52 protein-coding genes (2 of these 52 running past the window's edge) are annotated in these 55,235 nt (G+C 62.6%); 20 read left to right on the top strand and 32 right to left on the bottom strand.

The genetic code is table 11. The annotated features are described in order from the left end of the window. Window positions 1-192: the 5' end (the start) of a 1,2-phenylacetyl-CoA epoxidase subunit PaaA gene (gene paaA, locus ACYAS9_RS30330; protein WP_459748310.1), read on the bottom strand. Its footprint begins 801 nt before the window's first position; the window shows 192 of its 993 coding nt (coding positions 1-192); its start codon is at window positions 190-192; its stop codon lies beyond the left edge, outside the window. 247 nt (window positions 193-439) lie between these two features. Then, the gene (locus ACYAS9_RS30325; RefSeq protein ID WP_463572187.1) at window positions 440-610 is read right to left on the bottom strand and encodes a hypothetical protein; all 171 of its coding nucleotides are present in this window, start codon (window positions 608-610) and stop codon (window positions 440-442) included. 86 nt (window positions 611-696) lie between these two features. On the opposite strand from ACYAS9_RS30325, the gene ACYAS9_RS30320 reads away from it, so the two are divergent. Further along, window positions 697-945, top strand: coding sequence for a CsbD family protein (locus tag ACYAS9_RS30320; protein WP_463572186.1), 249 nt, complete (start codon window positions 697-699; stop codon window positions 943-945). An 86-nt stretch (window positions 946-1,031) separates the two neighbouring features. Here ACYAS9_RS30320 and paaK read toward each other — a convergent pair whose 3' ends face one another. The 6 genes from paaK to paaF form a co-directional block, all read right to left on the bottom strand. Beyond that, window positions 1,032-2,345 (bottom strand): phenylacetate--CoA ligase PaaK, encoded by a 1,314-nt coding sequence (gene paaK, locus ACYAS9_RS30315; protein WP_463572185.1) that lies wholly within the window; start codon window positions 2,343-2,345, stop codon window positions 1,032-1,034. 93 nt (window positions 2,346-2,438) lie between these two features. After that, a complete protein-coding gene (gene pcaF / locus ACYAS9_RS30310; RefSeq protein ID WP_463572184.1) occupies window positions 2,439-3,656 on the bottom strand; it encodes a 3-oxoadipyl-CoA thiolase in 1,218 nt (405 codons plus the stop codon). Continuing rightward, complete coding sequence (gene paaI, locus ACYAS9_RS30305; RefSeq protein WP_463572183.1) at window positions 3,653-4,096, bottom strand: hydroxyphenylacetyl-CoA thioesterase PaaI; 444 nt, start codon at window positions 4,094-4,096, stop codon at window positions 3,653-3,655. The genes pcaF and paaI overlap by 4 nt, the downstream gene beginning before the upstream one ends. After that, the gene (paaH, locus tag ACYAS9_RS30300) at window positions 4,086-5,606 is read right to left on the bottom strand and encodes a 3-hydroxyacyl-CoA dehydrogenase PaaH (protein ID WP_463572182.1); all 1,521 of its coding nucleotides are present in this window, start codon (window positions 5,604-5,606) and stop codon (window positions 4,086-4,088) included. The genes paaI and paaH overlap by 11 nt, the downstream gene beginning before the upstream one ends. A gap of 3 nt (window positions 5,607-5,609) precedes the next feature. Then, window positions 5,610-6,401 carry a 2-(1,2-epoxy-1,2-dihydrophenyl)acetyl-CoA isomerase PaaG gene (gene paaG / locus ACYAS9_RS30295; RefSeq protein ID WP_463572181.1) on the bottom strand — a complete coding sequence of 264 codons (792 nt, stop codon included), beginning with the start codon at window positions 6,399-6,401 and terminating at the stop codon, window positions 5,610-5,612. A 34-nt stretch (window positions 6,402-6,435) separates the two neighbouring features. Then, window positions 6,436-7,209, bottom strand: coding sequence for a 2,3-dehydroadipyl-CoA hydratase PaaF (gene paaF, locus ACYAS9_RS30290; protein WP_463572180.1), 774 nt, complete (start codon window positions 7,207-7,209; stop codon window positions 6,436-6,438). 255 nt (window positions 7,210-7,464) lie between these two features. On the opposite strand from paaF, the gene paaY reads away from it, so the two are divergent. Both paaY and paaX read left to right on the top strand, forming a co-directional pair. Further along, window positions 7,465-8,070, top strand: a complete 606-nt coding sequence (gene paaY / locus ACYAS9_RS30285) for a phenylacetic acid degradation protein PaaY (RefSeq protein ID WP_463572178.1) — start codon at window positions 7,465-7,467, stop codon at window positions 8,068-8,070. Between the two features lie 68 nt (window positions 8,071-8,138). Further along, window positions 8,139-9,062, top strand: coding sequence for a phenylacetic acid degradation operon negative regulatory protein PaaX (gene paaX / locus ACYAS9_RS30280; protein ID WP_463572177.1), 924 nt, complete (start codon window positions 8,139-8,141; stop codon window positions 9,060-9,062). Between the two features lie 640 nt (window positions 9,063-9,702). Here paaX and ACYAS9_RS30275 read toward each other — a convergent pair. The 3 genes from ACYAS9_RS30275 to ACYAS9_RS30265 all read right to left on the bottom strand — a co-directional run bounded on the left by ACYAS9_RS30275 (window position 9,703) and on the right by ACYAS9_RS30265 (window position 13,801). Next, window positions 9,703-12,144 (bottom strand): TonB-dependent siderophore receptor, encoded by a 2,442-nt coding sequence (locus ACYAS9_RS30275; RefSeq protein ID WP_463572176.1) that lies wholly within the window; start codon window positions 12,142-12,144, stop codon window positions 9,703-9,705. A 170-nt stretch (window positions 12,145-12,314) separates the two neighbouring features. After that, entirely contained in the window at window positions 12,315-13,295 is a 981-nt protein-coding gene (locus ACYAS9_RS30270; RefSeq protein WP_463572175.1) for a DUF4880 domain-containing protein, read from the bottom strand. Continuing rightward, window positions 13,292-13,801, bottom strand: coding sequence for a sigma-70 family RNA polymerase sigma factor (locus tag ACYAS9_RS30265; RefSeq protein ID WP_463572174.1), 510 nt, complete (start codon window positions 13,799-13,801; stop codon window positions 13,292-13,294). The genes ACYAS9_RS30270 and ACYAS9_RS30265 overlap by 4 nt, the downstream gene beginning before the upstream one ends. Before the next feature lie 221 nt (window positions 13,802-14,022). Between ACYAS9_RS30265 and ACYAS9_RS30260 the strand changes: the two genes are divergently transcribed. The 3 genes from ACYAS9_RS30260 to ACYAS9_RS30250 all read left to right on the top strand — a co-directional run bounded on the left by ACYAS9_RS30260 (window position 14,023) and on the right by ACYAS9_RS30250 (window position 16,775). After that, complete coding sequence (locus ACYAS9_RS30260; protein WP_463572173.1) at window positions 14,023-16,113, top strand: ATP-binding protein; 2,091 nt, start codon at window positions 14,023-14,025, stop codon at window positions 16,111-16,113. 93 nt (window positions 16,114-16,206) lie between these two features. Then, window positions 16,207-16,578 (top strand): hypothetical protein, encoded by a 372-nt coding sequence (locus ACYAS9_RS30255; protein WP_463572172.1) that lies wholly within the window; start codon window positions 16,207-16,209, stop codon window positions 16,576-16,578. Continuing rightward, on the top strand, window positions 16,575-16,775 hold the full coding sequence (locus ACYAS9_RS30250; protein WP_463572171.1) for a helix-turn-helix transcriptional regulator: 201 nt from the start codon (window positions 16,575-16,577) through the stop codon (window positions 16,773-16,775). The genes ACYAS9_RS30255 and ACYAS9_RS30250 overlap by 4 nt, the downstream gene beginning before the upstream one ends. Here ACYAS9_RS30250 and ACYAS9_RS30245 read toward each other — a convergent pair. Continuing rightward, a complete protein-coding gene (locus tag ACYAS9_RS30245) occupies window positions 16,763-17,713 on the bottom strand; it encodes an alpha/beta hydrolase (protein ID WP_463572170.1) in 951 nt (316 codons plus the stop codon). The genes ACYAS9_RS30250 and ACYAS9_RS30245 overlap by 13 nt on opposite strands. Window positions 17,714-17,994: 281 nt before the next feature. Between ACYAS9_RS30245 and ACYAS9_RS30240 the strand changes: the two genes are divergently transcribed. The 5 genes from ACYAS9_RS30240 to ACYAS9_RS30220 all read left to right on the top strand — a co-directional run bounded on the left by ACYAS9_RS30240 (window position 17,995) and on the right by ACYAS9_RS30220 (window position 22,544). After that, window positions 17,995-18,474 (top strand): GNAT family N-acetyltransferase, encoded by a 480-nt coding sequence (locus tag ACYAS9_RS30240; protein ID WP_463572169.1) that lies wholly within the window; start codon window positions 17,995-17,997, stop codon window positions 18,472-18,474. Window positions 18,475-18,838: 364 nt separating this feature from the next. Then, complete coding sequence (locus ACYAS9_RS30235; protein ID WP_463572168.1) at window positions 18,839-19,105, top strand: DUF1652 domain-containing protein; 267 nt, start codon at window positions 18,839-18,841, stop codon at window positions 19,103-19,105. A gap of 610 nt (window positions 19,106-19,715) precedes the next feature. Further along, the gene (locus tag ACYAS9_RS30230; RefSeq protein ID WP_463572167.1) at window positions 19,716-21,140 is read left to right on the top strand and encodes a pyridine nucleotide-disulfide oxidoreductase; all 1,425 of its coding nucleotides are present in this window, start codon (window positions 19,716-19,718) and stop codon (window positions 21,138-21,140) included. A gap of 153 nt (window positions 21,141-21,293) precedes the next feature. After that, the gene (locus ACYAS9_RS30225; RefSeq protein WP_463572166.1) at window positions 21,294-22,229 is read left to right on the top strand and encodes a ketopantoate reductase family protein; all 936 of its coding nucleotides are present in this window, start codon (window positions 21,294-21,296) and stop codon (window positions 22,227-22,229) included. 72 nt (window positions 22,230-22,301) lie between these two features. Further along, window positions 22,302-22,544: a hypothetical protein gene (locus ACYAS9_RS30220; protein ID WP_463572165.1), complete on the top strand. Its 243-nt coding sequence runs from the start codon at window positions 22,302-22,304 to the stop codon at window positions 22,542-22,544. A 102-nt stretch (window positions 22,545-22,646) separates the two neighbouring features. Here ACYAS9_RS30220 and csrA read toward each other — a convergent pair whose 3' ends face one another. The 3 genes from csrA to ACYAS9_RS30205 form a co-directional block, all read right to left on the bottom strand. Beyond that, window positions 22,647-22,835: a carbon storage regulator CsrA gene (gene csrA, locus ACYAS9_RS30215; RefSeq protein ID WP_056838891.1), complete on the bottom strand. Its 189-nt coding sequence runs from the start codon at window positions 22,833-22,835 to the stop codon at window positions 22,647-22,649. A 561-nt stretch (window positions 22,836-23,396) separates the two neighbouring features. Beyond that, window positions 23,397-24,749 (bottom strand): GntP family permease, encoded by a 1,353-nt coding sequence (locus tag ACYAS9_RS30210; protein ID WP_463572164.1) that lies wholly within the window; start codon window positions 24,747-24,749, stop codon window positions 23,397-23,399. A gap of 112 nt (window positions 24,750-24,861) precedes the next feature. Then, window positions 24,862-25,353: a gluconokinase gene (locus tag ACYAS9_RS30205; RefSeq protein WP_463572197.1), complete on the bottom strand. Its 492-nt coding sequence runs from the start codon at window positions 25,351-25,353 to the stop codon at window positions 24,862-24,864. A gap of 269 nt (window positions 25,354-25,622) precedes the next feature. Between ACYAS9_RS30205 and gntR the strand changes: the two genes are divergently transcribed. Further along, complete coding sequence (gene gntR / locus ACYAS9_RS30200) at window positions 25,623-26,639, top strand: HTH-type transcriptional regulator GntR (protein ID WP_463572163.1); 1,017 nt, start codon at window positions 25,623-25,625, stop codon at window positions 26,637-26,639. A 4-nt stretch (window positions 26,640-26,643) separates the two neighbouring features. Here the strand turns inward: gntR and ACYAS9_RS30195 are convergent, their stop codons facing one another. From ACYAS9_RS30195 to ACYAS9_RS30185, 3 genes are all read right to left on the bottom strand, one after another. Further along, window positions 26,644-27,828: an MFS transporter gene (locus tag ACYAS9_RS30195; RefSeq protein ID WP_463572162.1), complete on the bottom strand. Its 1,185-nt coding sequence runs from the start codon at window positions 27,826-27,828 to the stop codon at window positions 26,644-26,646. Window positions 27,829-27,941: 113 nt separating this feature from the next. After that, a complete protein-coding gene (locus ACYAS9_RS30190; RefSeq protein ID WP_463572161.1) occupies window positions 27,942-28,841 on the bottom strand; it encodes a LysR family transcriptional regulator in 900 nt (299 codons plus the stop codon). 27 nt (window positions 28,842-28,868) lie between these two features. Continuing rightward, window positions 28,869-29,276, bottom strand: a complete 408-nt coding sequence (locus ACYAS9_RS30185; RefSeq protein WP_463572160.1) for a heme-binding protein — start codon at window positions 29,274-29,276, stop codon at window positions 28,869-28,871. Between the two features lie 222 nt (window positions 29,277-29,498). Between ACYAS9_RS30185 and hppD the strand changes: the two genes are divergently transcribed. The 3 genes from hppD to fahA are packed head-to-tail and all read left to right on the top strand — an operon-like array spanning window position 29,499 to window position 33,200. After that, entirely contained in the window at window positions 29,499-30,575 is a 1,077-nt protein-coding gene (gene hppD, locus ACYAS9_RS30180) for a 4-hydroxyphenylpyruvate dioxygenase (RefSeq protein WP_463572159.1), read from the top strand. Window positions 30,576-30,618: 43 nt separating this feature from the next. Next, window positions 30,619-31,914, top strand: a complete 1,296-nt coding sequence (hmgA, locus tag ACYAS9_RS30175) for a homogentisate 1,2-dioxygenase (protein ID WP_463572158.1) — start codon at window positions 30,619-30,621, stop codon at window positions 31,912-31,914. Further along, window positions 31,914-33,200: a fumarylacetoacetase gene (gene fahA, locus ACYAS9_RS30170; protein WP_463572157.1), complete on the top strand. Its 1,287-nt coding sequence runs from the start codon at window positions 31,914-31,916 to the stop codon at window positions 33,198-33,200. Before hmgA ends, fahA begins: the two co-directional genes overlap by 1 nt. A gap of 1 nt (window position 33,201) precedes the next feature. Here the strand turns inward: fahA and ACYAS9_RS30165 are convergent, their stop codons facing one another. After that, on the bottom strand, window positions 33,202-33,819 hold the full coding sequence (locus tag ACYAS9_RS30165; protein WP_463572156.1) for a TetR/AcrR family transcriptional regulator: 618 nt from the start codon (window positions 33,817-33,819) through the stop codon (window positions 33,202-33,204). Between the two features lie 157 nt (window positions 33,820-33,976). Between ACYAS9_RS30165 and ACYAS9_RS30160 the strand changes: the two genes are divergently transcribed. The 3 genes from ACYAS9_RS30160 (at window position 33,977) to ACYAS9_RS30150 (ending at window position 37,379) form a co-directional block, all read left to right on the top strand. Next, window positions 33,977-35,086 carry an MBL fold metallo-hydrolase gene (locus ACYAS9_RS30160; RefSeq protein WP_463572155.1) on the top strand — a complete coding sequence of 370 codons (1,110 nt, stop codon included), beginning with the start codon at window positions 33,977-33,979 and terminating at the stop codon, window positions 35,084-35,086. Between the two features lie 124 nt (window positions 35,087-35,210). After that, the gene (locus ACYAS9_RS30155; RefSeq protein ID WP_463572196.1) at window positions 35,211-36,395 is read left to right on the top strand and encodes a cyanate transporter; all 1,185 of its coding nucleotides are present in this window, start codon (window positions 35,211-35,213) and stop codon (window positions 36,393-36,395) included. A gap of 48 nt (window positions 36,396-36,443) precedes the next feature. Continuing rightward, a complete protein-coding gene (locus ACYAS9_RS30150; protein ID WP_463572154.1) occupies window positions 36,444-37,379 on the top strand; it encodes a LysR family transcriptional regulator in 936 nt (311 codons plus the stop codon). Window positions 37,380-37,399: 20 nt separating this feature from the next. On the opposite strand, the gene ACYAS9_RS30145 is transcribed toward ACYAS9_RS30150, so the two are convergent. Both ACYAS9_RS30145 and ACYAS9_RS30140 read right to left on the bottom strand, forming a co-directional pair. Beyond that, complete coding sequence (locus ACYAS9_RS30145; RefSeq protein ID WP_463572153.1) at window positions 37,400-37,570, bottom strand: hypothetical protein; 171 nt, start codon at window positions 37,568-37,570, stop codon at window positions 37,400-37,402. A 68-nt stretch (window positions 37,571-37,638) separates the two neighbouring features. Continuing rightward, window positions 37,639-38,523, bottom strand: a complete 885-nt coding sequence (locus tag ACYAS9_RS30140) for a CAP domain-containing protein (RefSeq protein WP_463572152.1) — start codon at window positions 38,521-38,523, stop codon at window positions 37,639-37,641. Between the two features lie 106 nt (window positions 38,524-38,629). Between ACYAS9_RS30140 and ACYAS9_RS30135 the strand changes: the two genes are divergently transcribed. After that, window positions 38,630-39,553 (top strand): LysR family transcriptional regulator, encoded by a 924-nt coding sequence (locus tag ACYAS9_RS30135; RefSeq protein ID WP_463572151.1) that lies wholly within the window; start codon window positions 38,630-38,632, stop codon window positions 39,551-39,553. Between the two features lie 2 nt (window positions 39,554-39,555). On the opposite strand, the gene ACYAS9_RS30130 is transcribed toward ACYAS9_RS30135, so the two are convergent. From ACYAS9_RS30130 to ACYAS9_RS30080, 11 genes are all read right to left on the bottom strand, one after another. Next, entirely contained in the window at window positions 39,556-40,974 is a 1,419-nt protein-coding gene (locus ACYAS9_RS30130) for a lipid II flippase MurJ (protein ID WP_463572150.1), read from the bottom strand. A 12-nt stretch (window positions 40,975-40,986) separates the two neighbouring features. Further along, entirely contained in the window at window positions 40,987-41,808 is an 822-nt protein-coding gene (locus ACYAS9_RS30125; RefSeq protein WP_463572149.1) for an acyltransferase, read from the bottom strand. After that, window positions 41,805-43,235, bottom strand: coding sequence for an O-antigen ligase family protein (locus ACYAS9_RS30120; RefSeq protein WP_463572148.1), 1,431 nt, complete (start codon window positions 43,233-43,235; stop codon window positions 41,805-41,807). The genes ACYAS9_RS30125 and ACYAS9_RS30120 overlap by 4 nt, the downstream gene beginning before the upstream one ends. After that, entirely contained in the window at window positions 43,235-44,335 is a 1,101-nt protein-coding gene (locus tag ACYAS9_RS30115) for a glycosyltransferase family 4 protein (RefSeq protein WP_463572147.1), read from the bottom strand. Before ACYAS9_RS30115 ends, ACYAS9_RS30120 begins: the two co-directional genes overlap by 1 nt. Then, window positions 44,326-45,543 (bottom strand): glycosyltransferase family 4 protein, encoded by a 1,218-nt coding sequence (locus tag ACYAS9_RS30110; protein ID WP_463572146.1) that lies wholly within the window; start codon window positions 45,541-45,543, stop codon window positions 44,326-44,328. Before ACYAS9_RS30110 ends, ACYAS9_RS30115 begins: the two co-directional genes overlap by 10 nt. Window positions 45,544-45,546: 3 nt before the next feature. Next, window positions 45,547-46,860, bottom strand: a complete 1,314-nt coding sequence (locus ACYAS9_RS30105) for a glycoside hydrolase 5 family protein (protein ID WP_463572145.1) — start codon at window positions 46,858-46,860, stop codon at window positions 45,547-45,549. Between the two features lie 6 nt (window positions 46,861-46,866). Beyond that, complete coding sequence (locus ACYAS9_RS30100; RefSeq protein WP_463572144.1) at window positions 46,867-48,045, bottom strand: glycosyltransferase; 1,179 nt, start codon at window positions 48,043-48,045, stop codon at window positions 46,867-46,869. Next, entirely contained in the window at window positions 48,045-50,036 is a 1,992-nt protein-coding gene (locus ACYAS9_RS30095) for a GumC family protein (protein WP_463572143.1), read from the bottom strand. The genes ACYAS9_RS30100 and ACYAS9_RS30095 overlap by 1 nt, the downstream gene beginning before the upstream one ends. 18 nt (window positions 50,037-50,054) lie before the next feature. Next, window positions 50,055-50,849, bottom strand: coding sequence for a polysaccharide biosynthesis/export family protein (locus ACYAS9_RS30090; protein ID WP_463572142.1), 795 nt, complete (start codon window positions 50,847-50,849; stop codon window positions 50,055-50,057). Window positions 50,850-50,947: 98 nt separating this feature from the next. After that, complete coding sequence (locus ACYAS9_RS30085; protein WP_463572141.1) at window positions 50,948-52,405, bottom strand: mannose-1-phosphate guanylyltransferase/mannose-6-phosphate isomerase; 1,458 nt, start codon at window positions 52,403-52,405, stop codon at window positions 50,948-50,950. After that, on the bottom strand, window positions 52,405-53,841 hold the full coding sequence (locus tag ACYAS9_RS30080) for an undecaprenyl-phosphate glucose phosphotransferase (protein ID WP_463572140.1): 1,437 nt from the start codon (window positions 53,839-53,841) through the stop codon (window positions 52,405-52,407). Before ACYAS9_RS30080 ends, ACYAS9_RS30085 begins: the two co-directional genes overlap by 1 nt. A 476-nt stretch (window positions 53,842-54,317) precedes the next feature. Here ACYAS9_RS30080 and yegS point away from each other — a divergent pair, with 476 nt between their 5' ends. Next, window positions 54,318-55,235, top strand: the 5' portion of a protein-coding gene (gene yegS / locus ACYAS9_RS30075) for a lipid kinase YegS (RefSeq protein ID WP_463572139.1). 24 nt of this gene lie beyond the right edge of the window; only the first 918 of its 942 coding nucleotides appear in the window; the start codon lies at window positions 54,318-54,320; its stop codon lies beyond the right edge, outside the window.

The following is a 55,235-nucleotide window of genomic DNA, read 5'->3' as shown; positions in this document are numbered from 1 at the left end:
GCCGACAATCTCGGAGTGCGCGTGCTGGGAAATCTGGCGGATCAGGGTTTGCCGGTAGGCATCGGGCATCCAGTTCTTGGGCTCGATCTTGATCTCGGCGTCGATCTTTTCCTGGAAGGCGCGTTCTTCAGCGGACATCTCATCCAGCGACTTGATGTGCTTGACGCCGGTCTCGACCAGTTGTGCGTACATGCTGTGTCTCCAGCTGGTTTTCGGGGTGGCTTGCGCCATGGGTGTAGTTGTAAGCGATACGGAAATAAATATCAAACGGAAAATTGTGTTTTGTTTTTGATTTTTGTATCGCTTTACGGTGGTTGTTGCGTTTTTAAAGGGTTTTTAAGCTTTTAAAGCGATACCGTATTTATTGAATTGCAGTGATATTTGCATTTTTAAGGCACAAAAAACCCCGCAAGGCGGGGCTTTGGGTCAGCGAAAGGGCTCAGGCACGCATTCCCGTATTCAATGAAATCGGCAGCCATGTGCGGGCCGCCGATGTCGCTTCGCGCTGCCCTCGATCGAGCAGATCAAGCGTTGTACGCAGGCAGGCAGCAGGGCATAACCCGGTGATGTGGGCGGATTGATCAGGCTCATCAAATTTTGAACTAATCATGACGGCCATCCCCCTAACGCTGTGCAGATAGCCTAAAGCTTGGGTCAACCCGAGCTACCCACTTACCCGCGAAGGTTTGGTTAATCATGAAGAGTGAACAAGTAGAAGGCGTTGCAGAGAAACTGGCCGGCAAGGCGCAGGGCGTGGTTGGAAAACTGTTGGGTGATTCGAAGATTGAAGCTGAAGGTGCTGGCCGTCAGGCGGCTGGTCAACTCACCCAAAGCTATGGCGATGCGCTGGACTGCGTATCGACATTCGTTAAAGAGAAGCCGGTCGCCGCACTGGCAATCGGTGCAGTAGGCCTGCTGGTGCTGAATCGTCTTCTGCGCCGCTGAGGTTGCGCAGCCTGCCAGAGGGCCGAAACGCCTCTGGCAGGTCATCACCGTTAGCCCTGTCAGCCCTGTCTTACAAGTCAGTCGCCCTAAGCCCGGGGCCGATTATCAAACACGTGACAGGCTTTGCCTTCCGAGCGTTTGATGGCATGGAAGGGCTGGATCAGCACCCGTGAGCTGATGCCGATATGGGTCTTGATCTGCTTGCCCAGTTCATCCGCCACCCGCTTCTGCTGGTCCGCTTCGAGGTTGAGGTCATGCTTGAGCTCGACATGCACATCGACACTGTCCAGGTTGCCATTGCGGTGCAAGTGCAACTCGTACACCTCGGCCAGTTGCTTGATCTTGAGGATCTGCTCCTCGATCTGCGTAGGAAACACATTGACCCCACGAATGATCAGCATGTCGTCGCTGCGCCCGGTGATCTTGTCGATGCGCCGCATCGGCCTGGCCGTGCCCGGCAGCAGGCGCGTGAGGTCGCGGGTGCGATAACGAATCATCGGCAGCGCCTCCTTGGACAATGAGGTAAACACCAGCTCGCCCATTTCGCCGTCCGGCAATACCGCGCCAGTCACCGGGTCGATGATCTCGGGATAGAAATGGTCTTCCCACACGGTCGGGCCGTCCTTGGTTTCGGCGCATTCCATGGCCACGCCCGGCCCCATGATTTCCGAGAGACCGTAGATGTCCAGCGCGGTGATGCCCAGCCGTTCTTCGATGGCGCGGCGCAGTTCGGCGGTCCATGGCTCGGCGCCAAAGATGCCCAGGCGCAGCTTGAGGTCGTGCGGGTCGATGCCCTGGCGCTCGATCTCATCGGCCAGGTTGAGCATGTACGACGGCGTGACCATGATGATGTCCGGCTGGAAATCACGGATCAGCTGCACCTGTTTCTCGGTCTGGCCGCCGGACATCGGGATCACTGTGCAACCGAGGCGCTCGGCACCGTAGTGTGCGCCCAGCCCGCCGGTGAACAGGCCGTAGCCATACGAGATATGCACCTTGTCGCCACGTCGCCCACCGGCGGCGCGGATCGAGCGCGCAACCACGTTGGCCCACGTGTCGATGTCGTTCTGCGTGTAGCCGACCACGGTCGGTTTGCCGGTGGTACCGCTGGAGGCGTGCAGGCGCACGATGTCGCTTTGCGGCACGGCAAACATGCCGTACGGGTAGTTATCGCGCAGGTCGCTCTTGCCGGTGAAGGGGAACTTGCTCAGGTCGTCGAGGCTTTTCAGGTCGTCGGGGTGAACGCCGGCCTCGTCGAAACGTTTGCGATACAGCGGCACGTTGGCGTAGGCGTGGTTGAGGCTCCAGCGCAGGCGGTCGAGCTGATGCTGGCGCAGCTCATCGATGCTGGCGGTTTCCAGAGGGTCGAGCATGGCGGTGTTGGTGGCGATCATGTTCATGGTTCACTCGATTGTTTTTGTGCGGGCCACGGTGCCCTGAGTGTTAATGGCGAGGATACTCCCCGCACCGGTGTCCGATCTTTGCTGTGCGTGTCAGATTCGTTCAATAACCAGCGCAATCCCCTGGCCCACGCCGATGCACATGGTGCACAGCGCATAGCGGCCCTGGCGTTCTTCGAGTTCATGCAGGGCGGTGGTGATCAGGCGGGCGCCGCTCATGCCCAGCGGGTGGCCCAGGGCAATGGCGCCGCCGTTGGGGTTGACCCGCGCATCGTCATCGCTCAGGCCCAGTTCGCGCAGCACGGCCAGGCCTTGGGCGGCAAAGGCTTCGTTGAGTTCGATGACGTCCATGTCGGCCAGTGACAGATTGGCCAGCGCCAGCACCTTGCGGGTCGCCGGCACCGGGCCGATGCCCATGATCCGCGGCTCGACCCCGGCGCTGGCCATCGCGACGACACGGGCGCGGGGTTTGAGCCCGTGCAGGCGCGCCGCTTCGGGGCTGGCCAACAGCAACGCGCAGGCGCCGTCGTTGACGCCCGAGGCATTGCCGGCGGTGACGCTGCCGCCCTGGCGGAACGGCGTGCCGAGTCTGGCCAGTTGCTCCAGTGTCGTGTCGCCACGCGGGTGTTCATCGTGCTCGACGATTTTCACAGGACCTTTGCGCTGGGCGATTTCCACCGGGACGATTTCCTTGCCCAGCCGGCCGCTGGCCTGAGCGGCCGCCGCCTTGTGCTGGCTGCGCAGGGCGAAGGCGTCCTGATCGCTGCGGGAGATGTTGAACTGCTCGGCGACGTTTTCTGCGGTCTCGGGCATCGAGTCGATGCCGAACTGCTCTTTCATCAGTTTATTGACGAAGCGCCAGCCGATGGTGGTGTCGAAGATTTCGGCGGCCCGGCCGAAGGCCTGTTCGGATTTGCCCATCACGAACGGTGCCCGCGACATCGACTCGACGCCGCCGGCAATCACCAGCCCGGCTTCACCGCTGCGAATGGCGCGGGCGGCGCTGCCCACCGCGTCCATGCCCGAACCGCACAAGCGATTCAGGGTGGTGCCGGGCACGCTGACCGGCAGGCCGGCGAGCAAGCCCGACATGCGCGCGACGTTGCGGTTGTCTTCGCCGGCCTGGTTGGCGCAGCCGTAGAACACCTCGTCGATCTGGCTCAGGTCCAGTTCCGGGTGGCGCTGGATCAGTGCGCGGATCGGCACGGCGCCCAGGTCGTCGGCGCGCACGCCGGACAGGGCGCCGGCGTAACGGCCGATGGGCGTGCGGATGGCGTCGATGATCAGCGCGTCAGTCAAAGAGTGAGTCATTGCGAAAGCTCCGGATCGATCAGGGTGCCGCGCACCTGGTAGGACTTGCCGTGGAACAGGGCGATCAACTGCCCGTGCTGGTTTTCGATGCGCACATCGTAATTACCGGTGCGCCCGCTGCGGCTTTGTTCGAGCGCGGTGGCGGTGAGTTCGTCGCCCAGTTGGCCGGGCGCTACATAGTCGATGCTGCAACCGATGGCCACGGTGACGGCGTTGTAGGTGTTGCAGGCAAAGGCAAACGCCGAGTCGGCCAGGGCGAACAAGTGGCCGCCATGGCAGGTGCCGACGCCTTGCAGCATGTCGGGGCGCACGGTCATGACCACTTGCGCGCGGCCGGGGCCTACCGTCAGCAGGCGCATGCCCATGGCCTGGCTGGCGGCGTCGCGTTCATACAAAGTGCTGGCGCAGACCTCGGCCAGTTGTTGTGCTTCAAGCGTCATGCAACGTGCTCCCTTGTTCAGCGCAGCGGTGCAGCAGCAAAGAGGGGCGATAACGGGTTTCGCCGTACACGGCCTGCAGGTTTTCCAGCACGTCGAGCACGTTTTTCACGCCAATGGCATCGGCCCAGGCCAACGGCCCGTGCGGGTAATTGACGCCGGCGCACATGGCCAGATCGATGTCGGCGGCACTGGCCACGCCGTGCAGCAAGGCATCGCTGGCTTCGTTGGCGAGCATGGCCACGGTGCGCAATACGATAAGGCCCGGCGTGTCGCTGAGCTGGCTGACCTTGAAGCCTGCACGTTGCAGCAGCGCCACGGCGTGCTCAAGTGCCAGCGCCGAAGTGCCAGCGGCGGGGCTGATGGCAATGCGTTCGGCGCGACTGTAATCCAGTGCCAGGTCGATGAGCACCAGGTTGCTCAGGCCGTCTTCCCGGGCGCGCTGGCTGGCCAGTCGGCCGTCGCTGAGCGCCAGGGTTGCATCGCCGACGCGCAATACGCCGTGGCCGTCGCGTTGGGTGATCGCGATGCCGGCCTGTTGCAGGCGCTCGATCAGCGGGCTGGCGATGCCCAGGTCGCCTTCGACTACGCAGGCATCGACGCTGGCTGTGCTGCTGATTGCGCTGGGCTGCGGGCGCTCGGCGCCTTCGGCATAGTCATAGAAACCGTGGCCGCTCTTGCGTCCCAGGCGGCCGGCATCGACCAGCTCTTTCTGGATCAGCGATGGCTGGAAGCGCATGTCGCCGTAGTAGGCGTCGAACACCGAGCAGGTCACCGCATAGTTGACGTCATGGCCGATCAGGTCGGTGAGCTCGAAGGCGCCCATGCGAAAACCGCCGGCATCGCGCAGCAGGGCATCGAGGGTCGCGCAATCGGCAGCGCCTTCCTGCAACAGGCGCAGGCTCTCGGCATAAAACGGCCGGGCCACGCGGTTGACGATAAAGCCGGGAGTCGAGCGGGTGTGCACCGGCTTTTTGCCCCAGGCTTGCGCCGTGGCGTACAGGCGCTGGGCAAGCGCTGCATCAGTGGCCAGCCCGGAGACGATTTCGACCAGCGCCATCAACGGTGCCGGGTTGAAGAAGTGCAGGCCGACGACCCGCTGCGGATGCGTCAGGCCGGCGGCGATGCTGGTGATCGACAGCGACGAGGTGTTACTGGCCAGGATGCACTCGGCGTTGCACAACGCTTCGAGTTGCTTGAACAGGCCGCGCTTGATGTCGAGGTTTTCGACGATGGCTTCGATCACCAGCCCGGCATCGGCCAGCGCTTCCAGGCTGGCGGCCGGTTGCAGGCGGCCGGCGATGGCGTGGCGTGCGTCGCCGTCGAGCTTGCCTTTTTCGACCAGCCGGCCCAGTTGCCGGTCGATGCCGGCAATGGCCTGGGCGGCGGTGCCTTCGCGGGTGTCATACAGCCTGACCGGGTGACCGGCTTGCGCTGCGACCTGGGCGATGCCCGCGCCCATGGCACCGGCACCGATCACGGCGACGACGGTGCGCGTATCCAGTGCAGCCATCGCTCAGCGTCCTTTGAAAGTGGGGGTGCGTTTGTTCATGAAGGCCGACACGCCCTCGCGGTAATCCTCGCTGCGCCCGGCCAGGCGTTGCAGGTCGCGTTCCAGCTCCAGTTGCTCGTCGAAGCTGTTGCTGGCGCTGGCATTGAAGGCGCGCTTGATCAGCGCCAGGCCATAGGTCGGCTGGGTGGCCAGGTGGCGGGCCAGCTTGAGCGCTTCGTCGCGCAGGTCGGCGTCATCGACCACCCGGTAAATCAGGCCCCATTGCTCGGCCTGCTCGGCGCTCAGGCGCTCGCCCAGCAGGGCCAGGGCCTTGGCGCGAGCCGGGCCGATCAGCCGCGGCAGGCTCCAGGTGCCGCCGGAGTCGGGCACCAGGCCGATCTTGCAGAAGGCCTGGATAAAGCTGGCCGAACGTGCGGCCAGCACCAGGTCGCAGGCCAGCGGAATATTGGCGCCGGCACCGGCGGCCACGCCATTCACCGCGCAGATGACCGGCAGCGGCAGGTCGCGCAGGCTGCGGATCAGCGGGTTGTAGAACTGCTCGATCGACAGGCCGAGGTCGGGCATCTCGGCGCCCGGCGCGACATTGCGGTCCGACAGGTCTTGACCTGCGCAAAAGCCACGGCCTTCACCGGTCAGCAACAGCACGCGCGCCTCGTTACTCTGGCGCACCTGCTTGAGGGCTTCGCGCACCTCAAGGTGCATCGCGGCATTGAAGCTGTTGAGCTGCTCCGGGCGATTGAGGCTGAGAAGGGCGACGCCGTCCTCGATGGAAAACAGGATGTGCTGGAAGTCCATGGCTTGCGTTCTCTTTCTTGTAAGTGAGCAATCGTTACTGGCCGGTAAAGTCCGGGCGGCGTTTTTCCTGAAAAGCCTGGATGCCTTCGCGGCGGTCGGCGGTGCCGGCCAGCACGGTAAAGGCATGGCGCTCGAAACGCAGGCCGCTGGCCAGATCGAGGTCTTGCGCCTTGAGCAGCGCTTCCTTGGCCAGGCGCACCGCCAGCGGGGCCTTTTCAGCGATGCTGCGGGCGATGGCCAGGGCGCGGTCGACGGTGAATTCCGGCTGGGTCACTTCGCTGACCAGGCCGGCGCGCTGGGCGTGGCGGGCGTCGATCGGCTGACCGGTGAGGACCATCTGCATGGCCAGCGACTTGCCCACCGCACGCAGCAGGCGTTGCGTGCCGCCGGCGCCGGGCATGATGCCGAGGTTGATTTCCGGCTGGCCGAAGCGGGCGTCTTCGCCGGCGATCAGGATGTCGGCGTGCATGGCCAGCTCGCAGCCGCCGCCCAGGCAAAAGCCGTTGACGGCAGCGATCAGGGGTTTGGGAAAGGCGCTGATGCGTTGCCAGTGAGCGACGCGTGGATCGTTGAGGATGCCGACCAGATCGCGCTCGGCCATCTCGTTGATGTCGGCGCCGGCCGCAAAGGCCTTGCGACTGCCGGTGATGACCACGGCGCGGGTTTCGCTGTCGCTTTCTGCGCTGTCCAGCGCGGCGGCCAGTTCACCCAGCAGTTCGGTGTTCAAGGCGTTGAGCGCCTGCGGGCGCTGCAGGGTGATCAGGCGTACGCCGGCGCAAGGGGCGGTCACGGCAAGGTGTTGAGGCATTGAAACGTCCTCCGGCTGCACGTGCGGCGTGTGCGCCGCTGATTATTAGAGCTGATTATTAGAATCATGCCCGCTCGGGGCGGTGCTGGAGTGAGTATAAGCATTAAGTGATACAAGACAATATGCTTTGATGTGATTTTTTGTGTCCTTATCTGATTTTTATGAAGGGTTGGCTAGAGAAATATGACGATTGTTGTGATACAAGAATATCCATGGATAGAGAAATTAAAGCGTTTCAATACAGGAGTCCTTGCCATGACCTGCTACAGCCTCGATGGCCTCACCCCGGTGGTGCATCCCAGCGCCTATGTGCACCCGACCGCTGTGCTGATCGGCGATGTGATCATCGGTCCTGGCTGCTACGTCGGCCCGCTGGCCAGCCTGCGCGGTGACTTCGGCCGCATCGTCCTGGAGGAGGGCGCCAATATTCAGGACACCTGCGTGATGCACGGCTTCCCCGACAGCGACACGGTGGTGGGCCGCAACGGCCATATCGGTCACGGCGCGGTGCTGCACGGCTGCCGGATCGGCGAGGACGTGCTGGTGGGCATGAATGCGGTGGTGATGGACTACGCCGACATCGGCGCGCGCTCGTTTGTGGCGGCCACCAGTTTCGTCAAGGCGCGCTTCAGCTGTGAACCGCAGTCGCTGGTGATCGGCTCGCCGGCGGCGGTCAAGCGCACGCTCAGCGATGACGAAGTGGCCTGGAAGCAGGCTGGCACCCGCGAGTACCAGCAACTGGCGCAGCGCTGCCTGCAAAGCCTGGTGGCGTGCGAGCCGTTGAGTGAAATCGAAGCGCAACGCCCGCGCATCAGCGACAGCGCGTTTCGCCCCAAGGCCACCGGTCAGGCGGCCGGTTGATGGGCAAGCTCGCCGTAATCGGTGCCGGGCGGGTATATTCAGCGTCTTTATCGTCGCCCGGTAGGCCCATGTCGTCTCTCGCCCCGTTGAACCACCTTATCCAGCGCTTTCAGGAGCGCACGCCGATCCGCGCCAGTTCGCTGATCATCACTCTCTACGGGGATGCCATCGAACCGCACGGCGGCACTGTCTGGCTGGGCAGCCTGATCCAGTTGCTTGAACCGATGGGCATTAATGAGCGGCTGATTCGCACCTCGATCTTTCGCCTGACCAAAGAAGGCTGGCTGACCGCCGAAAAGGTCGGGCGGCGCAGTTACTACAGCCTGACCGGCACCGGACGGCGGCGTTTCGAAAAGGCTTTCAAGCGCGTGTACAACGCCAACGTGCCGGCCTGGGACGGCGCCTGGTGCCTGGTGGCGCTGACGCAACTGTCGGTCGAAAAGCGCAAGCAGGTGCGCGAAGAACTGGAATGGCTGGGCTTTGCCGCCATCGCCCCGACCATGCTGGCCAGCCCGCGCAGCGACAAGGCCGACGTCAATGCGACCCTTCAGGACCTGGATGCGCTGGAAGACAGCATCGTCTTCGAGACCCGCAGCCAGGACGTGCTGGCTTCCAGGGCCTTGCGTGCGCAGGTGCGCGAGAGCTGGAACATTGATGAGCTGGGCAAGCATTACAGCGAGTTCATCCAGCTGTTCCGGCCGTTATGGCAGACGCTGCGCGAGCAGGACAGCTTGCGTGGCGAAGACTGCTTCATGGCCCGCACGTTGCTGGTTCATGAATACCGCCGGTTGCTGCTGCGTGATCCGCAATTACCCGATGAATTATTGCCCGGCGATTGGGAGGGCCGTGCGGCACGTCAGTTGTGTCGCAATATCTACAAGCTGGTGTGTGCACGGTCGGAGGAGTGGCTGAATGCGGCACTGGAGACGGCGGATGGGCCGTTGCCGGATGTGGGGGAGAGCTTTTACCAGCGGTTTGGCGGATTGCGTTAGCGATCGCTCTGACGTTCAAGATCAGGTTGTATCGGCTTTATGTCTCGGTCTTTGAGAAAGGTTCCGACCCTCTTCGGGCCGGGTTACTTTGTCATGGCAAAGTAACCAAACCGTTTGCTCCTGGTTCCGGCCCCTTCGGGGTCCCCTCCCTCCGGCATTGCTCCGGGGGTCGCCACTTAAGGCCATCCATGGCCTAAGCGGCTAACGGGGCATTCATGGCCCTTTTCCCCCCTGCGCAACGCCTCCACTCGGCCTGCACAAGTCGCGATTGGCGTCGTCTGCACTGTCGCGCACGAAAAGCAGATCAAAAGCTCTTGATCTTGATCTTGATCTTGATCTTGATCTTCTACACAAATATCACAGGCACCGCAGAACGCGACTTGGGCGCAAGGCCGAGTGGAGGCGACACGGAGTCGGGGAGCGAGGCATGGATGCCGAGCCAGCGCCGCTGGGCCAGGGACGGCCCATCGGCGCGGCCCGATGGAGTGGCGCCGGAATGAGGGAACCCGAAGGGCCAAGCCAGGAGCAATGGTTTTGGTTACTTTGGCCGAAACCAAAGTAACCCGGCCCGGAAGGGGCCGGAACCTCTCCAGCAGGCCACCCCACCAAGCCGATACAAACCGATCGCTTTCACAACGAATCAAAAATCCCCACGCAATGTCACGACATAGCTACGTGGTTCGCCGAACAGGTTCGAGCGGTCCAGCGCCGCCGAGGTGGTGTAGTACTTGCGGTCGAACAAATTCTCGGCGTTGAGCGAAACCTTCCAGTGCTCGTCCAGTTTCCAGCTGGCCCGCGCATCCCAGATCGCATAACCGGCCACGCCGTAGTCCAGCCCTGCCGTATTGGGCACCGCATACGCCGATTGCGTGGTCACGCCGGCACCCACCGTCAAGCGGTTCCAGTCACCCGGCAGGTTGTAGCTGGCGTTCAGGCGCAGCATGTGTTTCGGCGTTTCGTAGGTCAGTTGTTCTTCTGTAGTGCTGCGCACCATGTTGTAGGTGTAGCCGCCGAATACTTGCAGGCCCGGCAGTACTTCGCCGCTGGCCTCGATATCGAAGCCCTTGCTGCGCTTGACTGTGCCGTTGGAGTAGCAGGTGCCGAACGAGTCGTTGCTCAGGCAGGCGCCGGAGTTGTCGATGTCTTCCACCGCCACATCGTTCTGCTTGATGTAGAACAGCGCCATCGACAGGTTCAGGCGCTTGTCGAACAGTTCGCCCTTCAAGCCGGTTTCATAGTTGGTGCCGATCGCCGGATCCAGGGGCGAGCCGCTGACGTCGCGGTAGTTACCCTGCGGGGTGAAGATGTCGGCGTAGCTGGTGTACCAGGTCCAGTTCTCGTTCAGGTCATACAGCAGGCCCACGAATGGCGTGAGTTCGCGGGCTTCCTTGGCGGTGTAGCTCAGGGCGGCACCGGTCTTGACGTCGTAGTCGTAGGTGTACCAGCTGGCGCGGCCGCCGAGCACCAGGCTCAACGGTTCGGACAGGCGCAGGCGCACGTTGCCGTAGAGGCCGGAGCGTTCTTCGGTGGCGTCGATGTCGGTGCCCCACGCCGGGCGCGCCGGTTTGGCCAGGGCGCTGTGGTTGACGTTGAAGATATTGATTGGCGAGTTGACCGCGACGGTCGCCTGTTTGGTGTTGAATTGCTGCCGCGACCAGGTGGCGCCCAGCGTCACTTCATGCTCCAGGCCAAAGGCGTCGAAGTTGCCGTTGATGTGGCTGTCCAGGCCCGTGCTCTTGACCTCGTCGCGACGGAACAGCACGCCTTGAAAGCGCGAGCCGGCCAGTGTCGTCGGGTTGATGGCGCCGCGGGCATAGGCGATGTTCTGATCGAAGCCGCCTTCTGAGTAGGTCAGCGAGGTCTTGCTGGTCCAGCGGTCGTTGAAGCGGTGCGCGACTTCGGTGAACACCTCGTTCATGTCGCTTTCGAGGCGGTTCCATTTCGGCGCCAAGTTGGTCGAGCGCGAGATGTCCAGGGTGTTGCCGTTGTTGTAGCGCGGCAGGCCGTAGATCGAGTAGCCGTTGATGACGTTGGTTTGCCGGCGCAGGCTGGCGGTCAGCGTGGTGGACTCGTTGAGGTCGGCCTCGACGATGCCGTACAGCAGCGGCGTGCGGCTGTTGCGTGCGTCCTGATAAGAACCTGCGTCTTCATAGGCGGCGACCATGCGCCCGCGCACGCTGCCGGATTCGTTGAGGCTGCCACTGCCGTCCAGGTCCATGCGGTAGTTATCCCAGGAGCCGGCGCGCGTGGTGACCGAAAACTGCGGCGTGGCGGTCGGGCGCTTGCGCACCAGGTTCACCGCGCCGCCGGGTTCGCCGGCACCGACCAGCAGGCCGGTGGCGCCGCGCAGCACTTCGATGCGGTCATAAATGGCGGTGTCGGGTTTCATCCAGCCGGTGACCTGATAGGCCTGGCCCGGCACGCCGTCGTACAGGAAGCTCTCGGCGGCCATCGTGAAGCCGCGCGAGGTGTACACGTGACCGCCGAAGTTGCGGTACTGAAAGCTGATGCCGGGGGTTTTCTCCAGCACCTTGTCCAGGCTGTTGAGGTTCTTGTCGTCGAGCAACTGGCGGGTGACCACGGTGACGGTCTGCGGTGTTTCGCGCAGTGATTGGGTGCTGCGGCCGATGGTGGTGGCGCCGGTGGTATAGGAGCCGGTGTTTTCAGTGGTGGTGCCCAGCAGGTTGGAGTTGACCGTGGTCGCGCCCAGCTCGACCTGGCCGTCACCGACCACCACGCGCGGCACGACCCGGTAGCCGCTGCCGGCGGCCAGTGCTTGCAGGTTGAGCGGTGCCAGCAACTGTTGCAGAGCCTCGGCCAGGCTGTAGCGACCGTTGAGGCCGGCGCTGCTCAGGCCTTGGGTCAAGGAGGAGTCCGCCGCAATCATCACACCGGCCTGCTGGCCGAGCGCGCCGAGTGCCTTGTCGAGGCTGCCGGCCGGAATGGCAAAGGCCTGGCGCTGGGCATCATCTACCGTGCTGTTTGCCGGCGCGGCCAGAACAACAGGGCTGGCGCTGGCGATCGACAGGCCGAGCAGGGTGGCGCGCAAGGCGCAGGCAAGCGGGGTTGGGCGGGTGTGCATAGAGCGATCCATATGATGAATGAAGGCAAGGGCGCGCTGTTTTTCAGCGTCTACACCTGTCTTGATGCTCGAAGCGGGAAAAACTGCCGGACAGGAAAGAAAATTATTCGGATTTGCAAACAAGGCACTTGAGTGCAGCGCGGATTGCAGGAGCGCGACGTGGCCAACCCCTATGCCGGCATCACGCTCGCCCAATACCCCAAGACTTTGCTGATCCGCACCGGCAGGGTGCGGGTCAGCAGGTCGAGGCTGGCGTCGGGACGGTCCAGCGAGAAGGCGCCGGAGACCAACAGGTGGGCCACCGCAGGATCGCAGCGCAGGACGCCGCGTCGGTAGCGGTCGAGTTCGGCGATAACGTCACCCAGCGCGCTGCGTTCGACGATCAACTGGCCCCGCGTCCAGGCAGTCGTCGCCTGCGCCAGTTCTTCGATGCCTGCGATGTGCCCGGCGTCGAAGCGCGACTGTTGTCCGGCGCTCAGGTCTTGGGGCGGGCTTTGATCCGGTTGCAGCATCGCGCTGCCGGCCAGCACCTGAACGCGGGTGTCGCGCAGGGCGCCGACGTCATGCGCGACGATCAAGCGTGTGTGGGCGGCGGGCCGTACCCAGCCGTCGCCGGTGCGGATCGCCAGGCCCTGATCGGCGCCGAGCGCCAGCAACACCCGGCCGCGGGTCAGCATCACCTGGCGTTCGGTCTCGCGGGTATGAATATCCAGCAGGGTTTGCGTGTCCAGTTGCAGGTCCAGGTTGGCCAGGCGCAGGTCGCGCCGTTCGCCGGTGCCGGTGCGGTAGTCGCTGAACAGTTGCGGCAGCAGCACCCGTTCATGTGCGCCCCAGCCAGCGGCGGTGGCCACGCCCAGCCCGGCGAAACCCTTGAGCAGCGTACGCCGCGAGGTGCCGCTGCGGGCCTTGAGCAATTGCCGGGTATGCCGCGCCGGCAGGTTGGCGGCGCCGCTGCGCAGGTCCTGGCCGATGCCGACCAGTCGCTGCCAGGCCAGTTCATGCTCGACCGAGGCCTGGCGCCACGCGGCGCACGCGGCGTGCTGGGCATGGTCGGCGGTGCCCGACTGCAAGGTCACGGCCCAGAGCATGGCCTGTTCGAGCACCTGCGGGTCGATCGGCCTGCGGTTATCGAGCGGCTGGAACAGGCTCATTGTTCATAGACTGCGGCGTAACAATGACGCAGCGCCTTGAGCATGGCTTTTTGCACGCTGTTGACGCTCAGGCCGACCTGCTCGGCGATTTGCGGGTAGGTCAGGCCATCGAGCTGCGACAGCAAAAAGATTTCCCGGACCTTGCCGCCCAGGCCGTCCAGCACCCGGCCCACTTCATCCAGCGCTTCAAGCACCAGCAGGCGGGTTTCCGGGGACGGCCACAGCTCGGGCTCCAGCAGGGCCAGCGAATCCATGTAGGCGCGCTCCAGCGCCTGGCGCCGGTAGTGCTCGATGCACAGGCGGCTGGCGACGATATTCAGGTAGGCGCGCGGTTCACGAATCGGCGGCAGCTTCTCACTGCGCAAGATACGCACGAAGGTGTCCTGGGCAAGGTCCAGCGCCGATTCCCGGTCGCCCAGTTTGCGCCGCAGCAATTGCACCACCCAGCTGTGATGCTGGCTGTACAGTTCGCCCACGACGTGTTGCCGGGAGGTGGTAGCAGTCATGGCGGATGGCCTCGGTACGGAATCGGTGGCAATTTCGGCGCGTATGGTAATGGTTCTTATTAAGTTGTTGAACGTTTAATTACACTTTCGGATGAGCGCGGCCCTGGTCTGTCTCAGTACCGACACAGGATTGTCTTTGCCAGCCGGCGGTTTTTCTCGTAGCGTGATGCTGTCGTCTTGCCAGTTGCCAGTGCGACGTCTTAATTTCAGGATGTAACGCTGTGACCGACCACGAGATTCAAGCCCTGCGCAATCGCGTCAGCGCCCTCGAAGCCGAAAATACTCATCTGCACGACCAGTTATCGACACGTAACCAGCACGCCGAGGCCGCCCTGGCCCGCTCGCAGGAGCGCTATCGTTTTCTGTTCGATTCGATGGATGAAGGCTTCTGCATCATCGAATTCTTCGACGGCCCGCATGGGCCGCTGAGCGATTACATCCATATCGAAGCCAACGCTGCCTATGCCTTTCATGCCGGCATTCCCAATGTGGTCGGCCAGAAAGTGCGCGAGATGGTTGGCGCCGAGGCCGATGGCTGGGTCGAGATGTACGGCGGTGTACTGCGCACCGGCGTGCCGATCCGTTTCGAGCGTGAGCTGGAGGCCACCGGGCGCTACCTGGCGCTGACCGCCTTTCGTATCGAACCGGTGGGCAGTCATCAGGTGGCGGTGCTGTTTCAGGACGTGACCGAGCGCAAGCGCGCCGAGCGTGCCCTGCAGGAGTTGAACGCCACGCTGGAAAGCCGGGTGCGCGAGGCGGTGGCCGAGCGCAATGTGCTGGCCGATGTGGTCAATGGCACCGACGCGCGGATTCATGTGATCGACCTGAATTACCGCTGGCTGGCGATCAATGCCATGGCCGCCTGGGAGTTCCAGCGTTTGTTCGGCGTGCAGCCGCGCGTGGGGCACAGCCTGCTTGAAGCGCTTGCCGACCAGCCCGAGATCCGCGACAGGATACAGGCGCTGTGGACACGGGCGCTGAAGGGTGAAGAGTTCATCGAAATCGCCAGTTTCGGCGATGTCGCGCGGTATTACGAAATTCGTTACAGCCCCTTGCGCAACGCCGAAGGCCAACTGGTCGGGGCATATCTGTTCGCCTATGACATCGGCGACCGCTTGCGTGAGCAGGAGCGCCTCAAGCAGGCCGAAGAGGCGCTGCGCCAGTCGCAGAAAATGGAAGCGGTGGGCCAGTTGACCGGCGGCATCGCGCATGACTTCAACAACCTGCTGACTGGTATCAACGGCTCGCTGGAGTTGCTGCGCACGCGCCTGAGCCAGGGGCGCTACGGCGAAATCGATCGCTATGTGTCCGCAGCCCTGGACGCCTCGCGACGTGCTGCCTCGTTGACCCACCGGTTGCTGGCGTTTTCCAGGCGCCAGACGCTGGACCCCAAGCCGGTGGACATCAATCGGCTGGTGGTGGGCATGGAAGAACTGATTCGCCGTTCGGTAGGGCCGCACATCACCGTCGAGGTGGTCACGGCCGTTGGCCTGTGGTCGACGTTCATCGACGCGCCGCAACTCGAAAACGCCTTGCTTAACCTGTGCCTGAATGCCCGCGATGCGATGCCCGGTGGCGGGCGGATCACCGTCGAAACGGCCAACAAGTGGATTGATGAACGTGCTTCACGGTTTCGCGATCTGTCACCGGGTCAATACCTCTCGCTGTGCGTGACCGACACCGGCACCGGCATGAGCCCGGAAATCATGTCGCGGGCGTTTGACCCGTTCTTCACCACCAAGCCGCTGGGGCAGGGCACCGGGCTTGGGCTGTCGATGGTCTATGGCTTCGTGCGCCAGTCCGGCGGTCAGGTGCGCATTTATTCCGAGCCGGGCCAGGGCACCACTATGTGTCTGTACCTGCCGCGCCACTATGGCGACGAGGTCGAGCAGATGGCAGAAGAGCCAGGCAGTCTGCACCAGGCGCACAAGGTACTGGCCACCAGCACGGTGATGATCGTCGACGACGAACCGACCATTCGCATGCTGGTCGGCGAGGTGCTTGCCGACCAGGGCTACTCGGCCCTTGAAGCCCCGGAAGGTGCCAGTGCCTTGCGCATTCTGGAAAGTGATGCGCGCATCGACCTGCTGGTCACCGACGTTGGCCTGCCCGGCGGCATGAACGGTCGCCAACTGGCCGATGCCGCGCGGCGGCTGCGCCCGCAACTCAAGGTGCTGTTCATCACCGGTTATGCCGAGAACGCAATCATTGGCAACGGCCATCTGGACCCTGGCATGTGGGTGCTGACCAAGCCGTTCACCATGGAGGCGCTTGCCAGCCGCATTCACGAGATGATCGAGCGTGAAGACTAGCGCTGATAACGAGCTGCACTGATGGAAAGCAAACTTTACATCAGGATGTGATTTGCTCATCATGTAAAGCACGCTTTCCATGATGAGGGTTTCATGAATATTTATCTTCGCGAGTTCGGCGGCGCCATGCTGGCCTATATGGTTGTGCTGGTTGCATCGCTGGTGGCCCTGAATGGCAACGACCTGATGCCCGCCGCGCAAGTGGCCATCAGCCTTGCCCCGGTGGTGCCCTGTGTGCTGGTGTGTTGGGCCGTGGTCCGCCAATTGCGGCGGCTTGACGAACTGCAACTGCGCATCCAGTTCGAGGCGCTGGGCTTTGCCTTCGCGGCCAGCGCCTTGTTGACGTTCAGTTATGGGTTTCTGGAAAACGTCGGTTTGCCGAAACTGTCGCTGTTCGTGGTCTGGCCGTTGATGGCGGTGATGTGGATGCTGGGGCTGTTCATCGCTTCGCGGCGCTACCGATGAACAACCACCTCAAGGCGCTGCGCGCCGAACGCGGCTGGTCGCAAGAGGACCTGGCCACCCGCCTGGGCGTGTCGCGCCAGACCATCAATGCCATCGAAAACGGCCGCTACGACCCAAGCTTGCCGCTGGCCTTTCAGATGGCCCGGCTGTTTGCCCGGCCCATCGAGGCGATTTTCGAGGATGATCAGCCCGCCTGACCGGCTCTGGCCGCAGGCTGGCTGGCCTGTGTTCGTGGCGCGGGCGTCTTGAGCAGTGCCTGAATGGCCTGGCTGTAGGCCTGACGCCCCAGGCGCATGCTGTTGTTGTGGGTGCCGCCAGGAATCAGCAACAGGTTTTTCGGTTCTGCAGCGGCCTTGAACAGCGCCTCGCTGAAACGCGACGGTACGTAACGGTCGTCGGTGCCATGGACGATCAGCACCGGCATGTGGATATCGGCGATCTTGTCTTGCGAGTCGAATTTCTGCGACAGCAGCCAGCGCACCGGCAACGAGGTGTAGCTGCTGGCGATAGAGGTCGCGACATCGGCCAGGTTGGTGAAGGTAGACTCGATGATCAGGCCGCGCGCCTGCACCGGGGCATCGCTACCGGCGGCTTCACGGCCCAGTTCGGCTGCCAGGTCCACAGCCACCGCTCCGCCCAGCGAGTGACCGTAGATCAGGCGCCGGTTCGGGTCCGGTTGCAGCAGCTTTAGCCGTTCCCAGGCAATACGTGCATCTTCATAAACACTTTTTTCCGACGGCAATTCACCTGCGCTCTGGCCAAAACCCCGGTAGTCGATAGCCAGCACTGAAAAACCCAGTGCGCGTAATTGTTCGATACGAAATAACTGCCCGGTCAGGTTCCAGCGCGAGCCATGCAGATACAACACGGCTGGGGCATCTTTGCGGGGCGCAGGCCACCACCAGGCATGGATATTCTGTTTATTGCCGAATGCCGGTGTCTTGAGTTCCAGCTCTTCGACGCCGGCTGGCAATCCTGCATACCAACTGGCCGTGCCCGGTTCGATGCGAAATACCAGCTCGCGCTCCTTGCGCTCCAGCACGACACAGCCCACGGGCAGGCCTACGATAATCACGGCCATCAGCGCCAGGGTCAGGCGCCGCCATTTGCGCGGTGCGGTTTTATGCGTCGACATGCAGGAAATCCGGTCATCAAAGTGAAATAGAGGCTGTTTATGCCGTGGCGTTGCAGCGCCAGACAGGAAATATCGGTTACAGGATATTGCTTGCTGCCGTCAATCCGTAGCCTGCATGAACGGCGCGCACCTGCTGTACTGAGGGGTGATCGCAGCGAGATTGGCTAGGTCGACGGCCCGCCTGCCGGGGGGTGGATATTGTTTCGCCTATCTGCGTAACATGCTTTAACACCGTCTTCATGCAGCGCATGTTCTTCAATTTCTTCAAAAGGTATTGCTCAATGCTCCTACACCGTCCCATGGAAGAAAAAGACATCGCCACCGTATGCGCTCTTCCTCAGAACGCCGACGAGCTGTTTTACATGTTCCCGCGCGCAGTCTATCCGTTCACCCCGGAGCAGTTGAAAGCCTCACTGGAGCAGCGTTCGGACCCTACGGTCATCGAGATGCATGGCGAGGTGGTCGGCTACGCCAACTTCGCGCGTTGCGATTTTCGCAATCGCTGCACCCTGGGCAATGTCATTATCGCCAGCCAGGCGCGGGCCAAAGGGGTAGGGCGTTACCTGATCGCCTGCATGGCCGAGATTGCCTTCGACAAGCACGAAGCGCGTGAAGTGACCTCCTCGTGTTTCAACAACAACGTCACCGGCCTGGTGTTCTACTCAAGGCTGGGTTTTCGCCCGTTTTCCATCGAGGAACGGCGCGACAAGCAAGGCCTGCCGGTGGCGTTGATTCATCTGCGATTGCTGCGTCCGGAGTGATTGCCCGGTTTTTCAATGCGCCTGTCGACCGGAGCCGCGCTGTCGGTTCTGGTCGATAACGGCTTTATTCACACGGATTGTTCAAAGTTTAACAAGTTCATTTGCAATGCTTTTTAAATAAAGTGTCTGCTGGATGAAACGATTCTCTATGACCTGTTATCGAATATGTAACAGGTTGCCTTGTTTTACATCGTAACTTTATTGCCGGGCGTGTAAGTGAGGCGTATAAAGGACAACAATCACCGTTGTCTTGCGGTGGTAGCCCTTGAGCAAGCCCGCCGCTTGCTTATATCGTTTTTGAATACCAATAAGCGTAAGCGCTCGACGGACTTTACAGCGGCGCTTGCAAATAAGGAGATAGCAAATGATCGCTTGTGGACTGTCTACGCTTGAATTAAGAAGCATTGTCGAAGGGGCGTTTCTGCCCTTGAGTTGCACGTGCACCATTGCCCCGGATCGTTCCATGACCATTCAGATCACCGAACCCGTTACCGGGCGTGTGGATCTGCTGGTGACCGGTATCGACCTGATGCGCCTCGACAGCAGTCGCGCCATCAATGATCTGGTCGCCGGGCTGCGTGAAGAGCTCGACAGTGTCAGCCGGCCTCAGTTCTATTCGCGCCGCGCGTGAGCCTGTTACTGCTGTTGTAACACTGTGGTCGACACGGCAATTGTGTCGGCCTGCCGCGTCGTCATTACGTTGACGCCGGTTTTTTATCGCCTTGCGTGAACTGCATATAAAAAAACAAACAGTCCGGCTGTTCACGTGGCGCCATTCGGCACGCGCTTTATTCTTCTAATTTCCCCGATTTTCGCAGTTTAATCATGAGGTTGCCTGATCTTGCCTGGGCCTCGACAGGGCTTGTCGGTTATTTGACAGTCTTCATGATCTTTGCAACTATTCGATCAGGCAGGTGTCATTGTGCCGCCTGTCGACCGTTCCTTCTCTTCTCTCAAGTTTCGCTGCGCCGAGTGTGGCGGTAGCGTGGCTACTTCTTATGGGCACTCGCCTTTTTAATGCTGTTCACTGCCTCTTCAAAATAAACTGTTCAGGCTCGCGCAAACGTTTGTTTAGTGCGCAATTATGTTGACGCATGCGCAAGTGCTTTCAAACTAAGTGCGCAACTTCATGATTCGCAACACTGAATAACAGGAATGTAAATGGTTGTTTCCTGATGGAAGACGTCCTTGCGATTACGCCAGACGGGCTTCGTTTATCAACACGCCAAGGAAGACACACCATGTTCAAAGATCATACGCAAGTAACCTGTGCCTGCGTTGTGGGTGGCGCCGGGGTGGCGGGCATGGGCTTTTTGTTCAACGCCCTCAAGACCGGAACCCTGGCAGATCTGGCCCGCCATGGCCTGATCGTGGTCGACGCCAGTGAGACGCCGGGTATTGGCAGTCTTGGCAACTACCGCATCACCGCCAACTCGGTGGGCGATGTCTTTATCGATTGTTTGCGCGACCCGCGTCTGGCGGAAATTTTCGAGCCGCTGGAGTATTCCCCGGCCTACTGGCGGATTCGCCGCCAGGCCAACAGTGCACCACCGCTGGCTGAGGCCGGAGAGTTGATGGCCGAAGCCTCGCAACTGGTGCTGCGCCATATCGTCCAGCGTTACGGTGTCAAGATCTGGCACAGCACGACCATCACCGAAGTGATCTGGCAACCCGGCCAGTTGAGTCTGCGTGTCGAAACCGCAGGTTACGAGCGCCGTATCAATTGCCAGGGGCTGGTGCTCAATCTGGGCGGTCGCCAGAACCCGCAGCACCTGATCGAACACCTGGCCAGCCAAGGGCTGCGCTTGTCACGCGGGACGCAGATTCTGGGGTCCGACAGCGTATTGCGCATGAACGGGGTGCAACTGCGCGAGCAACTGGTGCCGCTGATCGCGCGTGGCCAGCGCATCAGTGTGGTGGGCGGCTCGCACAGTGCTTTTTCGGTGCTGGAGAATCTGGCCGATGCGCTGGAATTTGCCGGCCTGCGCGAGGTGACCCTGATTCACCGCAGCCCGATCCGGCTGTTCTACGAAAGCGCAGAGCTGGCGCAGGAAGATGGCTACGCATTCGAGCCGCAGCGCGATGTGTGTCCGGTGTCCGGGCGGGTCAACCGCTCTGGCGGCTTGCGTTATCGGGCGTTGAACATTGGTCGTGAAGTATTGGGCAAGGCCCGCATCGGCAAGACCGGGGTCGGCGTGCAGCGCATGCAGACTGAAGGCGGGCCGCCGGGCGACCATGAGCGCGCGGCGCGGGCGCTGGCTGACAGTGGCGCGGTGATCCAGTGCACCGGTTATCAGCCTGTAGTACCTGTGCTCAGTCACGCCGATGGCACCCCGATCGAGTTGCGTCAGGCCCGTGGCGGGCTCGACTCCGACGCCAGCGGATGCCCGCTGGACCAGCACGGGCGGCGGCTGGACGGCTTGTACCTGTTCGGCATCGGCTCAGGCCTGGCGGCCGATCCGCAACTGGGCAGCGAAGCGTCGTTCGAAGGCCGGATTTATGGCGTCTGGCAATTTCACCACGATGCCAGTCGCGTGGTGATCGAAGCCTTGCAGGCGCGTCTGCAACGGCTTGCACCGGCCGCAGAACACGGCCGGTATTCGCTGGTGCAGACGCTCGATGAGCATATACACCTGCTGTTGCCGGATTTGATCGGCAAGGTCTGAGCAATGAGTGAAGTCCCCTTTGTCCCGTGCTGCCGTGAGGCTGGGCGGGATTTTTTTATGCAAGTGTGCTGGCGGTTGACCACCTGACACTCATCGATTGAGTGGCTGCGCCCGATCCACTACGCTGCACAGACGCCAAGGAGAGCAACATCTATGCGCATTCTGATTGTCGGTGCGGGTGCCGTGGGGGGATATTTCGGCGGGCGGTTGCTGGAAGCCGGTCGCAATGTCACGTTTCTGGTGCGCACTTCCAGAGCCCAGGCCCTGGAGCGCGATGGCCTGCGGGTACGCAGCCCGCAGGGCAATATCCAGTATCCGTCGCCACCCTGTGTACTGGCCCACCAACTGGTGGCGCGGTACGACCTGGTTCTGCTCAGTTGCAAGGCCTACGATCTGGAAAATGCCATCGAGGCATTCGCCCCGGCCGTCGGTCCCGAGACATTGATTTTGCCGCTGCTCAACGGCATGGCGCATCTGGATCGGCTGATCGAGCGCTTCGGCAGCGAAGCGGTGCTGGGCGGGCAATGCCTGGTGTCGCTCGACCAGGATGCGGGCGGCATCATTGTGCACCTCAATGCCCATCATCAACTGCGCTTCGGCGAACTCAGTGGCGCGTCCAGCCGGCGGATCCTGCGGGTCGCCGAGGTGCTGGCCGATGCCGGTTTCGAGGCCAGTTTCAGCCAGCACATCATTCAGGACATGTGGGACAAATGGTGCTTCATCGCCACCCTGGCGGCGGTCACCGGCATGATGCGCGCGCCCTTGGGCGATGTACTGGCGGGCGGCGGCGAAGAGTTGATCACTGCAACCCTGCAAGAATGCGCGCACATAGCCCTGGCGGCGGGCTACCCCATGAGTGCCGCGGCACAGCAGCGTTGCCTGGCAATGCTGACGGTGCCGGGGTCGGCGCTGAGCGCCTCACTGCTGCGCGACATCGAGCGCGGCGCGGCCACCGAAGGCGAGCATCTGCTGGGCGATCTGCTGGTTCGGCGTCAGACGCTGGGCATTACGCCCGCTGGCTTGTCGATGCTGGAGGTGGCCTGCATTCATCTGCGCGCTTTCGAGGCGCGGCGCAGCCGGGAAGGTTAAGGCGCGATCCGCGCTATAAATCAGCGGGCTGCTACCCTTAGGTTTCCTTTTCTCTCTGATGGAGGCCGATTCATGCCAGTCAAACATGATCTGTTCGCGGACTTGCACTTGAGCAAGGAAGACATTCTGGCGCGTGGCAAGAGCGATGAGCGTCTGCAGCATTTGCTCAATGAGTACCAGCAAGCCGACCTGAACGTAGTAGATGCCGAAAAAGGACTGGCGGGAGGCATTGGCGACGATGACCTGAAAAAACTCAAGGAACACCGTTTGTTGATCAAGGATCGCATCGCTTCGCGTCTTGAAGCGGGCGATTGACCCATCAATGAAAACGGCACCTCAACAAGTGCCGTAATGCCATCCACCCGTGCATGCAACGCTGTGCGGGTGGATCGCTTGAATCGAGGGAGGCGCCAGGAATTATTGGGAGTTCTGGGTGGGTGCCAGCTCTGCCTGGATACGCTTGTAGATTTCTTCACGGTGCACTGAAACGTTTTTAGGTGCATTGATGCCCAGCCGCACTTGCAGCCCTTGGACACCAAGAATGGTCACGGTGATGTCGTCACCGATGTTTATGCTTTCGCCTACTTTGCGAGTGAGTATCAACATAATCTTTTCCTTGATGGCCTCTTGTAGCGCCTCTCTCAAGAGGCTGGCGTTTGCCTTTGCGTGGTGATTGTTGCCGAGTGCATCCAAATGCTTCCATCAATATGACGTTGCAGCGGTGAATTTAATTCCCTCGGTTCATTATCTTGTCACCTTGATTTGCATCAACATAGTGGCAAGTAAACCAATTCTGCCCGTTTTATCCTGTAAATGCCCGTATTTACTGGCAAAATCTGCAAAAAACCTAGATTGGATCCAGATTGACATGATCATCGCGCATTAGTTGCAATGTAGGACACTGCATCAGACTGCGTAGTCCCTGGCCGAGTTTTAGCGTAGGCCTTGGCACGCATAATTGCCTGAGCTTTCTGATATTTCAATTGGAAAGAGGTTTTTATCAGGTAGGCGACAGGAATTGCGTGGGTGATTGAGAGTGTTTTGCACTTTAGCGAGGCGCAGTCTACTGGCTCACGACACACCGCAGTGTGCGTCAGTGTGTCGCGGGTTGTTGTTGAATAAGTGCACGGCTGCCGGAAGAAAAGTCCGACAGCCGTGAAGGAAGGGTCAGAGCACAGTCGAAAGCAGCATGATAAAGATGATGCCGACCACCGACAGAATGGTTTCCATTACCGTCCAGGTCTTGAAGGTTTCACTGACGGTCATGTTGAAGTACTGCTTGACCAGCCAGAAGCCCGCATCATTGACGTGAGAAAGAATCAGCGAGCCTGCGCCGGTGGCCAGCACCAGCAACTCGCGATTGACTCCAGGCACCAGGCCAACCACCGGCGCGACAATCCCGGCACCGGTAATGGTCGCCACAGTCGCAGAACCGGTCGCAATACGAATCACCGCCGCCACCAGCCACGCCAGCATGATCGGGTTGAGTTGCGCCTGTACCGCCATGTGGCCAATCACATCACCCACACCACTGGCCACCAGCATTTGCTTGAAGCCGCCGCCGGCACCGACGATCAGCACAATGGCCGCCACCGGCGTCAGGCTCTGGTCGAGCATCTTCATGATCTGCGAGCGATCAAAACCGCGAGCCGCGCCAAAGGTGTAGAACGCCAGCAGCAGGGCAGCGAGCAGGGCGCTGATCGGGTGGCCGATGAAGTCCATCCAGATGCGGAACACGTTGTTTTCTGCCAGCACCACATCGGCAAAGGTTTTAAGCAGCATCAGGAACACCGGCAGCAGGATGGTCACCAGGGTGATACCGAAGCCGGGCAGGTTCTGGGTGTTCGATTCCTTGGCAATCTGCGCCATCAGTTCTTCTGACGGGCTGCCCGGAATGTACTTGGAGATCCACTTGCCATAGATCGGGCCGGCAATGATGGCCGTAGGCAGGGCGACCAGCAGGCCGTAGAAAATGGTCTTGCCGATGTCAGCGCCGAAGATACCGATGGCCAGCAGCGGCCCCGGATGCGGCGGCACCAGGCCGTGCACCGCAGAAAGACCGGCCAGCAGCGGGATGCCGATCTTGATGATCGACACGCCGGTGCGCCGTGCGACGATGAACACCAGCGGAATCAACAGCACAAAGCCGATTTCGAAGAACAGCGGAATGCCCACCAGAAAGGCGGAAAACATCATCGCCCAGTGCACCTTCTGCTTGCCGAAGGTACGAATCAAAGTCTGGGCGATCTGGTCCGCGCCGCCGGAGTCAGCCATCAGCTTGCCGAGCATGGTGCCCAGGCCAAGGATGATGCCGACAAAGCCCAGTACGCCGCCGAAGCCGTCCTGGAAGGCCTTCATCACTTTTTCCACCGGCATGCCGCTGGTCAGGCCGAGAAAACCTGCGGCAATGGTCAGGGCGATAAAGGGGTGGACCTTGAATTTGGTGATCAAGATCACCAGGCCGACGATCGTAACCAGGGCGTCGGCCAGCAAGTAGGTCTCGTGGGTCATACCGAACATGAGTGTTCTCCAGTTGTCATTATTTTATGGAGCCATTAAGTGAGTGATTGTTCATCGCAGATAGCGCTGTCTTTGTCGTGCAGGTAATTGTCGTGCAAACCGGGGCAGGCGTTCAGGCCTGGCGTGAAGCCTGCCACCAGTCAGCTGCCTGGCGGCCCAGTTCGACGATGCTTTGCGTCGCATCAACCACCAGCGTGCGCGGCTCGTCGAAGGGTGGCTCAAGGGCGGCGAACTGACTGTCCACCAGACTGGCGGGCATGAAGTGATTGGGGCGTTGCGCGCAGCGCTGGCGGGCCATTTCCGGAGACAACTGCAGAAAGACAAAACCCAGTTGCGGCACCATCTCGCGCAGGCGTTCGCGGTAGCGGCGTTTGAGCGCCGAGCAGGTCAGCACCGGGCGTTCGCCATTGGCCACGGCACTGGCCAGTTGCTCACCCAATTGAGTCAACCAGCCGGCGCGGTCGTCATCATTGAGGGCAATGCCGGCGCTCATCTTTTTGATATTGGCAGGCGGGTGAAAGCTGTCGCCTTCGATCAGGCGTCCTTCGGCATAGTCGGCAATGCATTGGCCAACTTCACTTTTGCCGCAACCGGAAACACCCATGATCACCAAGGCAGAAATAGCAGTTTTATCTGTTGTCACGTTTGCCATCCTTACTGAAGACAGCGCTGTCTTTTATTGATTGAGCAAAAGACCAGCTGAACTGTTCCAGCGCTTGTCGTTGTTTTTGTAGGTAAGATCACCATCGCGCAAACTCCAGGCTGTCGCAAGACAGCGGATGGCAGGCGCAATTCATTGCCTCGGGCGATGAGATAGCGCTACCTTAGAGCCGATAACGGCATCTTTGCAACCCCTCTTTCAGTTGGCAACGCATGGCACGTATTGGTTCCCGCTCCACCGGCCGCCCGACCCTCAACGAGGTCGCGCAACTGGCCGGCGTTTCTCCGATTACCGCCTCACGGGCCTTGCGTGGCGTCAGCACCGTCGCCCCTGAACTCACCGAAAAGGTTCAGGCTGCCGCGAAACGCCTGGGCTACGTGGCCAACCCGGCGGCCCGTGCGCTGGCGTCGTCCAGCAGCCCGAGTGTGGTGGTGCTGGTGCCGTCGCTGTCCAACCAGTTATTCATCGAAACCCTGGAAGCCATCCAGAACGTCCTGCGCCCGCGTGGCCTGGAAGTGGTGATCGGCAATTACCACTACAACCCCGCAGAAGAAGAGAAGCTGCTGCGCAATCACCTGATCACCCGGCCGCGCGGCCTTCTGCTGACCGGTCTCGATCACACCCCGGCCGTGCGCCGCCTGCTGGCCGCCAGTGAAGTGCCGTGCGTACACATGATGGAGCTGGACATCACCGAGCAGGCCAACTGCGTCGGCTTTTCCCAGCACCAGGCCGGTGCCGAAGCGGCGCGGCATTTGCTCGGTCGTGGCCGCAAGCGCCTGGCGTATATGGCTGCCCAGCTCGACCCGCGGGTGTTGCAGCGCGGTGCGGGGTTTCGTCAGGTGCTGGTCGAGGCCGGGCTGGACGATCCGCAGTTGCATGTAATGTCGCCCTTGCCGTCGTCCATTGGCCTGGGTTGCGAGCTGTTCGCCCGCCTGATCGAAGAACACCCGGACGTCGATGCGGTGTTTTTCTGCAACGACGACCTGGCCCAGGGCGCGGCCCTTGAAGCCTTGCGCCGGGGTATCGAGATTCCCGGGCAGGTGGCGCTGGTGGGCTTCAACGACTTGCCGGGTTCGGCGCACATGGTCCCGCGCCTGACCTCGATTCGCACCCCGCGTGAAGAAGTGGGTTTGCGTGCGGCGCAGATGCTGCTGGCGTTGCTCGACGAACAAACGCATGAACCCCAGATTGACCTGGGGTTCGAGCTGGTGGTGCGCGAAAGCTCTTGAGTGCTCAGCGTTTGCTGACAAACAACAGCAGGGCGAGGGCGGGCAGCACGGTGCCGGCCAGGGCGATGCCGCTCCAGGCGAACTGCTGATACAGCACACTGGCCAGTGCCGAGCCCAGCGCGCCGCCGAGAAAGATGCTGGTCATGTACAGCGCGTTGAGCCGGCCACGGCTGGCCGGGTCCAGGGCATACACCTCGCGCTGGCCCAGCACCATGTTCATCTGCACCGCAAAGTCCAGCAGGATACCGGTCAGCGCCAGACCCCAGAGGCTTGCGCCGGGCTGGCTCACGCCAATCAGCAGGGCCAGCGGCGCCAGGCTCATGGCGATCAATGAGGCACGGCGCGTGTGGCCGGCATCGGCCAGGCGGCCGGCGATGGGGGCCGCGATGGCGCCAATGGCACCGACCAGGGCAAACAACGCAATCTGGCTTTGCGACAAACCGTGTGCATGCATCAGCTCAAGCGGCACGGCGGTCCAGAACAGGCTGAAGGCGGCGAACATCAGCGCCTGATACAGCGAACGCTGGCGCAAGACCGGATGACGGCGCAGCAGGGTCAGCAACGAGCCCATCAATTGCCCATAGCTGGCGCGATGTTCAGGCAGGCGGCGCGGGATCAACAGCGACAACAGCGCGATGATGCCCAGCATCACCAGGGCTGCACTCATGAACATGACTCGCCAGCCGAAGTGATCGGCCACCAGGCTCGACAGCGGTCGGGCCAGCAGAATGCCCAGCAACAGGCCGCCCATGATCGATCCCACCACTTGGCCACGGCTCTTTTCGGGCGCCATGTGAGCGGCCAGCGGCACCAGCATCTGCACGGCCACCGAACTGAAGCCGATCAATAACGACACGGCAAGAAATACCCCGCCGTGCGTGGTAAGCCCGGCCAGCAACAGGCTGGCAGCGGCAGCCAGTGAGGTGCAGATCATCAGCCGGCGGTTTTCCACCAGGTCCGCCAGTGGCACCAGAAACAGCAAGCCCAGTGCGTAGCCGATCTGCGTCAGCGAAACGATCAGGCTGGCACTGCCCGTGCTCAGCTTGAGGTCGGCGGCGATCAGCCCGACCACCGGCTGGGCGTAATAAATGTTGGCGACGATGGCGCCACAGCAGAAGGCGAAGAGCATCACCAGCAGGCGTGACAGGGTACGTGGGGGCGAGGTGATGACAGCTACAGTGGGGTGCATGGCAATTTCTCCAGCGGGGTGGGAAAACAGATGCCATGAAGGTTAAGTTTTGCGCTTGAAGGAGAGAATCCGCCTGGGACGCAAGAGGGTGTTGCGCCAGGCGCAAAGGTGGCTTATCTCGCCAGCACCTCCTGTAAAAAGCCGATAAACGCTGCTACACGTCGCGAACCTCGATGATTGGGCAGGTACAGCGCGTTAATGCCGGTACTGGCCTGGTTCGGCGCGCCATCCCACTCGCCAAGCATGCGAATCAACCGGCCGGCGCTGACGTCATCGGCTACCAGCCAGTCGGCCAGCAGGGCGACGCCTGCATCATCGATGGCCGCCTGGCGCAACACATCGGCGTTGTCGCTGCGCAAGCGACCCTGAATCGGTACTTCGATCTGTTCATTGTCGCGACTGAAGCGCCACACCTGACGTGTCGTGCCATAGCTGAAGCGCAGGCAGGCATGCGCCAACAGCTGTTCGGGATGGTGCGGCTGGCCATGGGCGGCCAGGTAAGCAGGGCTGGCCACGGTCCAGCGCTGAAAATCGGCCAGGTGCCGGCACACCACCTCGGCATCGGGCGCCGCCTCGCCCAGGCGAATGGCAACGTCGAAGCGGCCATCGAGCAAATCGTCGAAGCGATCGCTGAGGGTGATGTCCAGCGCCAGGCCTGGATAACGCTTGAGCAGTTGCCCCAGATGCGGGGCGATCAGCCGGCGGCCGAATTCCACCGGCACGCATACTCGCAAGCTGCCGACCGGCTCCAGGCCCCGGTCGGCGACTTCGGCATCGGCTTCAGCCATGTCGTCGAGCAGACGCCGGGCCTTGTGGTAATAACGCGCGCCGGCGTCGGTCACTGAAATCTGCCGGGTCGAGCGGTTGAGCAGGGTCGCGCCCAGCTCGTTTTCCAGCGCATCGATGGCGCGGCTGACCGACGACGTTGCCAGCCCCAGCTTTCTGGCGGCGGCAGAAAATCCCTGTGCATCGACCGATTCGACGAACAGCTTGAGTGCCAGCAACTTGTCCATGCCTGCCTCACAGACGCCAGAGCGCGATCAGTCGGCGTTCAGCGCTTTGATCCCGACCTTGGCCACCTGGGCATCATGCTCGGACTTGACCCCGGACACGCCCACCGCACCGATTACCTGACTGTCGACGATGATCGGCACGCCGCCTTCCAGCGAGGTCAGCAGCGGGGCGGTCAGAAAGGCGGTGCGGCCACCGTTGACGATCTCTTCATAGCCTTTGGATTCACGGCGGCCCAAGGCTGCGGTACGGGCCTTTTCGACACTGATGTAGCTGCTGATCGGGTTGGCGCCGTCCAGGCGTTCAAAGGCCAGCAAATGCCCGCCGTCATCGACAATGGCAATCGACACGGCCCACTGGTTAGTCAGGGCTTCCTGGCGGGCAGCGGCGAGGATCAGGCTGATTTCGGTCTGGGTCAGTACGGCTTTGATTTTCATGCAGCGTCCTTTTATTGATTGTTCGATGGGGTGCCAGCATATACGCACGCTATGCAGACCGCACAAGTCAGGCTAGGCTCAGGGCATGAAAGTACTCGCCTTGCAGTTGCTGTTTGGAGATTTTCTCGCCCGTAGCGTGCGGGGTATCTCGTGCGCGCCTCCTCGCAAAAGCTGAACCACGCGCTTTATCCACGTGTTCACTTTCCTGCAAGGAGCCAGACCATGGCTGATCTCTACGACAACCCGATGGGCCTGATGGGCTTTGAGTTCATTGAACTGGCCGCGCCGACCCCCGGCACGCTCGAACCTGTACTGCGCATGCTGGGTTTCACCCAGGTAGCGATTCATCGCTCCAAGGCGGTGAGCCTGTACCGGCAGGGCGATATCAACCTGATCCTCAACAGCGAGCCGCACAGCCTGGCGTCGTATTTTGCCGCCGAGCATGGCCCGTCGGTGTGCGGCATGGCGTTTCGCGTCAAGGATTCGCACAAGGCCTACGAGCGCGCGCTGGCGCTGGGCGCGCAACCGCTGGAAATCGCCGTAGGTCCCATGGAGCTGCGGTTGCCGGCGATCAAGGGCATCGGCGGCGCACCGTTGTACCTGATCGACCGCTTTGGCGAAGGCACCTCGATCTACGACATCGACTTCAATTTCATCGAAGGTGTCGACCGCCATCCTGTAGGCGCAGGCCTCAAGTTCATCGACCACCTGACCCACAACGTGTATCGCGGGCGCATGGCCTATTGGGCCGGGTTCTATGAAAAGCTGTTCAACTTCCGCGAGCTGCGCTACTTCGACATCAAGGGCGAATACACCGGCCTGACCTCCAAAGCCATGAGCGCCCCCGACGGGCTGATCCGCATTCCCTTGAATGAAGAGTCGTCGCGCGGTGCCGGCCAGATCGAAGAGTTCCTGATGCAGTTCAACGGTGAGGGCATCCAGCATGTGGCGTTCTGCACCGACGACCTGCTCAAGACCTGGGATGCCCTGAAAGCGCTGGGCATGCCCTTCATGACCCCGCCGCCGGAAACCTATTACGAGATGCTCGAAGAGCGCCTGCCGAATCACGGTGAACCGGCGGATGAACTCAAGGCGCGCGGCATTTTGCTCGACGGCACCAGCGAGGGCGGCCAGCGGCGTTTGCTGTTGCAGATTTTCTCCGGAACCTTGCTGGGCCCGGTGTTCTTCGAATTCATTCAGCGCAAGGGCGATGAAGGTTTTGGCGAGGGCAATTTCAAGGCGCTGTTCGAGTCCATCGAGCGCGATCAGGTACGGCGTGGCGTGCTGGCAAGCGATTGATAGCGGCTGTTCCCCTAATAAAAATAAAATCAGGAGACCTCCCATGGCGGCCTCGCAACCCTTGCATTACCAGGCCGGGTTCGGCAATCACTTCACCAGTGAAGCGCTGCCCGGCGCCGTGCCGGTCGGGCAAAACTCGCCGCAGCGTCACGCGCTGGGGCTGTATGCCGAGCAGTTTTCCGGCACTGCCTTTACGGTGCCGCGCAGCGAAGCGCGGCGCACCTGGCTGTACCGGATCATGCCGTCGGCCGCGCACCCGGCCTATACCCGAATGACGCTGCAGATTCGCGGCCTTGAAGACGGCGCGCCAACGCCCAACCGGCTGCGCTGGAACGCCTTTGACATCCCGGACCAGCCCACGGACTTTCTCGACGGGCTGACGGCCCTGGCACGCACCGCCAGCGCCGAGCGTGCTGAAGGCGTGAGCATTTATGTGTACGCCGCCAACCGGTCGATGGACCGCGCGCTGTTCAATGCCGATGGCGAGTGGCTGATCGTTGCGCAACAGGGACGCTTGCGCATCGTCACCGAACTGGGCCTGCTCGATGTCGAGCCTCAGCAGATTGCGGTGCTGCCGCGCGGCCTGAAATTCAGCGTGCAGTTGCTTGATGCCACGGCGCGCGGCTATGTCTGTGAAAACCACGGTTGCCCGCTGCGCCTGCCGGACCTGGGCCCGATTGGCAGCAATGGCCTGGCCAACCCACGGGATTTTCTCGCCCCGTGTGCCTGGTTCGAAGACCGCCAGGAACCGGTCGAACTGGTGCAGAAGTTTCTCGGCCAGTTATGGGTCACGACCCTGAGCCACTCGCCGTTCGATGTGGTCGGCTGGCATGGCAACAACGTGCCGTATCGGTATGACCTGCGCCATTTCAACACCCTGGGCACGGTCAGCTTCGATCACCCGGACCCGTCGATCTTCACCGTGTTGACCTCGCCCGGTGCGGTGCCGGGGCAGGCCAATGTCGACCTTGTGATATTTCCGCCGCGCTGGATGGTGGCGCAGAACACCTTCCGCCCACCGTGGTTTCACCGCAACCTGATGAACGAATTCATGGGCCTGATCGAAGGCGTCTACGATGCCAAGGCCGCAGGCTTCATGCCCGGCGGCGCCTCGCTGCACAACTGCATGAGCGCCCATGGCCCCGACAATCTCACGGTGCAGAACGCCATCGCCGCAGAGCTTGTGCCCCATAAAATCGAGAACACCCTGGCCTTCATGTTCGAGACCGGCCAGGTGCTGCGACCCAGCCGGCATGCGCTGGAATGTGCGCAATTGCAGAGCGACTACGATCACTGCTGGGACGGCATGGCGCGTACTTTTCATCAGGAGCCTCAGTAATGGCTACAGCCATTCACCGTCGTAGCTGGCTGGCTTCGGCCAACGATCATCCGGACTTTGCCTTGCAAAACCTGCCGCTGGGCATCTTCAGCCACCTCGATAAGCGGCGGCGTGGCGGGGTGGCCATCGGTGATCGGGTGCTGGATCTTGCCGCCGCAGTACAGGCAGGCCTGTTTCATGGCCTGGCCCGCCATGCGGCCGAGGCGGCCAGCGGCCAGTTTCTCAATGATTATTTCGCCTTGGGCGCACCGGCCCGGCAGGCGTTGCGCACGGCCTTGCTGGCGCTGTTCGACGCCGACAGCACCCAACGCGAGCAACTGCTGCCCTTGCTGCTGCCGATGAGCGAATGCCGTATGCACCTGCCGGCGCGGGTCGGCGACTACACCGACTTTTATGTCGGCATTCATCATGCGCTGAACGTCGGCAAGCTGTTTCGCCCCGACAACCCACTGCTGCCCAACTACAAATACGTGCCCATCGCCTACCACGGCCGCGCCTCGACGCTGTGTGTTTCCGGCACGCCGGTCGCCCGGCCGCAAGGCCAGATCCTGCCGGCGGGCGAGCAGGTGCCGCAGCTCGGCCCTTGTCGGCGGCTGGATTACGAGCTCGAAGTCGGCGTCTGGATCGGGCCGGGCAATGCGCAGGGCCAGGCGATCAACATCAGTGATGCGCCGGAACACATTGCAGGCTTGTGCCTGCTCAACGACTGGTCGGCGCGCGATATCCAGGCCTGGGAATACCAGCCGCTGGGGCCGTTCTTGTCAAAGAGCTTTGCCACCAGCCTGTCGCCGTGGGTGGTCAGCATCGAGGCACTGGCACCGTTTCGTCGCCCGCAGCCGGCACGTCCGGCCGGTGATCCGCCGCCGTTGAGCTATCTGTTAGACCCTGCCGACCAGCAGGGCGGCGCGCTGGACATCGAACTGGAAGTGCTGCTGCTCACCGAACGCATGCGTCGCGAAGGCCTGCCGCCGCAGCGCCTGGCATCGAGCAACAGTTTGCACATGTACTGGACCGTGGCCCAGATGATCACCCACCACAGCGTCAACGGTTGCAAGCTGCAAGCCGGCGACCTGCTGGGCACCGGCACCTTGTCCGGTCCGCAAGCGGGGCAACTGGGCAGCCTGCTGGAAATGACCGAGGGCGGCAAACAGGCGGTGGTGCTGGCCCATGGTGAAGAGCGCCTGTTTTTGCAGGACGGCGATGAAGTGATCCTGCGCGCCCGGTGCCGCGGCGAAGGGCAGGTGTCGATCGGCTTTGGTGAGTGTCGCGGTCGCGTGGTGGCTTGAATCAGGCTGTCCGCACCGCATACCAGCCCAGAAACATATCCAGCGCCGACTCCACCACGTCGTGGCGTTTCTGCTCATCGAGCAGCGGGGCATTCAGCGTCAGTTGTGGCCAGAAGGCGAACGCCTTGAGCAGGGCGTGGATCTGGCTGGCGGCGAAATCGGCATCGACCGCCTTCAGGCGGCCGTCGCGCTGCGCCGCGCGAATCCAGACCGTGAAGGTTTCTTCGCGCTCATTGATACGGTTCATCCAGTCCTGGGCACGTTCCGGCGAATGAATGGTGGCACCGAGCACCACACGTGCCAGATCCAGGAAATTGGCGTCGCCCAGCGTGTCCATCTTGGTTTGCAGCAGATCGCGCAACTGCTCGCGCAGGCCACGGTCGGTGCTGTAGGCGGCATCGGCGGCGGGCGCGGCGCTGATCCACAGGCGCTGGAGCATCTCGGCGAACAGCTCTTCCTTGCTGGGGAAATGGTTGTAGACGGTGCGCTTGGACACCTGCGCCCGTGCCGCGATGCGGTCCATGCTGGTGACTTCGAACCCCCGGTCGCGAAACTCGGCAATCGCCGCCATGACAATGGCTTCGCGTTTCTGGTCGGTCAGGCGTAGGGGGGTGGTCATAAGGTCCGGTGTTCGCTTCAAACGTGCGTTTAGAGAAAATTACACTCGGCAGTTTACTTGTCTGCGTCATTCCTGCAAGCTTAAAACTACACCGTGTAGTGTAGTTACATGTAGCGCACGTGTTTGGTACACCTTCAGCACCCAGGAGCAGCACACCATGGCCAAGACCCACCGAACCCCGGACGTCCCGACCTTGCCCGTCTTGTCCCGCGAGCAGGGCCGTTACCGTAATCCTGCGCCGATGAAGCCGCTGAGCCTGGTGCGTACCCTGGGCGTGTTCTGGGACCAGTTGTTCAACAAGCCGGCCGGCACCCGGCCTGCCGGGCGCATCCCGGTGCAGCCGTTGTCGCGCCAGCAATTGCTGGCCGCACCGGACAACAGCGTCTGGCGCCTGGGCCATTCCACCGTGCTGCTCAAGCTGCGCAATAAATTCTGGCTGACCGACCCGGTGTTCGCCGAACGTGCATCGCCTGTGCAATGGGCAGGCCCCGAACGCTTCCACAATCCGCCGATCAGTCTTCAGGACTTGCCGCCGCTGGAGGCAATCATCCTGTCGCACAACCATTACGACCACATGGACCACATGACCATCCAGGCCCTGCAAGCCAGGACCGAGTATTTCCTGGCGCCGCTGGGCGTTGGCGACACGCTGGTGGAGTGGGGCGTGCCGGCGCACAAGGTGCGCCAGCTGGACTGGTGGCAAGCCACGCACCTCGTCGGCATCGAGTTTGTCGCCACGCCTTCGCAGCACTTTTCCGGGCGCAGCCTGTGGGACGGCAACCGCAGCCTGTGGTGCTCCTGGACGATCATCGATGGCTCGCAACGGATCTTCTTCAGTGGCGACAGCGGCTATTTCGACGGCTTCAAGCGGATCGGCGAGCAGTACGGCCCGTTCGACCTGACCCTGATGGAAACCGGCGCCTACAACGTGCAATGGCCGATGGTGCACATGCAGCCCGAAGAAACCCTGCAAGCGCACAAGGACCTGCGCGGGCGCTGGCTGCTGCCGATCCACAACGGCACCTTCGACCTGGCGATGCACGAGTGGCACGAACCGTTCGACCGCATCCTGGCCCTGGCCTGGGAAAACAACGTCAACATCACCACGCCGCGCATGGGCCAGGCGTTTTACGTGCAGTACCCCAGCCGTGGCGACAGTTGGTGGCTGGAGGTCGACGAGGCACCGGAGCCCAAGGCGCAGCCTGTCAAAAAGCTTCGCAAGCTGTGGTGCAGCGGCAATTGCCAGGGCCGCCGGCAGAACGCCTGACATTAATTTTTCGATAGTGCGCGCTGTTTTCTGATTTGCCGGTGGGCGCTGGGTCTCGGCCTAATGGTTTCCTGATCCAGACAAGGAAACCGCCGTGCCAGACGCCTCGACCGCTTCATCGCCCATGACCCGCCTGCAGAGCCTTGCGCTATTGGCCTGCGTAATCGGCGTCGCCCTCAACCTGCGACCCTCGATGGCGGCGGTGGGGCCGCTGTTGTCGGCGATCCGCCTGGAATTACCGCTGGGTTTTGGCCTGGCGTCGCTGTTGACCCTGCTACCGGTCATGGCCATGGGGCTGGCGATGTTCTTTGGCTTGCGCCTGGCCGCTGTGCTGGGCCTGTACCGCAGCATCAGCCTGTCGCTGTGGGTGATCGGCCTGGCCACCGTGGCGCGGCTGTTTGTCGACTCCATCCTCTGGCTGATCGTCACCGCAGTGCTTGCAGGTTTGGGCATCGCCATGGTCCAGGCGTTGATGCCGACCCTGATCAAGACCCGCTTCAAAACGAATGTCTCGCTGTGCATGGGCCTGTACGTCACCGCAATCATGGGCGGCGCGGCATTGTCGGCTTCGCTGGCGCCCTCGGTGCTGAACCTGACCGGCAGCTGGCGCGCGGGCCTGGCGATCTGGGCCGTGCTGGCGCTGCCCGGCCTGCTGTTGTGGACCTTGCAACGCCAGCGGCTACAAGGCGACAGCCAGCCGATCGCATCACGGCAGACATCGTTTGCACGCCGGCCGCGCGCCTGGACGCTGGGCATCTTCTTTGGCCTGGGCACCGCGGCCTACACCTGTGTGCTGGCCTGGCTGGCGCCGTATTACGTCGAGCAGGGCTGGAGCGAGCAGCACGCCGGCCTGCTGCTGGGCTACCTGACCCTGATGGAGGTGGTGTCGGGGCTGATCACGCCGGCACTGGCCAACCGCAGCCGCGATAAACGCGGGGTGCTGGTGGTGTTGCTGGGCCTGATGCTCTGTGGTTTTGCCGGCTTGATCCTGCTGCCGCAACAGGCCAGCCTGCTGTGGGCGAGCCTGCTGGGGCTGGGTATTGGCGGGCTGTTCCCGATGAGCCTGATCGTCTCGATGGACCATGTCGACGACCCGCAACGCGCCGGCGCCCTGACCGCATTCGTGCAGGGCATCGGTTACCTGATCGCCAGCCTGTCGCCATTGATCGCTGGCGTGCTGCGCGATCAACTGGGCAGCTTCAGCGCGGCGTGGTGGTCGTTGCTGGCGCTGGTGGTGATTCTGTTGCTGATCGTGGTGCGTTTTGATCCGGCCTCTTATGCCCGTCATCTGCAGCCTGAAACAGTTTGATGTTATCGTGCTATCGACGGATCCGATCAGAGCCGGCGAGACCACTCCATGCTCAACAGCAATGCCCTTCGCAAACTGGACATGCAAGACCTGATGGTGTTCGTGTCGGTCTATGAACAGCGCAACCTGACCCTGGTGTCCGAGGCGCTGCACGTCAGCCAGTCGACCGTCAGCTATTGCCTGAAAAAACTGCGCGCCCAGTTCGATGACGACCTGTTCATCAGCACGCGCAACGGCATGCACCCGACCCGCAAGGCGCAGGCCATGCTCAGCTATGTGCAGCAGATCCTGCATCAGGTCAACCTCTGCCACGACGGCCTGATGACCTTCGATCCCAGGCAGCAGGCCACCACCTTCAATGTCTGTGCGCCCGAATACTTCGAGTTGCTGGTGCTGCCGCACCTGATGCGCGGCTTCAGCGAAGCCGGGCTGGCGGTCAGCGTCAATGTACACAAGCTCGACCGCGACCTGCCGACCGACGCCTTGCAGGACGGCCGCTACGACTTGGCGCTGTGTTTTGGTCCGGGCTTTCATCGCGTGCTGGCGGGGCTGTGCAGCCAGGTGCTGCTCGAAGACGATCTGGTCTGTGTGATGGACCGCCAGAGCCTGCCGCTCGATGCCCGGCTGGACCTGGAAACCTATGCCGCCAGGCGGCATATCTTTCCGACGCCGTGGACCTCGGACAACAACATGATCGACGGCTGGCTGCGCACGCAGGGCCTGACACGCGACATCGCCGTGCGCAGCAACAGCTACCGCGCCGCCTTGCAGTTGCTTGAAGGCAGCGACTGCCTGCTGGCGCTGCCCAGACGCATCGAAGCGCTGCTGGGCAACGAGCCGTGGCTGGGCTTTTGCGAGCTGCCGCCGGAATTGCCGGGGTTCACCCTGGACATGATCTGGAGCGAACAGGCCGAACGCCTGGAGGCGAACGGCTGGTTGCGTGAGCAGGTGGTCAAGGTGTGTGCGGCACGCGGGTTGTTGTAACGGTTAAAAAGCTGCCTTTGTCATAACGGTGCCTTGTCCTGCTCGCCTTCGGATTGTGCCGGAGGTCGTGGCTGCTCGCCTTTCTCGTTCAGGCGCTTGTGCTTCTCGCCCACGTTGCCTGCGTTTTCAGGTTTGTGGTCGAGGTCTTCGCGTTCTGCCGGTTCATTGTCCGAATCGGGTTGCTGGGTCATGGTCGTTCTCCATCAGGGCAATCACCTGACATTAGGCCACGCGCAGCACGCAAGATTCATTCGCGGTGTCATTCAGCGCCCGCCTGGGCCGGCGCGCCAAACAGGGCGGTCCAGTAGATGCCGGCATTGCTTTTCGGGTCGGCGGCATAAGCGGCGCCCACTTCGCTGTAGTCGGGGTTCATCAGGATCGCGCAATGGCCGGGGCTGGCCAGCCAGCCGTCGACCACCTTGCGTGCATTGTCCTGGCCTGCGGCGATGTTCTCGCCGATCTGCTGGGCAAAATAACCGGCCAGTTCCGCACGATCGCCCGGCGTGTCGCCGTTGCGGCCCTTGTGATCGAAAAAGTTATTGTTGGCCATCGAGCGGCTGTGGCCTTCGGCGGCGGCGGCCAGGCTGGCGTTCCAGCTCAGCGGCGCGGCGGCGTTGAACGACTGCTCGCCGCACTGGCGCGGCTGGCTGCGTGCGGTGTTGAGAAAACTCAGCAGCGCCTGGCCTTCGTTCTGCGAGGTGCCAAGGCGCGAGGTCAGCAGCGGACGCGCCAGCACGATGCGCCAGTCGCGGCCTTCGCGGCTGATACCGATGTCGACGAATTGCGGGTCGAGCACCACCTGGCAAAAGCTTTCCTGAATCGCCTGCATGGCGGTCGCGGCATCGCGCGGGCCGGACAGCGTGATGGCCTGCACGGTGACCATCGGGTAGGACGCCTGGGTCATGGCCTGGCGCAGGTCTGTGGTATTGCTGACGGGCATGATCAGGCGCGGGTCGCTGGCCAGCGGCGGCAATTCGGCCGAGGCTTGCCCTGCACAGGGTTGCACCTGGCTGCGGTAGCTGTTGATCGACTCCTGCAGACGGACTGCTTCACTGGTGAGAGTTTCACCCGCTACGGCCATGGCGCTGAACGACAGACTCAATGACAACGCCGCAAGCGGCACAAGGGTAGATATCAGGCGCATCGGGAACTCCCTTACAACAGAGGGCACATGATGCGCGATTTTACCGGCTGCGGCGACCGCTCTGGCTTCGCGCTATCATCGTGTTCCTCTGACAACGGATGACGGCATGCAACTCCCCGATCTGAATCTTTTGATTGCCCTGGACGCTTTGCTCGACGAGGGCAGCGTGGTGGGTGCAGCCCGGCGCATGCACTTGAGCCCGGCGGCGATGAGCCGGACCCTGACCCGTATCCGCGAAGCGCTGGGCGATCCGGTGTTGGTCCGCGCCGGTCGTGGCCTGGTGCCGACACCGCGGGCGCTGGCGGTGCAGGCGCAGGTGCGTGAGCTGGTCGAGCAGGCCGCGCAACTGTTCCAGACCCGCGACGAGGTCGACATGAGCACGCTGGAGCGCTGCTTCAATGTGCGCTCCAACGATGTGTTTTTCGGCACCTTCGGCGCCCGGCTGATGGAGGCGATGCGCGCCGGTGCGCCGGGTTGCACCTTGCGCTTTGTGCCTGAAGGCGTGGGCGACGACGATGCCCTGCGTGAAGGGCGGATCGACCTGTACATTGCCTCAAGGCGCAATTTCGGCCCGGAGACCAAGGTGCAGAGCCTGTTCAGCACGCGCTTCTGTTGCCTGGCGCGGGAAGACCATCCGATCTTCGACGCACCGATCACGCCGGAGCGCTTTGCCGCGTTCGACCACATCAGCGTCTCGCGCCGTGGCCGCGCCCACGGGCCGATCGATCCGGCGCTGGCAGCATTGGGGTTGCAGCGCCGGGTGGCGCTGATCACGCCGCACTTTCACTCGGCAATCTTTGGTGTGTCCGACTCCGACCTGCTGTTACCGCTGCCGGAACCGGTGATCTGGGGCATGCAGAGCCTGGGCCTGCGCCTGCGCGCCTTCGAGGTGCCGCTGGAGCTGGAAGAGGTCACGGTGATTCAGGCCTGGCACCCGCGCTTCGACAAGGACCCGGCGCACCGCTGGTTGCGCCAGACGCTCAAGAGCATCTGTTCGGGGTATCAAAGCCGGGCATTGCAGGGCCTCTGACTCTAAGAGGATGATGCGCCCCGCCAGGGCTTGAGCCACAGGCCAAGCCCGACCAGCAGCGCTGCGCCGTACGCGGTGCTCAGCGCCAGTTGCAGCGGCACCGATTGCAGCGGGTGCAACAGCAGCGCCGCCAGCAGCATGGCGATCACGGCCAGCAGGCCATGGCTGCGCCACGGCGCCACGTGCATCAATGCCTGGCGGCGCAGCAACAGCGCGCCCGTCACTAATGCGCCACCCAGCGCGGCGAGGGCGATGCCGTCGATGCCCAGCAGCCACGGCAACAACGCCAGCAACACGGCATTGCACAGGCTGCCGAGCAGTTCGCAGTTCAGCGGCAGGCGCGTGTCGCCGTCGGCGTAGGCATAACGCGCCAGCAGGGCGTTCCAGGCGTTGAACAGCAAGGGCGTGGCGAACCAGGCCAGCAGCGTCGGTAAAGGGCTGTCATGGGTTTGTTGCGGTAACAACAGCACCACCAGCGCGCCGGCCGCGCCGATCAGCCCGGCCACCGCCGGCAGGGTCAGCAGCGTGGCGCTGGCCAGGCCCCGGCGCAGCAGGTCGAGGCGTTGCTGGCCGGCGCTGCCGCTCATCAGGCCGAGCAGCACCTGGTTGAGGCTCATCAGTGCAATCAGCGGCAGGTTGATCAGCTTGCGCGCCAGGTTGATCCAGGTCACCGCGCCTTCGCCCAGCAGCGAGGCGACCATGCGTTCCAGCAGCGCCAGGCCCTGACTGGCCAGGTTGCTGCCCAGCAACGGGCCGATGCGTTGCAGCAGTTCACGCAAGGCGCCGGCCTCGGCATCGCGGCGCCAGGGCCGCCAGCCGAGTCGATACAGGCTGGGCAGCAACACGGCCGGCATCAGCAGGCTGCCCAGCAAGCAGGCGGCCGCCAGCCCGGTGGCGCTGGCGGCATGGCTCTGGATCGCCAGATACAACACTGGCGGCAGGTTGAACAACAGTGACCCGAGCCCGGCCAGGACAAAGCGCGCCTTGGCCTGCAACGGCACGCACAGCAACGCATGCAAGACAAAGCCCGGCGCGCACCAGGCCAGCCAGCGCAGGCTGTCGGCCGCTTGTGCGTAGGCTGCGCTGTCCAGGCCCGGACCGATCAGGCGCACCCACAGGCTGGCGCCCACACTCAACAGCAAACCGAACAACAGCGCGCCGAGCATCAAGTGCGGGGTCAGGCTGGCCAGCCAGCGCCCTTGCTGCACTTCATTGCGTTGCTGAAACAGCGGCAGTGCTGCGGCGCTAAGCAGGCCGCCGGCCAGCGACATGCGCAGGGCTTCGGGCAAAAACATCGACACCAGGAACGCATCGCTCTGCGCTCCGGCGCCCCAGGCCGCGACCAGCAGCCACTCGCGGGCAAAGCCTGCCGCCAGACCGGTGAGGGTCGCCAGGGTCAGCCACAGGGTTGAGCCGAGCATGCAGGCGGCGCTTTAGTGGAACAAGGTGAACAGGCCTTTGCCGCCCACCTTGTACTTGAGGTTGCGCGCCCGTTCGCCTTTGATTTCGGCGTTCGGGCCGCTGACGATGGCATAGGCCGGGATCGGCTTGGACACCACGCTGGCGCCGCCGACCACCGCCCCTTCGCCGATGTCGGCACCGAACGACAGCAGCGCCCGGCTGCAGATCCAGGCGTAGTCGTGGATGAACACCGGCCCGCCGACCGCCCAGAATTCCGGCTCCTTGAGGTCGTGGCCGCCGGCTATGATCAGCACATGCGAGGCGATGGTCACATGGTCGCCGATGACCAGCCCGCCGCGTGCGTCGAGCTGGCAGTGCCAGCCGACCGTGGTGTCTTCGCCGATGCGCAGGCTGTCGACGCCGAGCACTTCGGTATTGCGCCACACGGTAGAACCCTTGCCGATTTTCGCCCCGCCCAGGCGCAGCCATAACAGCCGCAACGTGTGGCTGGGGATCTTGCAGATCAGCATGTTGTACAGCTGCTCCCAGACCCGCAGCATGCGGTCGCGCAGGGTCGGCCAGTTAATGCCGTACAGCGGAATCAGCGCGCCGTGTAATTCGCTGGCCAGCAAGCGATAGAAACGCCGCGCCAAGGGCGGCTCGATACGCGGTTCGATGTTCAGGTAGCAGATGAACGACAGGGTGGTGTCCTTGATCCGGGTTTCGAAGGCCACTTCGTTGTCGAGCATCCATTGCCAGGTGGCTTGCAGCTCTTCAAGGCTGACGCCCATTTTTTCAGCGTATTCGGGCAGCGCCTCGCGCAAATTGTGCGAGTGCATCATGCGGTGTTTCATGGGCGTTCTCCCGGTTCGGTTGACGCAACGTGGGATGAGGCAACGTTTGATTTGAAGTCGGCAATCACTTTTTCGTGCAGGCGCCTGGACTCATGCAGGCTGATGCCGACAAACAGCCAGAACAGCGCGACCAGCACGCTGGTAAAGCTGAAGTAATGGTCGAACAGGCCGCTGAACAACGCGGTCAGTACGCCGCTGGTCGTGCCCAGGGCAATGGCGTTGTCGGCGGTCAGCACAATCGGGCCCTTGGCCGGGCGCACTTGCCGCCACCAACTGACGGTGATCGCGATGAACAGCAGCATGCCGGGCAGGCCCAGTTTGTAGATGAAGTTCAGCCACAGGTTGGAGATGCCGAACTCGGTGTAGTTGAGTACCGGCGGGTCGACCTTGAAGCCGATGCCGAACGGGAAGGTCGCCACCGCATCGGGAAAGTGCGTGTACTCCAGGAAGCGGATCGCGGTGCTGGCATCGTCGTCGGAAAACAGGCTCATGATCCGGTCTTGCAGCGGCGGGTAAAACAGCAGTAGGGCCACGCCGGCAAAGCCGCCGGCGATCACCAGGCGGCCTAGGTGCGGGATGCGTCGCCTGGCCATCCACAGCATGATCGCGATCAGGCTCAGCAGCGCCCCGCGCGAGCCGGTCAGCAGCAGGCCAACGGCGCCCAGCCCGGCCACGGCCAGGGCCACGCTGCGCGGTCCGCCACTGCGGGTCATGCCAAAACAGAACGCCAGCGGCAGAATCATTGCCAGCGCACCGCCCGCCACGTTGGGGTGCATCCATGGCGAGCCCATGCGGTCGGCCAGCGACAGCAGGCTGCTGTTGAGTGTGTCGACGCCGCTGTAGCCCAGCACGCCAAGGATCGGAATCATCGAGGTGGCGCTGCGCGCGACCACAAACACCGGGATCGACAACAGCAACAGGGCCAGCGTGCCAAGCATGATCGCAGTAACCGCTTGCTCGAGAACCTGACGGTCGAGGAGCAGGCGCGGCACCAGAAACAGGATCGACAGGTTGAACAGCCAGCGCACCCAGTTGATCGGCCCATTGCCCTCGGCAATCACCATGACTTCACCGACCACGAACGGAAAGGCGCTGTACAGCATCAGCGCCAACAACAGGCGCTCGGCCTGGAGCATGTTCGGCAGCCGGGGCTTGTCGAAGAACATCGCCTGCAGCAGATAGCTGCCCCAGGTGAGCATGATCAACGCTTCGGACACCGTGGTGCGTACGCCGATCTGAATGGTCGAGTAAGGAATAAAGGTGCCCAGCACGCAAAACAGCAGCAAGCCCAGGTGCGGACGCCGGATCACGGTGACGATCGAGGCCATCCCGGCCAGCACCAGCAGCACCATCGACAGCGGTGTCAGCCAGATCAGCAGACCGAAAAGCACCGCAACGATCACACCGATGGGCAAGGCGATGGGCATTAGCGCAACTCCTCCAGGGCAGCATGGATTCGCTGGTGGAACGCATCCAGGCCGTAGCGCGCCGCCCATTCCTTGAGCGGCGCAGGGTCTTCAGGCGCCGCGGTCGACAGGACGCCCATCAGGCGCACCAGTGCGGCGCTGTCGTCGGGGGCAAAGCGCGGGCTGTCGGGCGGGGTGATTTCATCCAGCGACGAACCGCTGGCCACCGCCACCGGTGTGCCGGTGCTCAGCGCTTCGATGACCGGCAGGCCAAAGCCTTCGGCCCGCGACGGGTGCCAGAGCCGTTCGGCCTGGGCGTACACCGCGTGCAACTCGGCATCCTGCAGGCCGCGCAGCACGTGCAGGCCCGGCAGATGGCGTTGCGCAGGGCTGAGCGGGTCGTCGCCGCCGACCAGCACCAGGTCCGGCACCTGGGTAAAACGCAGGCGCGCGGTTTGCCAGGCTTCGACCAGCCAGGCGATGTTCTTGCGCGGCTCACGGGTGCCGACGCACAGCCAGTAGCGTTCGGGCAGCCGCAGGGCGCTGATATCGGCCGGCTCGCCTTTGAAGCCCTCGACCACATGCGGCAACACCCGCAGCTTGCCTTGTACCCAGGGAAACAGGCGCACGGCTTCGTCGGCGGTGAACTGCGACGGCACCCAGACCTGGTCGGCGACGCGCAATGAATGGGCAATCGACTGCCGGTCGGTGAACCGGTACACCCGCGCCTTGAGCCGGGAGCCGTGGCTGTTGTTTTCGGTCAACTGAAACAGGTCGTGCAGTTGCAGCACGTATTTCAGGCCCGCCGGCTTCTTGCCCAGGGGCAGGCCCATATTGATATTGGAGAAATACACCTCGATGCCAGCATCGCGCAGGGCGCCGGGCAAAAACAGCCCTTCGAACTTCAGGCGCTCGGGCAGGCGGTGCACGGCATCCAGTGGCGTGGCCCAGCGCGGGGCAAAGAGGCGCCGACGGATCGGGTGGTCGTACGGCGCCACCCCGAACAATTGCAGGCTGGACTCGGGGTAGGCCCGAAAGGCCGCTTCCAAGGCAAAGTTCTGCCGGCCGATCCCGCTGATCGGGTAACCGGCGGCCGCGCGATAATCAAGACCTATACGCATGGGCGCACTCCGGGTTGAGGGGGCGTGATACGGGTGTAGATGCCTTCGAGCTGGGCCGCTGCAACCGACCAGTCATGGCGTGAGCGCACGTAGGCACGGCCGGCTTCGCCGATCCGCGCCAGGCGCAGTGGGTCGTCGATGTATTGGCAGATCAACTGCGCCAGCCCGGCGGCGTCTTCGGCGCCCAGATAGTGTTCGCCGTTCTCGACCGCCAGCCCCGAGACACCCTGGGCGGTGGTCACAATCGGCAGGCCGGCGGCCATGGCTTCGAGGATTTTCAGTTTCGAGCCGCCGCCCTGGCGCAAGGGCGCAAAGAACACGGTCGAGCGGCTTTGCAGGGCGCGCAAATCCGCGACATAACCGAGCCATTCGATGCGCGGGTCCGGCCATTGCTCGCGCCAGTGGGCCGGCAGGGCAAAGCCTGCCAGGGTCAGGTGTACGTCCGGTTGCACGGCCCATACCTTGGGCATGATGTGCTCCAGCGCCCAGTGCACGGCATCGACATTGGGGGCGTATTCGTAGTTGCCGATAAACAGCAGGTGACGGCCTTCGCGTTCGGGATGAACGCTGGCGTAATAGCCGCAATCGACGCTGTTGACCACGATCGACACCGGCTTGCCACTCAGGCGCGACAGCGCCTTGGCGTCGTCTTCGGTGACCGAGATCAGTTCGCCTGTCTGGCGAAACACCCGGGTTTCCCAGCGCCGGTAACGCCAGCGGTCATACAGCGCAAACGGTGCGGCCCAGCGCGGCAGCTTGTCGTAGCTGGCCGCTCCCAGGGCCGACTCGACATTGTGTTCGGTCAGCACGAACGCTTTGCCGCTGCGCTGCAAGGCGCGCTCGAACGGCTGGAAGGCGTAGGTGTGTTGAATCTGGATGATGTCCCAATGCTCTTGCAGCAGCGCCTCGAAGGTCTGCTCCAGTTCCGGCGCATAGCCATTGATGCTGGCCAGCATCGGCGCCGGCGCAAAAGCCACGGCCAGCAAGGTCCGCAGGCTGCGCAACGGGCGCCGGGGCAGAACGATCAGGCGCTCCAGCCAGGGCTCCATGGCCTGGCGGCATTCTGGGTCCAGCGCGGTCTTGGATTGCACCAGCAAGGTGATGCGGTGCCCGCGCGCCGCCAGGTTGCGCAGCAGGTGGTACTCCCGGGTCTTGCCGCCACTGGTGGTGGGCCAGGGCAGATAGGGCAGCGTCCAGAGAATGCGCATGGCTCAGGGCTTCCATTCCAGTATCTGCAAGGTCGGGCTCAATGCCAGGGTCACACCCTGACGGCTGGCCAGCGAATGGCGGGTGCCGTCCAGTGGGTCATGCACCACGGCTTCGCGGATATTCGGAAACGTCAGGCTGGCGCTGCTGGCACTCCAGACCATCAGCAATTGCGTGCCGTCCGGGCGGCTCCAGGGCACCGCGTACAAGTCGCGCGGCACGCTGCTGACGGCCGGCGGGTCGGCGGGCAGCAAGCGTGGACCGGTGATGTTGAGAAAGTTCTGCAAGGCCAGGTACACCGGTTTCGGGTTGGCTTGCAGGTCGACCAGCCCGTAACCCTGATCGCGGGCGCTGGCGCGTTCGTCCAGATCGCTCAGGTTGAACAGGAAAATCCGCTGGTAATCCATGGCACTCATCAACGCCAGGCGCCGCAGCGTGTAGTCAGCCTGACCGCGCAACCCGATGATTGCCTGCATTTCTACCGGGCCTGCATAGCTGGACCAGCCCCATTCGGTGGCCCAGACGTTTTGCACGCCATTACCGTGCAGCAACTGGTTCATGGCGTTGCCGCGCACCAGAAAATCCCGGTCCGGCGGCGAGTCGCCTTCGGGGTATTCGGAATACGGGTGATAGGCGGCGACGATGTTCTGCTGGCCCAGGCCGCCGTCGACCAGGGTCTGCAACATGTAGCCCGGCGTACTGTGCATCTGGCTGTAATAGGCCATGCCGGCGGTGGCGACCGATTTGCCTGGCGCCACGCTGCGGATCGCCTCGGTGGTGACGCTGAGCAGGCGGCCATAGGCGGCCGGGTCTTCCTTGGGGCGCCAGACGATATTGGGCTCGTTCCACACCTGCCAGGTGTCGACCTGCGGGTAACGTTGTGCCAAGCGCGCCATGCGCGTGGCGAACAGATTGAAATCGCTCGGCGGGTACTGGTCGCGGCTCTCGGCATCGGCCGGTGCGCTGCTGGCGAACGGTGCCGAGCCGACCAGGTACGCCAGGGTGTTGTAGCCACGGCTCTGCATCGCCGCCATGGCGGCATCGACGGTCTGCAACTGGAACTGGTCGCGCACAGGCTCGATCAGCGGCCAGTGCAGGGTCAGGCGCACCCAGCCCAGCCCCAGCGCATCGAGGCGATCCATCTGCAGGGCGTAAATCTCGGGGGCAAAATACGGGAACTGAACGTTGACCCCGAGAAAGTCGCGCCACTCGACCGGACGCGGCGCCTTGAGCACGGTCTCGGCAAGGCTTTCGCCGGTATAGACAAGCCCGGTTGCCAACAGCACAGCGGCAAGCAACGATCTGGATTTAGCGTGCATGGCTGTTTACCTCGCCTGACAGGCTTGCTGGAACATCTCGCGAAAACGCTCGGCGGTGTGGCTCCAGACCCGCCGCCGGCCCAGTTGTGCCGCCCGCTCGGCCCAGTCCTCGGCCAGGTGTGGCGTGTTGCACAACGTCGCCAGCGCGTCAGTCAGGGCGGCCACATTGCCTTGCGGGTAGATCATGCCGTTGCCGTGCGACACCTCTTCGGCAAACGAGCGGGCATCGGAGGTAATCACCCCGCGCCCGCAGGCCACCGCCCACGACAACGCACCGCTGGTGCCGCGCAGCTGGCCGAGCAGCTTGAGCTTGCTGGATTCGCGGTACGGCAACACCATCACGTGGTGGGCCTGGATCACTGTCGGGATGTCGCTGGCCGGCAGGTCCAGTTGCCAGTCGATCAGGTCGGTCAGGCCCAGCTGGCGAATGCGCACGCGCAACTGTTCCAGATAGCTGCCGGAGGCGCCAAAGGCCATTTCCGGTTCGCTGCCGCCGGCCAGGGTCAGGCGTACGCTTTGGCGCAGTGCCGGCTGGCTGACGAACAGGCCGGCCAGCGCGTCGAGCAGATCCTCGATGCCTTTGCCGCGATAGATAAAGCCGAAATACAGCAGGCGCAAGGGTTGCAGTGGCGGCAGCAGCACGGGCGCAATGTCCAGATTGCCGTGCGGGATGACCAGCATCTGTGGCTCGCTCAGGTGCATGCGCTGGCGCAGGCTCTGGCTGCCGGCGCGGGTCAGGGTCACCAGGCGTGTCATGTTTTTCGCCAGTTGGCGTTCTGCGCGCAGGCACAACGGGTCGGCCAGCACGGTGGCGACTTCCGGGGCCGGCGAGGGCAGGCGGTTGGCCAGCGACAGCGGCCAGGGCAGTTTTTCCAGGCGCCATACCAGCCGCTCCGGGTCATGCACGGTGGCGGTCAGCGGCAGGTGCGGCAAACGCTGGTGCAAGGCGCCCAGTGCACGGAATTCGGCCAGCCGGCCGCCGCCAATCTCGGCATGCGCAAGGTCAATGCCCTGCCAGTCAGTGTCCGCGACCCGCTGCTCGGCCTGCCGGGGATCGTTGCCGACCCCTTGCAGCGGCGTCAGCACCTCGACCCCCAATGCCTGCAGGGCGTGGCGCAGGTGACCGGCATAGTCGGCGATGCCGTTCTGCTCCGGCGGCAGCGGGGCGAGCAGGGCGATACGCATCAGGCACGGCTCCCCAGACGCTTGATGAACCGCAGCACTTTTTCAGGCACCTCGAAGCGGCGACGGTTGAGGATGATCCCGTCGACCCGCTTGAACGCGGTGTTCAGGGTGTGCAGGGCGTCTTCAAGCATCGGCACAGTGGTTTGTTGCGCACGCACCACCAGCACGATCAGGTCGGCGTCGCGCAGCAACACGAAGGGTTTGTCCTTGCCGTACAGCCCCGAGGCGTCGATCAGCACGATCTCGCCGGGGATCGCCGGTCCCGGGCCTTCGGTGCGCACATGCTGGCCGTGTTCGATAAGCACGTTTTTCAGGCGCTCGATGACAAACTTCACGCCTTCGCCGGAGTGCTCCGAGGTAAAACCGATGGCCAGGCCTTTTTCGGCGACCTGTTGCAGCGGCAGGATGCCGTAGACCTTGTGCAGTTGCGAAGTGAACGCGGCACTGCGTTCCTGGGCACGCTCCAGGTCCGGCAGGCTGGTCCACACCGGCACCCCGAAGCGGCTTTCGATCTTGTCGCCATCGTGGATGCGCTGGTCCAGCAGGTAGAAGAAATACAGTGCCAGCAAACCCACCAGCAGGCTCAGCGGCAAGGCCAGCAACAGCATCAGCATGCTCTTGGGGAAGACCCGACTGGGGTTGAGGGTGGCTTCTTCGACCAGTGCAATGTTGCTGATCTGGCTGTTGTCCAGCTCGCGGTCGATGCGTGCCTTTTCCAGGCTGTCGGAATACAGCGCGTAGCTTTTCTCGGCCGCATCGAGCTCGTTTTGCAGGCGCGACAGTTCAGGTTCCAGCGCCAGGGCCTGGAGCCGGTCCTTTTCCAGTTGAGCCAGTTGCTGGTCCTGCTGGGTCAGTTGCGTCAACAGCCGTGCGTAGCTGGTTTCCTGGTCGGCATAGACGTTTTGCATGCGGTTGTAGATCGGGTTGGGCGTGATGTTTTCCGAGCGCTGAACCGTGGTCTGCTGTTCCTGGAGCAGTTTCTTGAGGTTGTCGATTTCTTCGCCGATGGCCAGGATTGGCGGTGCGTTGTCAAAGAACGTACGGCGCAGTTCCTGGCGCTCGACTTCCTTGCCGTTGATGCGGTTCTGCAGGTCCTGACGGTTGGGGTTCAGCGACAGCTCGCGCCCGGAACTGACCGTCTTGGGCTGGGTGGCCAGTTGTTTTTTCAGGGTGTCCAGGCCCGCCTTGGTCGAGGCGATGGCGCGGATGGTGTTGTTGCGCTCGGTGCGCAGGTCATTGAGGCCCTGGGAGGTGTCGGCAAGGCGCTGGGAAATGCTCACGGCGCCCAACTGGTTGAGGTAGGCCTGAATCTGCCGCTTGTAGACGATGATATTGGCGCCGGTTTCCTTGACCTCGGTGTCGAAGAATGTGTACAGGCTGACCCGTCCGAGGGTCTTGGTGCGTTGCAACTGGTATTCCGCGATCCAGTTGCGCAGCACGTCCTGGGCCACGGCCGGGTCGTCCCAGGTAAAGGTCAGCTCCATCACCGAAGAGCCTGGGTCATGGCGCACCTTGAAGCCTTTTTCCAGGCTCTCGGCCAGGCGGTCGGTAGCCGAGCGGCTTTCTGCCAGGCCGACCAGCTCGAACAGTTTGTGCACGGCGCCGAACACCGCATCGACCGAGTCCTTGAGCAGGTTTTTCACTGAGCCGAAAAAGCCTGCCTCTTCACGCGCCCTGGACATTTCGGCCAAGTATTTCTCGGCCACCGTGCGGGTGATCGGCCGGCCGGTCAGCATCCGCTCTTCGTCCAGCAACGGGTCGCGCAGGGCGCTGGGCACCACGATGGCCTGGCGGTTGGACAACTCGATCGGCACCGTGCTGCTGTCGCGGCCTGGCTTGACCAGCAGCAACGCGGTGGACTCGTAGCGGTTGGGCAGCAGGAAAGCACCCAGCACCACGACCACAAAGGTCACCAGCACTGTGATCTGTACCTCACGCCTGAAGATGAAAAACAGGCGCAGCAGATCGCGAAATGAACGGATATTGATCATTGTCTTCTTCCCTGATGCTTAATTCTGCAGCTCGTAGTTCACCCCAAAGCCCAGCGACTTGGAGAACGGGATCAGTTGGTTGAAATACAGGTTGACCCCGTCGGCCTTGTTGCCGACCGTGGACTTGGGCACGAACACGACATCGCCGCGTTGCAGCAGCACCGGGCCCCGAGGCGCCTGGGGGCTGGCCCAGAGCATCTTGCTGTAGTCGAAGAAGTAGGTGTTGTAGAGGCCGTTGTCTTCCTGGCGCAGCAGGGCGACCAGTTGCGCATCGCCGTCGGGGGCCACGCCGCCGGCGCCGATGATGGCCTGGTCCAGCGTGGTGGCCACGGTCACCGGCAGGCTGGTCGAGTTGCGCACCGCACCACCGACGAACACCGTGTTGCCCGGTGCCTGGTTGATATTGATAGTCATCGCGGTCTGGCGATAAATGCCTTTGAGCTTGTCTTGCAGGTGCTCGGTCAGCTGCGGCACGGTCATGCCCGCCGCCTGCACGGTGCCGACCCAGGGATAGGAAAAGGTGCCGTCGGTGAGCACCTGGAACAGGGTCAGTTCATAAATGGAGTTGGCGGTGAAGGCCGAGATGCTTGGCGACTCGCCGGTGTTGCGCACGATGCGCAAGGTGTCGCCGGCGCGAATCTTTTGCGCAGGCAATGGCTTGCCTGCCAGGGCAAGCCCCGCCGCCTTGCCTGCTTCGATCTGTGCGGTGTCGTCCGGTACGGCGACCCTTGCCGGGGTGTTGCAGGCACTGAGGACCAGAACGCAGGTCGCCAACAGCAGGCCTTTGAAAGACCCTGAATACTTCTGATCCATGAATACAGCTCCCTGACGGGGAAAACATGCCGGCCTGCATCGCCGGATTCCAGGTGCAGCGTGCGGCTGCAGCCGCACGCTACGGTTTCACACTCGGTTCAGGCCTTGGCTGCTTGCGCCGGCACTCGTCCATAAATGTCGGTAAAGCGCACGATGTCGTCTTCGCCCAGGTACTCGCCGCTCTGCACTTCGATCATCACCAGGTCGATGACGCCTGGGTTGACCAGGCGGTGGGTGTGGCCGGGCTTGATGAAGGTCGACTCGTTGGTGTCGAGCATGAATTCGCGCTCGCCATTGGTGACGGTGGCCATGCCGCTGACCACGATCCAGTGCTCGCTGCGGTGGTGGTGCATTTGCAGCGACAGCGAGGCCTGCGGGTGTACGACGATGCGTTTGATCTTGAAGCGCTTGCCTTCCTCCAGCACGGTGTAGGTGCCCCACGGCCGGGTGACGGTGCGGTGCAGCCGGTACGCCTCGTGGTCCTGGCGCTTGAGTTCCTGGGCGATGAGTTTCACGTCCTGGCTGCGGTTGCCGTCGGCAATCAGCAAGGCGTCGGGGGTGTCGATGATGATCAGGTTGTCCAGGCCCACCGCGCCGACCAGGCGTTTGGGCGAGTCGATAAAACAGTTGGTGACATCGTGCAGCACGGTCTGGCCGTTGCACTGGTTGCCCTGGCCATCGGCCGGGGTCAGTTCGCGCACCGCCTGCCATGAACCGATGTCGCTCCAGCCCAGCTGGCACGGCACCACGGCAACCCTGGAAGAGCGCTCCAGCAAGGCGTAGTCGATGGAAATGTCCGGCACCTGGGCGAACAAATCGTTATCCAGCTCGACCTGCAGCTCATTGCTGCCTTGCTTGCTGGTGCTTTGCGCAAGGCAGGCGCTGACCGCGTCGAGCACCTCGGGGGCGTGAATGCGCAACTCGGCTAGCAAGGTGTCGGCACGCAGGCAGAACATCCCGGCGTTCCACAGGTGCACGCCGCCGTCCAGGTAAGCCTGGGCGGTGGCGGCATCGGGTTTTTCGACGAAACGCGCCACCTGATAGCCGTCGCCGTTGAGCTGCTGGCCTTTTTCGATGTAGCCAAAGCCGGTTTCCGGCTTGTCGGGCAGGATACCGAAGGTCACCAGCCAGCCCTGATCGGCCAGTTGCCGGGCATTGGCCACCGCTGCCTGAAACGCTTCGATATCGGAAATCAGGTGGTCGGCGGGCAGGATCAGCAGTTGCGCATCGTCGCCATACAAGCGTGCGACGTGCAGCGCGGCGGCGGCAATCGCCGGCGCCGTATTGCGCCCCACGGGCTCGAGGATGAAGTCCAGTTTCACGCGCTTTTTATTCAGCGGGCGATAGTCATCGACCGTGCGGAAATACACTTCACGGTTGGTGACGGTCAGCAGGTGCTCGACCTGCGGCAGGGAAGTGGCGCGGTTGAAAGTCTTTTGCAGCAGGCTTTCGCCATCGGGAAGACGCATGAACGGCTTGGGCATGGCTTCGCGAGAGACTGGCCAGAGTCGGGTGCCGGAACCGCCGGCGACAATGCAGGGGATGAGGATGCTCATCAATAGACCTCACGATTGAGAAGCACTGCCGGAACAGTGCGCAGAAGGATGTAGAGATCGAACCAGACAGACCAGTTTTCTATGTACTCAAGATCGAATTCGACGCGCTTCTCGATTTTTTCCACGGTGTCTGTTTCACCCCGATAGCCGTTGATCTGCGCAAGCCCTGTAATGCCCGGTTTGACGCGATGACGCGAGGTGTATTCCTTGACCGCTTGCTCGAAGAGAATACCGGCCGCTTTGGTTGCCGTGGCATGGGGGCGCGGGCCCACCATGGACATGGTGCCGGCCACCACATTGAACAGCTGTGGCAGCTCATCCAGGCTGGTCTTGCGGATGAAACGCCCGACCCGCGTGACCCTGGCGTCGTGGCGGGTGGTTTGCTTTTCCGCTACCGCATCGGCCTGGTGCTGATGCATGGAGCGAAACTTGAAGACCTCGATCAGGCGGTTGTTGTAGCCATAGCGTTTCTGGCGGAACAGCACCGGGCCCTTCGAGTCGAGCTTGATCGCGATCGCGACCAGCAGCATCACCGGCGACAGCGCGGCAACGGCCAGTGTCGACAGCACGATGTCTTCGGCACGCTTGATGAACGGCGACCAGCCGCTGAGCGGTACATCGGAGGCATTGAACATCGGCAGGCTGGCGACTTCGGTGATGCGGTTGTGGCTGTGACGAAAGGCGACCATGTCGGGCACCAGCAGGACATTGACCGGCAACCGGCGCAGCTCGCGAATGATGTAGTCCATGCGGTTTTCGGCGGTCCAGGGCAGGGCGACCAGCACTTGGGTGACCTTGTCTTCGCGGATCAGCCGTTCCAGGTCGCCGGTGTTGCCCAGCAGCGGCAGGTTGGCGACGGTCTTGGGCATGCGCCCGATGCGGTCGTCGATAAAGCCGGTGACGCCTGACCGAATGTCCTGGTGGCGGAGCAGGTATTCGGCCAGGCGCAGGCCGTTTTCCGTGGCGCCGAGAATCACCGCGTTTTGCAGGAACATGCCTTTTTTCATCAGGTGCCGGAACAGCACCAGCAACAGCACGCGCACGATGCACATCAAGGCCAGGCTCGACAGGTACCAGACCAGCAGCGCGTCCTGGCTCACCGAGTCGAGCATGTCCATGAAGTGGTGCATGACCATCAGCAGGCCGAAGGCAGCCGTCCAGGCGAACAGAATGGAGCGCAAGCGCAGGGAGTTGCTGAACAGTGCTTCGGAATACACGCCCAGCGCCTGGAACACCAGTACGCAGATAAGGCCGAAAATCAGCAGCATGCCCAGTTGGCCCTTGGCCTGTTCGGTCTGCATGACCGGCTCCAGTGCCACGATCACCAGCCCCGGTATCACGCAGGCCAGACCGTGGGCCAGGCGAATACCGAACAGAAAATACTCAACAAGGCTGGTTCGTGTCAGCGACAAACTGTCGACGGGCTGCAACCGCATAGTGCTTCCTCACTGCGTGTCGATCCTTTACTCAAGCATCGGTCCTTGAAGTCCATGGCTTGACAGACGAAGGTCAAAAAAATGTCTATTTACGGCGTTGAAAAAATATAGTCATCGTTTTGGCGTGTGCAGCTGAATCGCTCCCGGATTTTCAGTCACTGACGGATTGTCTGTGACGGTTGTTGTAGCTAATCCCTTGTTTTCATGTAGGACGTGTCTCTTGGCAATGACAGAAACCGCTCACGGTCAGGCTTTTTGACAGTAAAGCCCATGCAACAAAAAACGTCGGATTTCTGCGCACGGTTTTCTCTGCACGTTGGTCTGCACGTCTCTGGTCAGGCGTCTTCCACTCAATAAAAACGGGGGCGTACCGGGTTGGCGGACAAGCGAAAAAATTCTCTGACAGGTCGCGTCCTTTTGTTTTTGCCAGGGTCATATGCTCATCGCAACCATCTATCCGATTACAGGGGAGTGTCATGGCACAACGCAGAGCGATTCTGATTCTTCATGGCAAGCAGTCGCTCAACGAGCAGGTCCGCAGCGCCGTCAGCCGCAAGCGTGAGCAGGGCTGGGAGCTGGATGTGCGCCTGACCTGGGAAGGCGGCGACGCTCAGCGCCTGGTCGCCGAAGCCTTGGCCGACGGGCACCGCTGTGTGATTGCCGGCGGTGGCGATGGCACCTTGCGCGACATCGCCGAGGCACTGGCCTTGAGTGACGTCGCCGATACTGCTGACGCGCCGCTAAGCCTGGTGATCCTGCCGCTGGGCACGGCCAATGACTTTGCCCGGGCCGCCGGTGTGCCGCTGGATGTCGATGCCGCTCTGGATTTGCTCGACGCCCCGGCGCGCCCCGTCGATCTGGGCGAGGTCGACGGCAAGCTGTTTCTCAACATGGCCACCGGCGGCTTTGGCAGCCAGGTGACAGCCAATACCTCTGAAGACCTGAAAAAGGTGCTCGGTGGCGCGGCGTATCTGTTTACCGGACTCACCCGTTTCAGTGAGCTGCACGCCGCTTATGGCGAGCTGAGCGGGCCGGATTTCCAGTGGAGCGGCGACCTGCTGGCGCTGGGCATCGGCAACGGGCGTCAAGCCGGTGGCGGGCATGAACTGTGCCCGGCGGCCCTGGCCGACGACGGCCTGCTGGACGTCAGTATCCTGCCGGCACCGCAAGAACTGGTCGGCACGCTCAAGGGTTTGCTGGCCGGCGGACTGGGCATCGAGAGCATGTTTGTGCGCGCGCGCCTGCCGTGGGTCGAGATCAAGTCGGCGCAAGGCCTGGACATCAATCTGGATGGCGAACCGTTGAAGCTCACACAAATGCGCTTCAGTGCCCGGCCTGCGGCCTTGCGGGTGCATCTGCCAACGGGTTCGCCGTTGCTGGGCGCCAGTGAAACG

The sequence above is a fragment of the Pseudomonas sp. HP_08 genome (assembly GCF_055284095.1).
This window is presented reverse-complemented; position numbering and strand designations above follow the sequence as displayed.

What these genes read in the sequence shown, in the direction of transcription:
- ACYAS9_RS30325 (WP_463572187.1), bottom strand. Translation starts at nt 610, where the DNA reads ATGATTAGTTCAAAATTTGATGAGCCTGATCAATCCGCCCACATCACC.
- ACYAS9_RS30320 (WP_463572186.1), top strand. Translation starts at nt 697, where the DNA reads ATGAAGAGTGAACAAGTAGAAGGCGTTGCAGAGAAACTGGCCGGCAAG.
- paaK (WP_463572185.1), bottom strand. Translation starts at nt 2,345, where the DNA reads ATGAACATGATCGCCACCAACACCGCCATGCTCGACCCTCTGGAAACC.
- pcaF (WP_463572184.1), bottom strand. Translation starts at nt 3,656, where the DNA reads ATGACTCACTCTTTGACTGACGCGCTGATCATCGACGCCATCCGCACG.
- paaI (WP_463572183.1), bottom strand. Translation starts at nt 4,096, where the DNA reads ATGACGCTTGAAGCACAACAACTGGCCGAGGTCTGCGCCAGCACTTTG.
- paaH (WP_463572182.1), bottom strand. Translation starts at nt 5,606, where the DNA reads ATGGCTGCACTGGATACGCGCACCGTCGTCGCCGTGATCGGTGCCGGT.
- paaG (WP_463572181.1), bottom strand. Translation starts at nt 6,401, where the DNA reads ATGGACTTCCAGCACATCCTGTTTTCCATCGAGGACGGCGTCGCCCTT.
- paaF (WP_463572180.1), bottom strand. Translation starts at nt 7,209, where the DNA reads ATGCCTCAACACCTTGCCGTGACCGCCCCTTGCGCCGGCGTACGCCTG.
- paaY (WP_463572178.1), top strand. Translation starts at nt 7,465, where the DNA reads ATGACCTGCTACAGCCTCGATGGCCTCACCCCGGTGGTGCATCCCAGC.
- paaX (WP_463572177.1), top strand. Translation starts at nt 8,139, where the DNA reads ATGTCGTCTCTCGCCCCGTTGAACCACCTTATCCAGCGCTTTCAGGAG.
- ACYAS9_RS30275 (WP_463572176.1), bottom strand. Translation starts at nt 12,144, where the DNA reads ATGCACACCCGCCCAACCCCGCTTGCCTGCGCCTTGCGCGCCACCCTG.
- ACYAS9_RS30270 (WP_463572175.1), bottom strand. Translation starts at nt 13,295, where the DNA reads ATGAGCCTGTTCCAGCCGCTCGATAACCGCAGGCCGATCGACCCGCAG.
- ACYAS9_RS30265 (WP_463572174.1), bottom strand. Translation starts at nt 13,801, where the DNA reads ATGACTGCTACCACCTCCCGGCAACACGTCGTGGGCGAACTGTACAGC.
- ACYAS9_RS30255 (WP_463572172.1), top strand. Translation starts at nt 16,207, where the DNA reads ATGAATATTTATCTTCGCGAGTTCGGCGGCGCCATGCTGGCCTATATG.
- ACYAS9_RS30250 (WP_463572171.1), top strand. Translation starts at nt 16,575, where the DNA reads ATGAACAACCACCTCAAGGCGCTGCGCGCCGAACGCGGCTGGTCGCAA.
- ACYAS9_RS30245 (WP_463572170.1), bottom strand. Translation starts at nt 17,713, where the DNA reads ATGTCGACGCATAAAACCGCACCGCGCAAATGGCGGCGCCTGACCCTG.
- ACYAS9_RS30240 (WP_463572169.1), top strand. Translation starts at nt 17,995, where the DNA reads ATGCTCCTACACCGTCCCATGGAAGAAAAAGACATCGCCACCGTATGC.
- ACYAS9_RS30235 (WP_463572168.1), top strand. Translation starts at nt 18,839, where the DNA reads ATGATCGCTTGTGGACTGTCTACGCTTGAATTAAGAAGCATTGTCGAA.
- ACYAS9_RS30230 (WP_463572167.1), top strand. Translation starts at nt 19,716, where the DNA reads ATGTTCAAAGATCATACGCAAGTAACCTGTGCCTGCGTTGTGGGTGGC.
- ACYAS9_RS30225 (WP_463572166.1), top strand. Translation starts at nt 21,294, where the DNA reads ATGCGCATTCTGATTGTCGGTGCGGGTGCCGTGGGGGGATATTTCGGC.
- ACYAS9_RS30220 (WP_463572165.1), top strand. Translation starts at nt 22,302, where the DNA reads ATGCCAGTCAAACATGATCTGTTCGCGGACTTGCACTTGAGCAAGGAA.
- csrA (WP_056838891.1), bottom strand. Translation starts at nt 22,835, where the DNA reads ATGTTGATACTCACTCGCAAAGTAGGCGAAAGCATAAACATCGGTGAC.
- ACYAS9_RS30210 (WP_463572164.1), bottom strand. Translation starts at nt 24,749, where the DNA reads ATGTTCGGTATGACCCACGAGACCTACTTGCTGGCCGACGCCCTGGTT.
- ACYAS9_RS30205 (WP_463572197.1), bottom strand. Translation starts at nt 25,353, where the DNA reads ATGGGTGTTTCCGGTTGCGGCAAAAGTGAAGTTGGCCAATGCATTGCC.
- gntR (WP_463572163.1), top strand. Translation starts at nt 25,623, where the DNA reads ATGGCACGTATTGGTTCCCGCTCCACCGGCCGCCCGACCCTCAACGAG.
- ACYAS9_RS30195 (WP_463572162.1), bottom strand. Translation starts at nt 27,828, where the DNA reads ATGCACCCCACTGTAGCTGTCATCACCTCGCCCCCACGTACCCTGTCA.
- ACYAS9_RS30190 (WP_463572161.1), bottom strand. Translation starts at nt 28,841, where the DNA reads ATGGACAAGTTGCTGGCACTCAAGCTGTTCGTCGAATCGGTCGATGCA.
- ACYAS9_RS30185 (WP_463572160.1), bottom strand. Translation starts at nt 29,276, where the DNA reads ATGAAAATCAAAGCCGTACTGACCCAGACCGAAATCAGCCTGATCCTC.
- hppD (WP_463572159.1), top strand. Translation starts at nt 29,499, where the DNA reads ATGGCTGATCTCTACGACAACCCGATGGGCCTGATGGGCTTTGAGTTC.
- hmgA (WP_463572158.1), top strand. Translation starts at nt 30,619, where the DNA reads ATGGCGGCCTCGCAACCCTTGCATTACCAGGCCGGGTTCGGCAATCAC.
- fahA (WP_463572157.1), top strand. Translation starts at nt 31,914, where the DNA reads ATGGCTACAGCCATTCACCGTCGTAGCTGGCTGGCTTCGGCCAACGAT.
- ACYAS9_RS30165 (WP_463572156.1), bottom strand. Translation starts at nt 33,819, where the DNA reads ATGACCACCCCCCTACGCCTGACCGACCAGAAACGCGAAGCCATTGTC.
- ACYAS9_RS30160 (WP_463572155.1), top strand. Translation starts at nt 33,977, where the DNA reads ATGGCCAAGACCCACCGAACCCCGGACGTCCCGACCTTGCCCGTCTTG.
- ACYAS9_RS30155 (WP_463572196.1), top strand. Translation starts at nt 35,211, where the DNA reads ATGACCCGCCTGCAGAGCCTTGCGCTATTGGCCTGCGTAATCGGCGTC.
- ACYAS9_RS30150 (WP_463572154.1), top strand. Translation starts at nt 36,444, where the DNA reads ATGCTCAACAGCAATGCCCTTCGCAAACTGGACATGCAAGACCTGATG.
- ACYAS9_RS30145 (WP_463572153.1), bottom strand. Translation starts at nt 37,570, where the DNA reads ATGACCCAGCAACCCGATTCGGACAATGAACCGGCAGAACGCGAAGAC.
- ACYAS9_RS30140 (WP_463572152.1), bottom strand. Translation starts at nt 38,523, where the DNA reads ATGCGCCTGATATCTACCCTTGTGCCGCTTGCGGCGTTGTCATTGAGT.
- ACYAS9_RS30135 (WP_463572151.1), top strand. Translation starts at nt 38,630, where the DNA reads ATGCAACTCCCCGATCTGAATCTTTTGATTGCCCTGGACGCTTTGCTC.
- ACYAS9_RS30130 (WP_463572150.1), bottom strand. Translation starts at nt 40,974, where the DNA reads ATGCTCGGCTCAACCCTGTGGCTGACCCTGGCGACCCTCACCGGTCTG.
- ACYAS9_RS30125 (WP_463572149.1), bottom strand. Translation starts at nt 41,808, where the DNA reads ATGAAACACCGCATGATGCACTCGCACAATTTGCGCGAGGCGCTGCCC.
- ACYAS9_RS30120 (WP_463572148.1), bottom strand. Translation starts at nt 43,235, where the DNA reads ATGCCCATCGCCTTGCCCATCGGTGTGATCGTTGCGGTGCTTTTCGGT.
- ACYAS9_RS30115 (WP_463572147.1), bottom strand. Translation starts at nt 44,335, where the DNA reads ATGCGTATAGGTCTTGATTATCGCGCGGCCGCCGGTTACCCGATCAGC.
- ACYAS9_RS30110 (WP_463572146.1), bottom strand. Translation starts at nt 45,543, where the DNA reads ATGCGCATTCTCTGGACGCTGCCCTATCTGCCCTGGCCCACCACCAGT.
- ACYAS9_RS30105 (WP_463572145.1), bottom strand. Translation starts at nt 46,860, where the DNA reads ATGCACGCTAAATCCAGATCGTTGCTTGCCGCTGTGCTGTTGGCAACC.
- ACYAS9_RS30100 (WP_463572144.1), bottom strand. Translation starts at nt 48,045, where the DNA reads ATGCGTATCGCCCTGCTCGCCCCGCTGCCGCCGGAGCAGAACGGCATC.
- ACYAS9_RS30095 (WP_463572143.1), bottom strand. Translation starts at nt 50,036, where the DNA reads ATGATCAATATCCGTTCATTTCGCGATCTGCTGCGCCTGTTTTTCATC.
- ACYAS9_RS30090 (WP_463572142.1), bottom strand. Translation starts at nt 50,849, where the DNA reads ATGGATCAGAAGTATTCAGGGTCTTTCAAAGGCCTGCTGTTGGCGACC.
- ACYAS9_RS30085 (WP_463572141.1), bottom strand. Translation starts at nt 52,405, where the DNA reads ATGAGCATCCTCATCCCCTGCATTGTCGCCGGCGGTTCCGGCACCCGA.
- ACYAS9_RS30080 (WP_463572140.1), bottom strand. Translation starts at nt 53,841, where the DNA reads ATGCGGTTGCAGCCCGTCGACAGTTTGTCGCTGACACGAACCAGCCTT.